Consider the following 57,671-nt stretch of genomic DNA (forward strand, 5'->3'; position numbering starts at 1 on the left):
TCGACCGATGCTAAAATGGCCGACATCCGTAAAAAATATGTGGCCCATGTTGAAAAAATGTTACAGTTAGGAGGTGTTGAAAATGCCGCAGAAAATGCTACAAAAATCATGGCTTTAGAAACTGCTATCGCAACGCAACACATGAAAAAGGAAGATACCCGCGACATGATGAAGTTGTATAACAAATACGCTACAGCCGATTTAAAAACATTACTCCCTGATTTTGATTGGACTGCTATGTTAACTAAAGCCAGTGTTGACAAGGAAAAAAGCATTGTGGTAACACAGGTGGAGTACATGAAAAACCTGAACAACATCATCAAAAATACCCCTATTGATACCTGGAAAACCTATTTAAAATGGGGACTGATTAACAAATCGGCTTCGTTGTTGACCACTGAATTAGACAATCAAAACTTTGCGTTTTACAGCAAAACCTTAAACGGAACGGAGCAACCTGAAGAAGATTGGAAGCGTGCCGTAAACACGGTTAATGGTGGTTTGGGTGAAGTGGTAGGGAAGGTATATGTGGAAAAACATTTTTCTCCGGAAGCCAAAGAGCGTATGGTCTTAATGGTTAAGAATTTATTGAAAGCCTATTCCGAAAGCATCAAGAAATTAGACTGGATGAGTGCTGCTACCAAAAAAGAAGCGCTTAAGAAAGTAGATAAATTCATGATTAAAATTGGTTACCCTGACAAATGGAGAGACTACTCTGCCTTAAAAATAGACAAAAACGACTTGTACGGCAACGCCCAAAGATCAACGGCGTTTGAATACCAAAGAAATCTCGACAAATTAGGAAAACCTGTAGACCGAACCGAATGGGGCATGAATCCTCAAACGGTAAATGCGTATTACAATCCATCGTTTAACGAGATTGTATTTCCAGCCGCTATATTGCAACCGCCTTTCTTTGATTTAAATGCGGATGACGCTGTAAATTATGGTGCTATTGGAGCCGTTATTGGTCACGAAATCGGTCACGGATTTGACGATCAGGGCAGTACTTTTGACGGTGATGGTGTTTTAAAAAACTGGTGGACTGATGCTGATTTAGCAGCATTCAAGGCCAAAACAAACAACCTTGTTGCTCAATACAACAGTTTCAAAGCGTTCCCTGATTTGACCGTTAATGGTGCTTTTACGCTTGGCGAAAATATTGGTGATTTAGGTGGATTGAGTATCGCAATCAAAGCATATAAAGAAAGTCTTGGTGGTAAAGAAGCGCCTGTTATGGACGGTTTTACTGGTATGCAACGTGTATTTTTAGGTTGGGGACAAGTTTGGGGAGAAAAAACACGTGAAGCAGCACTTCGCAGTCAAATTGCTGGTGATCCACACTCGCCTGCCAAATTCCGAATCAACGGCGTAGTGCGTAATATTCCGGAGTTCTATGAAGCTTTCAATATTAAACCAACAGATTCCTTATATCTTGCTCCTGAAAAACGAGTGAAGATCTGGTAATCTTTTACAATACTTTAAACAAAAAGCCCAACTTTAAAAGTTGGGCTTTTTTATTTATGAGTAGTTATGATTCATCTTTGGTAGCTTTGACCAAACCTATTCCGGAGATGAAAAATACCGCTCCCAAAATTCCATAAATAATTAAGCCTCTTATGTCTCTTTCTGCACCAGAAGTAGATGCAAAGATAACCGCGGCATAAATTAATCCTGCAATTCCCAAAACGGTCAAAATCGCTCCAAATGTTCGTTTCATATTCATAATAGTAGTTTTAAGGTATTAAAATTGTATCACGAAGGTGATGATAACAGCTTCGACTATGTTACACAGTTATTACAAAACGTTATAGCATTTGAGTGAATTCAGTATTTTTTCCTAAGTTTGAAGACCCTCTAATAACCCAAAATATGAGACATACGTTCCTTATTCTGAAATTACTTGTTGTAACTTCTGTTTCTACAAATTCCTTTAGTCAGATTGCTATCAGCAATACCTCTGAAATCGAGAAAATTAAAACGGGTACCACTTTCTTTGCGATGAAAGACCCTGATTCTCCCAAAGCTGCTGCTTATGTAGAGGCTATCAAGAAAAGCTGGACTTTATCAAAAGTATCCTTCATAAAATATAGCGATGTGGAGAAAAACATTGCCCCAAACAATTCCTTTGTTACTATTGGTGCCAAGATGACTAGTTCCAACAGTAGTTCGGTTACGGAAACTAATTTTTATCTTGAGTTTTGGACCACCAACGGCAAATTTGTTTACGACCCTAAGAAACGAAAACATTTTAATCAGGATGATAAAATAATTATAGCTACTGTTGCCCTTTTTCCTGATTTTACTACGCAAAATAATCCAAGCAGTCTCTACAAAATGGACTATGATGCTTCGGGGCATCTCAAGAATTGGAGCAGTGCTATTGTGGGCAATTATATCCAGCAAGTAGTCATGTTACTAGAAAAAGGAACAGCCTTAACTTCGAAAACAACATTTTTTAATAAAGAAGAAGTACACCAACTTAGTTCTCAAACCCTCTATATTCCGGATTATGTACTGACTAAATTCGCTAAAAACTCCGCTGATGACAGCAAAAAAATCTCTGAAAAAGAACTTATGGAAAACAGTACTTTATCGTGTAAATTTTTGAGCACTACCGAACTCAACGAGAAAATTATATCCGCGACAGCGCCTTTATATTATCTGCTTTTAATCAAAACCAATACAGATAAATGGATTACAGTAACCAATTCACAAACTGGCGAAATAGTGTATTCAGCTTACTCTAATTCTTCCGGGAATTTCAAACCCAGCGATTTGAAAGAGTTGCAAAAGGCCATTCAAAAGAACTAATTACAATTCTTCTACGAGCATTGCGGCTAATTGCGCATCTTTCTCGTAGATATCTTTGTAAAAATTGATGTCGCCCTCATCATCTACAAAAGCAGTGAAATAACCAATGTATACTGGGATTTTCTCTTTTAGAGTGCACCAGGTTTCTTTCTTTTTGTGCATCGCTTTTTCTATTCTTTCCGGCGTCCAATAAGGATCACTTTCTAAAATCAGATTGGCTAACTCGGTTGGCTTTTCCACACGGATACAACCATGGCTAAAGGCCCGTTTTTCTGAAGTAAACAAACTTTTAGACGGGGTATCGTGTAAATAAATATTATTAGAATTAGGAAAGAGAAACTTAACCAATCCAAGAGAATTTCGAGGTCCGGGTTTTTGTCTCACGTTGCCATTATTCCATTCCATATTGTGATTGGCCAAATAGTTTTTATCTTTTTTAATAGCAGGAAGAATTTCGGTTTTGATGATGTGCGGCGTGACATTCCAATACGGACTAAAAACGATATGACTCATCATGCCACTAAAAATTACCGTTTTATTCATAGTGGTTCCAACAACCACTTTTGAGGTCAAGACCACTTTTCCTTCTTTGAAATAATTCAGTCTGTAAGATGGGATATTGACCACAATAAATTCTTTGGCTTTTCCTAAATCGGTGGCAACCCAACGACAGCGTTCCATATTGACCATAATCGTTCTGATACGCTCGCTAATCGGAACATTCATTTCATTAATATGCTTTGGCAGAATCGTTTTATCCAATGTAAATCCGTTGCGCTTTTTGTATTTTAACACAGCCTGTTGTAGCGCAAAACCATAAAGTTGTCGGCCGGAATCTTCTGCGATGTCACCCGTTTGAAACAAGCGCGTTCTTATTTTGGCTACCACAGTGGAGCTGTCACCAGGTTTAATCGATTTAAAGTCGGAAGGCACGGCAATTGAATCCCAACCTCCTTTTTGCTCTATGTCGCGGTACTTTTGCAAAACGGTTTTGAGTTTGTAATACTGGGCGATATGCTGTTCCTTACTGTCAATTAGTTTTGGGTCAATTAACAAAGAATCCAGATATCCTACATAGGATTGTTTCTTTCGAGGTAAATACCATTCCAATTCTTTCATTTTGGTACTGTCAATGCCCTGAAGCGTTTTATTGACGTAGAAGAAATAATAGTTGGACAGGAATAATTCGGTGTCAATATCCGGTTTCGCTTCATTTTTTTGAAGTAAACGATCCAACGTTTCCTTGTAGGGCAATTTTGTTTGGATTCCCTCCTGATATAAATTGTTGATTTTGTTGTAGATAACGTCCGCGGTTTCTTTTCTGCCTTTTTTGTCGTACCAGACAAAATCGAAACTGTTTTTTTCATACATCGAAACTACTTGCTTTTTGTACAAAATCAGTTTCGGATATTTAGCATAAAAAGAACTAACGAGCGTGCTATCAAAAGAAAGTACAAAACTTTCCACCTTCTTTTTAGGCGTAAGAGCCACGTCCTTTTTCTTATCGCAAAACCAGCTGGTTAAGGAAATTCCCATCACCAAAATGATTACTAAAAAACCATACCCTTTTGCTCTCTTCATTACTTTGTTGTCCATTTATTGTATAAAAATACAAAAACTAACGAGTATATTTACGTAGTTTTAGAATGACTTCTGTAATGTTTAAATTCCGTTTTATGAAAAAAATATTTCTTTCCGTCTTATGTTCTTTTTTTTTAACCACTGTTGTAGCTCAGAACGAACAAAAATCTGAAATCAATACAACTCTTGATGCCTGGCACAAAGCTGCTGCCAACGCTGATTATAAAAAGTACTTTGACCTGATGACAGAGGATGCTATTTTCATCGGAACGGATGCCACTGAAAACTGGACGAAACCAGCCTTTCAAGCGTTTGCCAAACCCTATTTTGATAAAGGAAAAGCATGGAGCTTTACTTGCATGGAACGGAACATCTATTTTAATTCAGATAAAACCCTAGCTTGGTTTGACGAATTACTCGATACCCAAATGAAGATTTGTCGTGGCTCTGGAGTGCTTATTTTGGATAACGGCTCTTGGAAAATAAAACATTATGTTCTTTCGATGACCGTTCCGAATGCTATTTCAGATGATGTTATTAAAATAAAAACTCCGATTGAAGATCAGCTGATACTAACGCTGAAAAACAAAAAAAAATAAATTTTACTTTCCGAAAAACCATCCCCTTTCTTTTTGCGTAAATGAGTCAGAGAACCCAAAATCTACAACTCATGAACATTAACAAAAAGATTAACACCTTATTTGGAACAACAGCTTTCATTGCGATGGTTGCGCTATTGTTTCTGATATTTTACTTAGCCTTTACTGCGTAGGTGTGACCCTGTTTGCTCCATCAAAACAACTAATCTTTGAATTATCACTGACTAGTATGAACCCTAAACTACTTGATGTTTGGTTAGTTTTGTTTAGAGAGAAAAGCGCTGTTTCGTGTCAAAGACAGCGCTTTTTGATTTAAAAATAACTCCATTTATATAAAAAATCTCTTTTAAAAAAACCAAAGCCATTTTTCTACCGTATATCCCTTCAAACAAAAACCTATTATCATGAAAGTGACAAAAAAAATAAGAGTAATTGTATTGAGCATCCTTGGATTTTTCCTTTTGATGTTTGTGATATTAGTATATCACATTGCTACTGCTAAACCGGTTGAAAATGCCACAATTCAAGTAAGCCGAATAGATTTTGATAAACCATTTGATTCGATAGCGGCTCTAGACATCAAGGAAAAACTGCACCGTATTCCTGGCGTAAAAAGTGAAATCATCGTTAAGCGAAATGTTGTTGTTTATTTTCATGACAATCAAATTGCCGATTCCAAAAAAATATACGACCAGTTGATGACTACCGGAAATTATAAGGCACAGCGCTTTCTATTACCTGCGAATCTAGCCAATAAGCAGGTTTGCCCCGTGATGAAAAAAGACGGTGCTCGCTATAAGTTTACCAAGTTTGTACAAGGAATTTTTCATTAATCTTAAATATAATTAACTATGACAAAGTATTCAAAATTGGCACTATGTGCCTTAGTATTTGGAGCATTTACATTTACGTCGTGTAGCAGCGACAATGATGATCCGGCTCAAGAAGCATCCATCTATGAAAGATTGGGTGGCACCACAATGGTTGCAGATCCTGATAATGCAGGACAAATGATTGAACAAGGACGTTTAAGTTACCGCAAAGTGGTGAACACAACTGTTGGACTTATTGTTGCCGATGTACAATCTAACACCACTGGGAATTTAAGCCCACATTTTGCACCACTTTTAACAGAAGTTGGGGCAGGTAACACTACGAATCTAGCGGTGTTGGTAGATAATTTAACCGATTTTTTCTCGTTTAACACAGGAGGAACGAATGCGGTTAATACCTATAGAGGATTAGATATGGTTGCGGCTCATAATCCGGCTGTGAATAACAGAATGGGAAGAACTTCAACGAATGCTGACTATAACAAATTTATTGGATATGTAGGTGCTGCTGCTGTTCAGAATGGTGTTGCTGCTAACACAGAGCTTTACACCGATATCGTAGCCGTGTTGGAATCGTTAAGAGACCCAATCGTACAATAATAATTACGTTTTTGTTTTTGTTTAGAGAAACGCTATCCTGATTTTTTGGGATAGCGTTTTGATTTTAACTTTATTTTAAATTCTCTAACATTTCGTCGGTCATAGAATCTAAATCAAATTTATGTTTCCAATTCCAATCTTTTCGGGCGCTACTATCATCAATAGAAGCTGGCCAACTATCGGCAATTTTCTGGCGAAAATCGGGTTTATACGATATTGTAAAGTTGGGAATGCGTTTTTTGATTTCCTGAGCAATTTCTGCTGGAGTAAAGCTCACTCCGGATAAATTATACGAAGAACGTATTTTAATGGCATCATTTGGAGCCTGCATGATTTCGACTGTAGCGCGAATAGCATCATCCATATACATCATGGGCAACGCCGTATTTTCTGAAAGGAAACATTCATACTTCCCGTCTTTTAATGCTTTGTGATAGATGTCTACGGCATAATCTGTGGTTCCTCCGCCAGGTTCCGTTGACCAGCTGATCAATCCCGGATAACGAATGCTTCGTACATCCACTCCATAAATATTATGGTAATATTCACACCATCTTTCACCGGTTTGCTTACTGATTCCGTAAACGGTTGTGGGTTCCATTATCGTGTATTGTGGTGTATTATCTCTTGGAGTTGTGGGTCCAAAAACAGCAATACTTGAAGGCCAGAATATCTTTTTAATCTTTTTGGCTTTCGCTAAATTTAAAACATGAAAAAGCGAATTCATGTTCAAATCCCAAGCAAATGCCGGATTTTTTTCAGCAGTGGCCGATAGTAAGGCAGCCATCAGATACACATCCGTGATTTGATACTGCTCAATTAAATGCTCAATCTGATTGTAATCTAAAGCATTAACTACTTCAAAAATTCCGTTGTTGACAATATCGTTATTCAGTTTTCTGATATCCGAAGCTATGACATTTTCGTTGCCATAAATGCTTCTTAGTCTTTGGGTAAGTTCTGTACCAATTTGACCACAGGCACCGATGATTAAAATTTTTGTATTCATTAAAGTTGTGTTTGTGGGACAAAGATACGGTTTTTAAAAAAGTGGACTTCTGTAAATAAATCACAAAATGATATAAAAACTTCATTATAGATATGCTTAAATTTATAATTCTTTAACGCTAAGCCAATTATAATGAAATGGTATCAAAAAGTACTTATCGGATTGGGCTTATTCATTGTATTGGCGATAATCATCAACATTAGTCTTAATCTTTGGATACAATTTCAACTGCCGAAAATTATTAATAAAAAAAATGATTCCGCTTACGTTATCACTTATAAAAATCTCAAAGTTTCATTTTGGAGTAGTAATATTATAGCGGACGAAATAGTTTTTGTCCCTAAACATGCTGTAAAAGATACTATTCATAAACAGGGTTTATACGGAAAGATTCGTGGCATTACCATTCATAATTTTAAAACGTGGGCATTCCTTTTCAGTGACAAAATAAAAGCCCAAAGCATTACTATTGAGGCGCCTAAAGTTGTTTTGTATGAAAAGAAAAAAAGAGATAATATTCGGGAATCGGTTGTAAAGCCATTTGAAAAAATCATTACGGTTTCGGACGTCACGGTGCAACAAGGTGATTTAAAAATCATAAGTTTCACCACTCAAAAACCCGTTCTGAGTGTGCAAAATATCAGCGTCCAACTTGATGGTATTGTGGTCAGTGAAGCACTACTAAAGGAAAAAATTCCGTTTGAGTTCCATGATTATTCGGTTACTTGTGACAGTCTTTACTACCTTCCCAATGAATTTTACCATATTTCGACCAAGAAAATAATTGTAAATAAATCCAATTTAGCAGTAACTGATTTCAAAATGATTCCCACACATTCCAGACAAGAATATGTGGCAAAAATGAAGACCGAAAAAGATATTTATACATTGAATTGTCCTTCTATAAAACTCGATAATATGGATTGGGGTTTTCAGCAGGATGACTTTTTTGTTCATTGCAATTCCGTCCGTTTAAATGAGGTATCAGCCAATATTTATCGCTCGAAAGAACCCGCAGATGATTTGACAAAAAAGCATTTGTATAATAAGTTGCTTCGTGATTTGCCTTTTGATTTAAAAGTAGATACGCTCAAAATTAGTCGCTCACTTTTAGAATATGAAGAAGCAAAATCTTTTGATTTGGGTTCCGGAAAACTTCGTTTTAGCCATTTCAATTTGACGGCAACTAACATTTGTAGCGGCTTTAAAAAGACAACGCTTCCTGATCTTGAGATAAAAATTGATTGTCGCTTTATGAATACTTCGCCTTTACATGTAAATTGGAAATTGAATGTATTGGATGCCAGTGACGGATTTGACATCACTGGAACGCTTACCCATTTTGACGCTGAGAAAATAATTCCGTTTACAAAACCCTATTTGAATATAACGACAAAAGGCATTATTGATGAATTACGTTTTGATTTTACGGGAAATGACAAAAGAAATTCGGGTGAATTTAAGGTAGAATACGACGATTTGAAATTTACCGTCTATCAAAAAGACAATCGTAAAAAGAAAAACAAGCTATTGACTTTTGTCTCGAAAATCTTTGTCAAAAAAGACACCAAGGATAAACTGAGAAATGTTTCTATTGAAGTGGAACGCATTCCGGAAAAATCGTTTTACAATTTGCTATGGAGAAGCATAGCCGAAGGTTTGAAGCAGATTTTGGTCTGATTATAAAAACAAAAACCCATCTCAATGAGATGGGTTTTCTATTTTGTGCTATATAAGTCTTAACCTAAAGCAACTCTTCTGAAACCAGTTACAGTCAAACCTGCATCTACAGTTCTGATGTAAGCGGTAACGCTCATAGAACTATCTTTGATATAATCTTGGTTTACTAAAGTATTGTCTTTAAAGAAACGACCTAATTTACCTTTAGCGATGTTTTCAATCATTGCTTCCGGTTTACCTTCTTGACGTAACATATCTTTAGCAATTTCGATTTCTTTAGCGATGGTATCTGCATCAACACCAGCTTCGTCTAAAGCGATTGGGTTCATAGCAGCAGCTTGCATAGCTACGTTTCTTGCTGCTTCTTCAGCACCGTCTACATTAGCAGACAAAGCAACCAAAGTAGCGATTTTATTTCCAGCGTGGATATAAGAACCAACAAAAGCACCTGTCAATCTTTCGAAAGACGCAACTTCAATTTTTTCTCCGATAACACCTGTTTGCTCAATTAATTTTTCAGCTACAGTAATTCCGTTAAAGTCAGAAGCTAAAAATGCTTCTTTAGAATCAAAGTTTAATGCTTGATTAGCTAAATCTGTAGCTAATTTTACGAAACCTTCATTTTTTCCAACGAAATCAGTTTCGCAGTTTAATGTGATAACAACACCTGATGTTTTATCAGCATTAACAACTGCAATTGCAGCTCCTTCAGTAGATTCTCTGTCAGAACGATTAGCAGCAACTTTTTGACCTTTTTTTCTAAGGTTTTCAATTGCTAAATCGAAATCTCCTTCAGATTCAACTAAAGCTTTTTTACAGTCCATCATTCCTGCACCAGTAATAGTTCTTAACTTGTTTACGTCTGCAGCAGTAATTGTGATTGTTGACATACTATTTTATTTTTTAAATTTAAAAATCTCTTTAAAATGAATTACGAATTACGAATTTCAAATTACGAGTTGCAACAATTCGTAATCCTTAATTCATAATTCGTAATTGTTGTTTTACTCTTCAGTCTTAGTTTCAGTAGCTTCTACTTCAGGTGCAACTTCAGCTTCTACGGCCGGAGCCTCAGCAACTGGAGCAGCTTCTACAGCAGCAACCTCTTCTACAGTTTCTTCTGTATCAACTTCAGGAGCACTATCAGAAGCATCAGATGTTCTGTTAGCTAATCCGTCTTTTACAGCGTCAGTAACTAAAGATAAAATTTTATCAATTGATTTTGAAGCATCATCATTGGCTGGGATAACGTAATCTACTTCACGTGGATCAGAGTTAGTATCAACCATTGCGAAAACTGGAATGTTTAATTTTTGTGCTTCTTTTATGGCGATGTGTTCCGCTTTGATATCTACAACAAATAATGCAGCAGGTAATCTTGACATATCAGCAATAGAACCTAAGTTCTTTTCTAATTTAGCACGAAGACGATCTACTTGTAATCTTTCTTTTTTAGATAAGGTCATGAAAGTTCCGTCTTTCTTCATTTTATCAATAGTAGCCATTTTTTTAACAGCTTTACGGATAGTAACGAAGTTAGTTAACATACCACCTGGCCATCTTTCAGTGATGTAAGGCATGTTACACGCTAATGCTTTTTCAGCAACGATATCTTTTGCTTGTTTTTTGGTAGCAACGAAAAGTATTTTTCTACCAGATGCTGCAATTTTTTTCATGGCTTCGTTAGCCTCTTCAATTTTTGCAGCTGTTTTATATAGATTAATAATGTGAATACCATTACGTTCCATATAAATGTAAGGAGCCATGTTTGGATCCCACTTACGAGTCATGTGTCCGAAGTGAACACCTGCCTCTAATAAATCTTTAACTTCAATTTTGTTTGCCATTGTGTAATAGTTTACGTTCCGTTGATTAGCAATGCGTCACCTTTTTCGCTTTAAGACTTTTTGGCTTTAAGACTTTGGACTGCATTTCGATGCTAAACTAATTCCCTTTTTAGAAGGAATATCGACAACTTTGTTTTAAATTCTAATTTAATTGTAAAAAATAATCTGAAAATATATTCTGGTATATCCCGAATATTAACGTTTCGAGAATTGGAATCTCTTTCTCGCTTTTTTCTGACCGAATTTTTTACGTTCTACCATTCTTGGATCTCTTGTTAGTAATCCTTCTGGTTTAAGGATAGCTCTGTTATCAGCTTCCACTTCACACATAGCTCTTGCAATTGCCATTCTCACGGCTTCTGCCTGACCTGTTGAACCACCTCCGTATACATTTACTTTTACGTCAAAGTTTTCTGCATTGTTTGTCATAGACATAGGTTGCATTACTTTGTACTGTAAAGTAGCTGTTGGGAAGTACGTTGCAAATTCTCTTTTGTTTACGGTAATTTTTCCTGTTCCTTCAGAAACGTAAACACGTGCTACTGCACATTTTCTTCTACCGATTTTGTGAATAACTCCCATTACTTAAGATCGTTTAGGTTAACTGTTTTAGGTTTTTGCGCGCCTTGTTTGTGCTCAGTTCCTACAACAACATTTAAATTTCTGAAAAGTTCTGCTCCTAATTTGTTTTTAGGTAACATTCCTTTCACCGCTTTTTCAATTAGCAAAGCAGGGTTTTTTGATTGCAAAACTTTTGCAGTCAAAGTTCTTTGTCCTCCTGGATAACCTGTGTGTCTGATGTACGTTTTGTCATCCAACTTGTTACCTGTTAGGTTGATTTTTTCTGCGTTGATAACGATTACGTTATCTCCACAGTCGACGTGAGGGGAGTAACTTGGCTTGTATTTACCTCTTAAGATCATAGCGACCTTTGAAGCAAAGCGACCTAAGTTATGACCTTCAGCATCCACAATGACCCATTCTTTAGCAGAAGTGGCCTTGGTTGTAGATTGTGTCTTGTAGCTTAATGCGTCCATAATTTTTTTTTAATTAAACATTCCATTCCCAATAAAGGGAGTGCAAAAGTACAATTATTTATTAATAAAGCAAGTAGCATCTTTTAAATATTTTCTCAAACCAAAATTTTTGACTTAAAATCCTTTTAATGAATGGACTTAACCTCCTAAAAAGCAGCTTCACTTTGCTCTAAAACCTATAAAGTTTTTAACACTTTTCGGATAACTTTACTTTTTCGATACCTTAATAGAGTATAAATTTTACTATTTTTACAACTTAAGCGACTTTACTATGAAATCGAAAGCCACATTAAAACAGATTGCAAAAGAGTTGGGTGTTTCTGTCTCTACTGTTTCCAAAGCACTGAATGGAAGCCCGGAAATAAGTGAACCAACCAAGCAACGTGTTCAGGAATATGCCAAACTAAAAAATTATAAGCCTAATGTTATCGGACTTAGCTTAAAAAACAGAAAGACCAAAACTATTGGTGTTATTATCCCTAATATTCTCAACTCTTTCTTCGCCAAAGTCTTTAGCGGAATTGAAAAAGTAGCGGATGAAAAGGGCTATAAAGTGATTACGTGTATTTCAAACGAATCTTCGGAAAAAGAAATCAATGCTCTTGAAATGCTGAGCAACGGAACGATAGACGGCTTTATCCTTTCGATAGCAGAAGAATCTCAAAAACTACAAAAGTTTGATCATTTTACCAGTATTATAAACGAAGGAACTCCGATTGTAATGTTTGACAGGATTGCCAACGAAGTGAATTGTGACAAGGTTATTGTGGACGATTTTGAATCAGCAATCAATGCTACTGAGCATTTAATAAAAACTGGCTGTAAAAAAATTGCCCTGCTTTCTGCTATTGATAATTTAAGTGTGGGTAAACTTCGAGCGCAAGGTTTTTATAAAGCTCTTGAAAACAACGGCATCAAAGTAGATGAAAAACTGGTAATTTTAACGAATGATAATGAAGAATTCAATTCGAAAATCGGTGGCTTTTTTATCAAAAACAAACCTGATGGCGTTTTTGCACTAGACGAGCATGCCTCTGTTACCGGAATGAAACTCGGAATACAAAACGGATACAAAATTCCGCAAGACTTGTCTATTATTGGTTTTGCTGATGGCGTTTGGTCGCGACGAATGACACCAAGTTTATCTACAGTAAGCCAACACGGACCTGAAATAGGCGAAGTTGCTGCGCAATTATTGATAGACAAATTAGAAAGTTCGGAAGAAACTTTTACGTTTACTACAACAACCATTAAAACAGAATTGCGTCAGCGTGATTCTACGAAGAAACTATTCTAAAGATATAATTGGTTTCGACCAATTCCTTTTTTTCTAAAACAAGTTCAAAAGCTATGGCATTTTTAGTTGCGATGGCTTTTATTTTTTCCAAATCACAGTCTTGCGACAAAATCATAAAGCATTGTGTTTCTTTCAAAAAGTGAGGCAACTGGACAAACAGCTTTTCAAAGAACTTAAAGTCTTCTCCACAAAACCACGCTTGTTCCTTAATATTCTTCGGTTCTCTTGGATAATACGGCGGATTGATAACCATACAATCAAATGTTTGACCGTTTAGGTTTTGAAACAAATCAGAGAACACCGTTTGAACTTCTAATTGGTTTTGGGTCGCATTTTTTTCTAAAAAATCTAAAGCTTTTTGATTAATATCTGAAGCGGTAACTTTTGCTTCTTTCTTTGAAGCTAAAAGCGAAATGATGCCACTACCACAGCCCAATTCAAGAAATTTTTTATCCTTCAAGTCAATGGTATTCACAAAATCCAAAAGAATTTTGGTGCTGAAAGTCATTTGGGGCGGAAAAACATCGGGATGGACTTGGATGCAAATATCTTGATAGCAATAGTTTCTTGGCTTGAAATAGTAGTATTGTAAACCAAGTTTTAAAAACGGATGTGTTATTTTTTTAAGGAACAGTCTCATGGTATAGGGATTTATTCCGAGTAAAATCCTTCGATTTCAGGCTGACGGTATTTCCAAAGTTTATGTAGTGCTTTGATTTCGTAGGGATAATGATAAATTCCAGTTTTATATCTTAGACTAGAAACCAACTGTAAAATTGTTTTCTTCAACCCGCGAATCCTAAAATCCGAAACAGTAGGATAATAACCGTTCAAGACGGTTTCAAAATTTTTGATGGTATCAATCATATACGGTTTCAGCCATGGTGTCAGTGGATTTTTCCTCAAATCAAAATTTTCCCAACTGGGCGAAATCCAATCCTCTAATTGCGTTGGAAATGAAAATCCGGCATCCAGAATTTGTTGGTACAACTCAGAACCTTCGGTTGGTACAGGACTAAAAAGGTAGATGATAATCTCCGCATTGGGATTGATTTGTTTGATTTCTTTGATAAAATTGATGTCCCACAAAATCTGATCATAGACTTCTTTTTCGGTTGGAGCGGGCATTCCCAATACAAAAGATAATTCCGGAATAATGTCCACCTTTTTCATTCGGAGTACAAAATCCTTTATCATTTGTCCGGTTTGTGTTCCGCCTTTGTTCATTTGTTTTAAGACAGCATCATTCCCGGTTTCGGCGCCCAGAAAAATCATTTTGCAACCGGCTTTCCGCATTAACTTTAACTCGTCATCGCTATACATATTGATGGTATCTATGCGGCCTTCTCCCCAATAACTAATGTCGTCATTCATGATGAGTTCCGAAAACTCTAACACTCTTTTTTTAGACGTGAAGAAATTATTATCGTGAAACTCGATGGCGTCGATGCTGTAATTGTCTTTGAAATATTTCACATCTTCATAAATTCGGGAAGCCGACATCCCTTTCCATTTAGCATTGTAAATCGGAACCACGGCGCAAAACGAACACGAAAACGGGCAGCCCATACTCGAGTGATAGGACAAGGTTTTATTGCCCATAAAGGTTTTGGCCAAATACTGTTGCACAGGATAAAACGAATTCAAATACTCATACGGAAACTTAGGCAAGGTATCTTGATCAAGCAAAGCTTCGATAGCTGTTTTGATGATTTCACCTTTATCGTTTTTATAAATGAGGTTTTTAATGAAAAAGATTTCTTCTTTTTTATTTGCTTCCAAAGCCGTAATTAATGACGGGAAAGCCACATCGCCCGGACCATTGATAACATAATCAACCACACCTGAATCTAAGGAAACTTTGTATTGATTGGCCGCAAAATAGCCACCCCAAATGGTTATGGTTTTGGGAAATTGCTCCTTTATTTTTTTGGTGAACGGGATTGCCTGATGCAATTGTGGTCCGGGCATGACCGTGGAACCAAAGTATTTAAATTCGCCGGTTTTCAGATAACCCTCAATCGTCTGCCATGGATTTTTCTCCAGATTACCATCTACAAAAACATACTCATACTTTCCGTGAACAGACGCACCGACCTGCAGAATCGAATTGGGGATTCGGTGTTTGCCGTTGGCACTGCGTGGGTTGAAGAGGATGATTTTAGGTAGTGGCATAGCTTTTTACAAAAATATTTCCGTGTAATCTTTTAATGGGGAGTTTTTGAATGATACTCTTCATTTCCTCGCCGGTGCACCACTCTTTTAGCTGAAGTTTCAAATGTTCATTCAAAATATAATTAAAGCGGGCATTTCGTTGGTCTAAAAGGGTAATGATTTTTATGGTTTCAGTTATAAATCCGCCGGTGAATTCAAATTCCAGCATTGGAATTTTACATTTCAAATGAGATAAAATCTCAAATTCATATCCTTCTACATCGATTTTACAATAATTGGGTAAACCATAGGTATCAATTAAAGTCTCTAGTTTTTTTACGATTACCGTTTCTTTTGCTGTCCATTGGATTTCATCACCACTAAAGTAGTCGATAAATGCTGTCGAAAGGGTAGCCACTTCACTATGATTCGCTAAAAATAATTCTTTTTCTTCATTTTCAGCGCCAACAGCTATAGGATAATAGGTAAAGGAAGGATATTCGTTCTTTAATTTTTTTAAGCTTTCATCGCAGGAACTTTGGGGTTCAAAAGCAATTACTTTGGCACCAAGAGATAAAAACAACTTGCTTTTTTTGCCCACATTGGCACCAATATCAAAGCACAAGTCGCCTTCAATAATAAATTGGGCATAAAACTTTTTGCTTCTATATTTTTTTATGAAACTTCTTAATAGCATCTTAATTGTTTTTATCTCTTAAATTCATAATTGGTCTCTCAATGAATTTATAAAAGCCAGTTCCTAAAATATAGGTTAGAATAATAAAAATAAGTATCAAAAATAAAGATTCGATTGCGGTTTGCGGTTTGATATATCTAAAAATTATGTATACAAAAGGTAAATGAACTAAATAAATGGAATAAGAAGCCAAACTTTGATTGGTAAATATCTTTTCAAAAAACACGGGCAATCTAAAGTAAATAAAAAATGGCAGTATAGCGCTGATTACAAAGGTAATAATGGTGTAATAAATGACATCATTATAAAACAACGATATATTACTTTTTAAAATGAGCGTACAAATTGAATATAGTAAAATGCCCAACATTACTAGTAAAACTCTATATTTCTTAATCAAACCGGGAATATTTAGATGGATAAAGTATAGTACTACTCCATAAATAGTGGCGTCCATCCGAGTGAGGATTGTTTTTCTTACTTCGGAGTCCCAGTTTTCAACACCGTTTAAATGTTTAACAACTCTATAAGTTATCGCCATAACAATCCATAAAAACAGCAAGAGGTAAAATGGATTAGTCTTTAATTTTAGCTTTAAAATCCCCAATAAACTCAATGGAAACAAAATGTAAAACCATTCTTCTATGGTAAGCGAATAGGTATGTGGTAAAAAGTTAAAATTGGCTATGCTTATATTTTGAAGAAAAACTAAGAACTTCCACGAGAAATCTTTAGCATAATAAATATCAAAATGTGACAAAAGCAGGCAAATAGCAATTATTAGAAAGTACATCGGAACCGTTTTGTACCATCTTCTTTTGTAGAACCTAAAAATATCATTCAGAGAAATTGCGTTGCTCTCCCGGTATTTTTTTTCAATAATACCTCCTATTAGAAACCCGCTCAAAGTAAAAAACAAATCCAGTGCAGCATGGCTCACAAACCAAAGCATCCTGAATTGTGGGAAAAACGCATCCGTGAGTAAAAATGAGTGTTGCAATACGACCAAAAATAAGCATAAAGAACGCAAAACGTCTAATCCCGGATTCCTGTGTAGTGCCGAATTGCTCATTATTTACGCTTTATTAGGTAGCTTATTAAATTTTTGGTGTTCAGAAAACATCCTTGCAGCAACAAGAAGAATGAAATCTCCTTTTTCAAAAACAGATTCAAAACAGGTTTATAGTAGTTAAAAAAGAAACCCATCACAACTTTTCGGTTTTGATGTGTATTATCTTTGTGAATTCTTATAAATGCAAGTACTTCATGAATAAAATAGAGTTTGTGTTTCGCTGAAATTCCAAACAAAAACTCCTGATGCGAGTCAAACACTTTTTCATTAAATGGTTCTTTCTTTAGCAGTGCTTCTTTTTTAAAAACAAAAACTGAAAAGGGAAGTATTTTAAACTTCAAAACTTTTTCAATTGCATTTTCATAAAAATCTTGTTCGAATTTATAGAACGGATTTCCAACGGTGTTTATATCTTCAAAATAACTAATGTTGTGAGTTATCAATTTTACCTCGCTATTATTTACAAAAACGGAAACAATGGTTTGTAATTTATTATTTTTCCATAAATCATCAGAATCTAAAATAGCAATAATTTCGCCAGTTGTTTGTTGTAATCCAATGTTTAGCAGTTTACTGATATTCCCAATATGATTATGTTTAAAATACTTGATTCGAGTGTCATTAATGCTTTTCACAACTTCTTCGGTAGTATCCGTAGAACCATCATCAACAATAATATGCTCAAAATCTTGATGAGTTTGATTTAGCACGCTTTGAATGGTTTCTCCAATCAAATCAGCTCTGTTATAAGTTATGGTGACAATGCTAACTTTCATAACGGTACTTTTTAAAAATATAAAATCGCATTAAAAGATAGTTAGATAAAACTCCAATTGTATTTGCTAAAAATGCACCAAACAATAGAAACTGCTTGACAAGCAAGAATGAAAAAGTACAGTTGATTATGCCAGAAATAAGTAAGATGAACAAAACAATTTTTTGCTTTTCTAGTTTCGTAAAACGATACATTTCAAAGTTTAACAATGTAAAAAGGAAAAGATTAGTAAAAAACAAAAGAGTAAATTTATAATCAATTGGAATGGTATAAAATAAATTGGCAACGACATAAAATCCAAATGCCGATAACAAGGAAAACAGTAGGCCGAAAGATTTTAAAAAAGTTTCCAGCTTTTGAAACACCTTATGATTAAACCGAAAAATACTGGTTTCAAAGGTGTTGATTAATGTGGCATAAACCACCATGCACATGCTTGACAGACTCGAGATAATGAAATAATGGCTCATAACCTCTTTGTTGATAAGAATTCCAATTACATACAAATCCGATTTAGAAGCGATAAAACCCGCAACCGAAACCCCAAAGAAATAGAACGACTTTTTTAAAATTTCATAACCTTCGATTGCAGAAAAGCGAAACGAAATTTCATTCCAAAACAGCAATATGTAATAAAAAAATTTGACCAACTCAAACCCAATAAAGCAAACTAAAAAAGTAAAAGTGTCAAGTTTATTGCCGTTAACAAAAACTAAAAAAAGAAAAACAGCACTCCATACTATTTCCACACCAAAAACAGCCATGCTCTTTTTTCTAAAGAGAATTAAACTATCAAATACCGGAACTAGTGATTTTAGAAAAAGAAGCACTAATAATAAGATTTTTAACTTAATATCTATGGGTATAAAGGCAATACTAAAGCAAACAAAAAACAATAAAATAAATTTGCTGGAAATTAAATCAGAGATTAGTTTTTTACTGTTTTTAGGGCTTTTACTGATTTCTTTGGTATTGAAAAATTTCCCACCCCAATTAGTAAAATTGAAAAATAACCAAAAAACACTAATAAAATAAACATAAGAAGTTAGCACTCCCTTAGAATTGAAATGAATTAAAATATAATTCAAAAGCAATCCAAACACCCCAGTCAAAAGCCCTCTTCCCACATTGGAAAAAGCTAAAAAGCTTCTTAAGAATACTTTGCTACTTTTTATATGGAACATACAATGCTGTTTTCACAAAATTAACTCATTATCTAATTTGGAAGCTAAAGATAAAGAAACTAAGGTGTAAATTCATATTTGTTCCTACAATTATGGCTATATAATATTATGATAACTTAAACAAAATATATTCAGAGAGTTATTTAATCGATTTGTAGGAATAAAATATGTTAGACTAGAAAAAACATTTAAATTTATAGGAAATTTTATAAACAATCTAAATCCTTATCCTTATGAAAAAAGCATTTTTAATTTTAGCAGTTAATTTTATTGTTTTTACAGGTTTTGCACAGTGGACTACTGGAACGTATATTACCTATACAACCGCACCTGTTGTAAGTATAGGTTCATCCTCAATTCAAGGGCAATATGGAAGTCCTCCAAGTAATAGTGCACTTGAAATAGTATCTCCACAAGGCTCTGGCTCTACTATCAATTTAAAAGCGGGAGCAGAAAGTGCTTTTTTATCTTTCCATTCACTTTATCCGTCTGGATTTTATTTACCTCCTGCAAGAACATTTGGTTTTTTTGTAAACAGTATAAGCATCCCTTCGCTACAATTCCAGCCTAATGGAAATGTTACGATAGGAAAAATCAGCGGTCCAACTGCATATAAATTAGCAGTTGCAGGTAAAATAATCGCCGAAGAACTAAAAGTACAATTACAAGCGCAATGGCCTGATTATGTTTTTACAGAATATTACAAACTGCCTAGTTTAGAGGAAGTAGAACAACAAATAAAAGAGAATGGTCGCTTATCTAAGATGCCGTCTGCAGAGGAAGTAAACTGTGAAGGCTTTGAAGTAGGCGAATTAACCAGACTTCAACAAGAAAAAATAGAAGAATTGACCCTATACATTATTGAGCTAAACAAACAACTACAAGCTCAAGAAAAGAGAATGCAAGCACTGGAAGCAAAGGTTAACAACTAGTTTTTTTTAATTTATAAAACTTATTATAATATGAAAAAACTATTAATAATTTTATTTTTAAGCATAGGTCTTCAAGGGCAATCACAAATCAATCCAACTGGTATTAATACTAATTTAAGTCCCAATGGGGTTTTTGAAACTGTTTTTGACCATTACGGAAATGCTTATAAAATTTCGGATATTATTGTTGGGAAAACGGTTACTGACACCAATGGTCAAATTTTGCGAACAACAAATCCTACCCCCACTACTTGCGGTTATTTTAATTTATATTTTGAGTCAGGTTGCGGAATGGATAACATTTCTATACAGGCTCAGGCCAATCGAAGAAACGTGGTATGTCAGGTTTTTAGTGACTTGTCTGCCTTTATAAATTTACCTCCAAACACCCCAAGTACGTTTAGGGTAAACATTTGGGTTAGAAATATAAATAATGTAATTGTTTCTCCAAATACTCCTAATGGTGTATTGGGATTAGCAAGTTCATTTTACACAATGCCAAGCAATAACACAGCAGGTTTTGGTGGAATTATAGATAGCGAAATATGGAAATCTATTCATACCGGTAAAAATTCTTATGCCAACGTTGCTTCCCCATTAATTACTGACGGTGTCAATGTTGGTCCTTCAGGTAATTTATATCATGGAATGATGGCTTTTAATTTCAATACAAATAATATCCCCGCATTTAGTTGGAATACCAACACGGGTATAGCTAATCCTTCTGGGCTTGTTGATTTGTATAGCGTAGTGCTCCACGAAGTCATTCATGCTTTAGGTTTCGCGAGTTTGATCAATCAAGATGGAGGTTCTCGATTGGGAAATGGGTTTAATTATTTTACACGATATGATAACTTTCTCAGAAACAATGCTAGTTCACAAAAATTAATTACCAATTCCGGAAGTTGTTCTATGTACAACTACAATTTTAACTCAGCGAATTTATTAACGGGAGTTCTCCATCCGAATTGTAATTTACCAAACAATATCAATACAGAAAACTCAGTTGGTACAACGGAATGTAATAATGCCTTGAGATATGTTGGTTTAAGTAATGTGCCTATATATACACCCGTATGCTATGAACCCGGAAGCAGTTTTAGCCATTTTGAAGATGTGTGTATAAGTCCACCCAATCAAAATACAACCAATAGCTATTTTGTAATGACCGACGCTACAGGATTAGGTCAAACAAAGCGGTTTTTAAGACCTGAAGAAAGGAATGTTCTTTGTGATATTGGATATAATGTAAACCCTACTTTTGGTACTGCTTTTAATGGATTCATCAATTATGGTGGCACGAGACCTTGTCAGGGAATTTCTGTGGCCGGTTTGAACGATGGGATAGATGCAAATAATACATATACCTTTATTGGTAATGCAGGTAATACTATCTTGATATCAGGAATTTTAAACAATGATACCGGCGCTACGGGATTTGAATGCTTGGAGGACGTTTATTCATCTTCAACACTATCTCCATCTTCCGGAACCGCTAGTACAACCATTAATTTTACCAATGGTAGTGTCGGTCTGCATCTGTTGCGATATGTTCCGGTTAACGGCGCGCAAAAGGGAAACATTACCTATATTTATGTTTATGTGACTGATCCTGAATCAAATTGTGCTAGTACAAATGCTTGTAACTTAGTTAAAAATGGTGATTTTGAGCAGAATTCTGCAATTCCGTCGGGTTTGGGCCAAATTAGCTTAGCCTGCGGTTGGAGAGCAACTGCATCTACTTCAAGTACAGAATATATTTATGCTACTTCAAATAGCCCTATTAGTAGACAACCTTGTCATCTTGTAGGATATCAAACATCAAATAACCTATCAGGTAATGGTTTCGCTGGGATAGGTTTTATAAAAAACTTTTCTCTTTTAGGTGGTGTCGGTGGTTTGTATTCTGAAACTATCAGCACTAAACTAGCCTCTGCTTTACAGCCAAATTCAAGTTATCAATTGAGTTTTGATGTGTCATTAGCTGAAGGTAGAAGTTCCGCTGCGGTAAAATTTCAAGCCTATTTAGGAACATCGCAAATAGCTATAACGGGATATTCGGCTATCCCAATAAGTAACCCAAACATGCTCAAAGAAAATAATACATTTTCAACAAGCACTGCTAACTGGGAAAAAGTAACTATTAATTTTAGGACTGGTGCAACAGCTGGTGAACAATACTTATGTATAGGGTTACTAAGTAATGACGCTGCATTTCAATCACAAAGCCCTGCTGGTGCTAATGCTTCTTGCCTGTATGATGCTATTACATTTAATACTGGCGTATGGTCAGCAAGCCAAACAACATATTACTATCTTGATAATGTAAGCCTAGTTCCGTTGAATCAGGCATCATTATTATTACCTGATTCAGTCTGTCAAACGCAGATATTCCCTGACTTGCGAGCATTTTTATCGCCTGCACCAATTGGGGGCGTTTTTACAGGGACAGCGGGAGTTACTTTTTCAGGGGGGCTTTATTCCTTTAATGCAGCATTAGCAGGACCGGGGACACATACGATTAAATATAGATATACAAATAATTTGGGATGTTTGATTTCTATATATTCAAATATTACTGTGTCACCTTGTTCGACTGGTTCTTGTCCTGGTAATTTGATTTTCAACACGCAAGAACCTTCAACAACTGCCACGTATCAAGCATCGAACACCATTGTAACCAATACTAATTATTTAGTAAACGCAGGTTCGACTATTACTTTAGTGGCGGGAAACTCGATTACATTCAGTCCAAATTCAGAAGTTAAGTCTAATAGTACGAGTAATTTTACAGCTCGACTGGCTGCTTGTACTCAGACTTCTGCTAAGATGGCACCATCTGAGACCGAAGTTACTGTTAATAAAGAGCTGCTTTTATTCCCAAATCCAGCAAATGATTTTACAACAATTCATTTAAATAATGGAGAATTTAAAAAAGTGATTATCACAACTATTGAGGGTAGGATTGTTTTGAATGAGGCAGTAAAAGAAACTTCCGAGTATCAATACAATACTTCTCCATTGACTAGCGGTATTTATATTGTTTCCATTGAAACGAATGATGGAGAAATTATTTCTAAAAAGTTAATCAAGAGATAAGCTGATTTTCTTTTTATCAAAAGCCGTTTGGATTTGGTTCAAACGGCTTTTTGTTTGTTAATAATTTTAAAATTATGCAGGTTTACGTTCTTTATTGTGGTGCAACTAATAACATTCATTAGTGCAAAGGTAATTTATCACTAGCGCAATCAGGAATCTTCATTGGTGCATAAAAACAAAAATAACAAACGACAATTTTTAAAATAGTACAGCCTTATACAATTATGTATAAAAAAACCGAGCGAATAAATTTGCTCGGTGGTTAGTCTACTAATGGGTATTTAATATTAAATCACTTGTAAAGTTTCCTGCAAACTTCCTGATCGGAGTGTGACTACGGTAGTTCCATACCCTTTTCTTACTTCAAGAGTGTAGTTGCCTACTGCTAAAGTTGTTGGTATACTAAAAACTAATTTACCTTCTGTTCTACTAGCAATAATATCAACTTTTGTTGCAGTTCCGTCTGCAGCAATTAAATAAATACCCTCAGCTATATTTACAGGGTTGAATTTTAATTCTTCACCAACCACCTGACCTATACCGCCGGGTGTTAAAATGCTATTGGTGTTGTTGCTGTTAATATCTGTAAACTGAATCAAAGCTGGTCCAGGAGTGGGTTGTGTTACTTTCTCAACGGCTGCAAATTGCAATTTCTCGTTTAGCAAGAGTCCTACTGAGACACTAGCTTTTTTGACATGTCTTGAAGGATCAAAACTATCGGTAGCATTACTAAAAACACCCCCAATTCCTGGTCTGAAATTGGCGATTGGCAAATTTACATTGTTCCCTTCTGTAATTTCATCGGATACCACCTCAAAAAAAACTTTCAGTACAGCACGTATATCGGCTTCAGTTATAGTACTGCCACGACGAAGCATTTCCTTAGTTATGCTTTCCACATCATGAACTTGATTACTTATTACTCTCGCAGACTGATCATTTGGGTCAGGAGTAATTGGGTTTGGCTGTAAATAATACTTAATTGACATAATAAAAAAGTTTAATGGTTACTATTATCTATCAACGTCAAAAAAATAAGTTTATTATTACATTAACAAAAATTTAACCCTTCATTTTTATTTTACAAATATTTCCCTTAGTGTATAAAACCCAATTCCACGATTGTAATCCGAAAGATAAAGAATGGTATTATTATCAATCAGTATTGGTTTTAGTTTATGGCTCTTGTCAAACGTAAGTTGTTGGTTGTTGTAAAAAATTTGGTTGTCTTTCAAGTTCAATGATTCAGCCGTTTGAATACTTTGTTTCCAAAATAATAATTTGTCTGCTCCGTCCCAAAAATTTGCTGTTAAATACTTGTGCTTGTCTTCAGGACTTGTTTCTATTTTGAAATCATATATCAATATTGGTCCGTTCTTCAGAAGTATAGTTGATTTTACAGGTTCATGCTTTTGAAAAACAAGAACCAAAATCGTCGGTATCAAAGCTAAAACAGCTATATTTTTCCAGTGTGTTTTTTGTCGAAGATGAATCACAAATAAGCCAAAAAACAACAACAGTAAAAACAATCTCAAATACGAAAATGGAAAACTGTTATTGATAAAAACCGATAACTTGAGATTACATATTAAAAATAATAGTAGACAGAAAACACCTTTCTTGATATTTGAAATGTTACTTTTCAGTAAAGCCACAAACGGAAACAGCATCAAAATTAAAGTATACGTGCTACCGTATGGTGATAGTAATATCATGGCCAAAATCCAATAGCATAAAATCAAAAAAGCATTGGATGTTCTTTTAGAAATAAAATAACCAACGCCTACAATTCCGAATTTAAACATCATCATCAAAGCGGAAAATAAAATAGGATAATTGAAAAAAGCACTCGGATTTTCAATAGAATCTTCTACCAAAAGCCGCTTCAAAAACATAAAAACTGACTGGTAATTATCAACATAAGCCGAAGCAATTTCGCCGTTGGAAGCCTTTGGTAAAACCGATTGAATGTAAAAAAACCAAATGTCAAAGCCCGTAAAAAGTGCTGTTATTCCGAAAAACAAAAAGCAAAAAAGAATAGAATAACATAGTGGTTTGAGTTGTTTTTTAAATAGGAAAATCAGTAAAAGTAAAACGGGAAACACTTTCAATAGAATAGCCAAACTTAAAAAAAAAGCTGATTTCAAAAACCGTTCTTTTTGATAGGCCAACCAAAATTCGGTCAAGAAAAAAAACAATATAAAGTATACCTGTCCAAACAGCAATTCGTTTCTTATTGGAACAAAGAAAAGTAATGGGATGGACAAAAGGTAAACCGATTTTATGTTGTAAAATCGTGACAATCGGTAAATGCTTGTCAGAAATAACAACACACTAATTCCATTGAAAATGAGTTTGGCAGTGGCTAAAGAAAGTAGTGAAAACGGCGTAAAAAATAAAGCCAAAAATGGCGTATTCGGGGCATAACTAACAAAGATTCCTCGATAACCTAAATCGGCAATTTGCTTATTGAAAACATACGGAAAGTAAGTGTCAACATTGAATATTCCATCTACTAAAAAATGTCCGCCAAAATAGTAATTCGCAAAATCGTGTATAGGAAAGTCTATCGCTTTGAAAAGGCAAAATGCACAAAACAGCGCAACAGCAATCAAACCATAATGTTGACGAATTATTTTTATCATGCTTTTTTAAATATTGAGAATCGAAACCATGTTGTCTTTTGCAAAAAATAAGAACACGAAACCCTCAAAACACCCAAGCCATAAGTAACGCTTCTGCTGAAATTTATCGAACTTGCTTCTTCAAAATACTTTGCCGGGCATGATATTTCGCCAATTCGCGCTCTTTTGTAACACAGTTGAGCCAAAATTTCATTATCAAATACAAAGTCATCTGAGTTATTTTCAAAATCAATTTGCTTCAAATAGTGAGCATTAAAACACCGAAAACCTGTATGGTACTCGGACAGTTTTTGGTTCATCAAAATATTTTGAATAAAGGTCAGTAAACGGTTGGAAATGTATTTGTACAAAGGCATTCCGCCTTTCAAAGCACCTTTGCTCAAAATACGCGACCCCAAAACCACGTCGTATAAATCATGGGCAACCAGCGAACACATGGCCGGTATTAATTTAGGCGTGTATTGATAGTCCGGATGTAACATGATAATGATACTGGCGTTCAACTCCAATGCTTTTTGGTAACACGATTTTTGGTTGGCACCATAACCTTTGTTTTTATCGTGAGCAATAATATAATGAATTCCTAATTTTTTAGCAATTTCGATGGTGTTATCGTTGCTGTAATCATCCGTTAAAATAATTTCGTCTACCAAATCCAACGGAATTTCACTCACTGTTTTTTCGAGAGTTTTTGCCGCATTGTAAGCAGGAAGCACGACGATTATTTTTTTATTGTTCAACATTAATCCAAATGATTTACTTCGATAGTTGATTGTTCTCTAACACTGTTCGAAACCGCTAACCCATCAAATGGCGCAAAGCTTTCAATGTCGCTTCGGTAGTATAAATTGCCTAAAAACGGAAATTCAGCGTACAGATGTGTTGGCAAACCTGAAAGCAGATTTTGTACTTGGGTCAAAGTCAAGTTCCACTCTAAACTCAATCGCTCTGCCGAAGGTTCCATAAACGAAATGTACAATAGTTCGGTCAACGTATGTTGCTGCGTTTGCGAAAAATCAACGCCATCATTTAATTGTAATTTCAAATTTCTATTAGATTCACGGTAATTGATAAGCGTATTTTGCAATTCCGTAGCCGTTAAATAGCCCGAATAATCATTTTGAGGAGTAAACATTTGATTGATGACCGATTCGTGACACCACATACACTTGGCAGGTTTTCCTGCGTTTGAATGCGATGGATCGGCGTTGTTTTTTCGGTCGCCATTGACATCAAAAATCCCGAAGCGCAACTGACCATTGGACAATAATTCAATAGTTTCATATTCGAAAATCTCGCCGGAAACCGGATCAACTTCTTCCGAAAGAAAGACTTGATTAAAACCATTTTGCTCCGAAAATTCGATAATCCGATGCTCTAAAGAAACACTTGAATTATTCACATACCCTTTCTGTGGAAGTAAGCTGTAATTGCTTAGTAATTCTGACAATGTATTGGGCGTTCCGATGATTTCATAATAATGTTCGGAAGCACCTAAAAGTAGTGTTACAAAGCGACCTAAATCAACCGCTTTACTGTTTTGATACTCGGGTGTCGTTTTGATTTTCTCCACCAATTTTAAAAGATTTTGTTGCGCGAATTCTGCAAAGCCCAACTTTTTTATATCAATGGTTATTGTGGAAGTTGTATTTGAAAAACCACTGTTAGAACGAGGTAATGTGGCTCCAACATAAGATAATGCCCATTTCAATCCTATCAATGATTTGTCGATGGTATCTTCTGGATAGGCTTTATTCCATTTTAAATTAATCTTAGTTTCGGTACGGATTAAATCTGAATACGAATCTCGCTCACAAGAAATGAGTAAAGAGCAACATAACAAGAATAGTAGTTTTTTCATGTTTTATTTACTAATTTTCATTAATCCTGAAGCCAATATCGATTTGGTTTTGTGTTGCAATCGCTGGAAAAGGGATTTATTTCTCCGACTGAATTCCACCTCATTTACGACTTTGGAAACGGCATACTTGTAGTATTTTTTCGAGTAGGTTCGTTTAAAATCAATTTCCCTGTCGGTGGATGTTTCCCAATTGGGACGCACCGTAATTACATCTTCAATCTCATTAAAAAGTGATGTCCCTTTTATCGGGTAAGCCACTGTAATCGTATAATGTGTAGGCTTGGCTTCTTTCAGATATTGTATGGTTTCATGGATGTTTTTCTCGGTTTCTCCTGGATATCCCAACATGATAAAGGTTCCGGTTTCTATTCCGATGGCATTCGTATCCTGAATTATTTTCTTAACATGGTTCACATCCACACGTCTGTCCATGGCATCGATAATATCCTGAGAACCGCTTTCGGCACCTATCCAAATTCGGAAACAACCGGCTTCTTTCAAAAGTCGCAAAATTTCATCGTTTAACCGTTCGGCTCTTGTGATGCATTCAAATCGAATTTGAGCGTTTTGTTTGACCACTTCTTCGTGGAAAGCTGTCAACCATTTATGACTGATTGTAAACACATCATCTACAAACCAAATGGCATCTGGATTGTATTTATCTTTGAGCATTTTCATTTCGGCTGCGACCAAGCTTGCCGGTCTTCTTCGGTAGCTTTGCCCGTAAACCGCAGTGCTACACCATTTGCACGTATACGGACAACCGCGTTGGGTGGAAATCGTCATCGAGCTTTCGCCATGGTTGCGTTTCCAGGTTTCGAGGTATTTTTCATTCGGAATAGCATCGCGGTTGGGCAAAGGCAATTCGTCTAATTCTCTGAATTTGGTTCGCGCTGGAGTTTGAATTACCATCCCATTTTCAAGGAAAGCAATTCCGTTTACTTTCGAGTAATCTTCCTGATTTATAATTGCTTGATGCAATTCAAAAGTCGTTTCTTCTCCTTCACCAATTGCAATAAAATCGGCACCCGAATTCAAGTAATTTTCAATATTGTACGTAACATCAGGTCCACCTAATACAGTTTTTGGAAAACCAAATTCGGATGTTCTTAGTTTTTTCATCAACTGTATGACTTCTATTTTAGTCATCAAATTGGTGTAAATGCAAATGATTTTGGGTTGTTTTTCCTTGATGAACTGCAGTTGATCTTCCTTAGAATAAAAAGTCGAATCAAACACTTCATTGGCCACATTCTTACTCCACAAATAGGCAGAAACATACAGCAAACCTAATGGCGGATAAGGTTTCATTATCTTTTGCTCCTTTGGATCATCCGATAAATAATATGCATGTGTTAAAAGGATACTCATCGTTTTTGTAAAGTTAGGATGTAATGGTCGGCACGTTTTGAAAGGAATGACCTGTTTGAAATTTTGTTTTCTAAACCCAATAAAAACCGTAATATTCCTCCTTTGTTTTTAAAAAAAGACTCTAAATACGATGGTGGCACAAAAAATCCAATGGGTTTATGATCAAGCATTTCAAAATCATTTCCTGCTAAATTTACAATATCTTTTGGGTTGTAATAATAGGTTGGGACTTTTTCCCCGTCAACATCCGCTACAACCACTTCTTTATTTCTCCTGAAGGCGCTGGAAAATTGGGCTTTCGCCAAAAAATAACCTTGTTCCCAAAGCGTATGTTTGGGCATGATGACCAAAACCATTTTACCCTTTTCAGAAAGTAGTGTGTTACTATCTGTAAAAAACTGTGCTAATTCGGGTTTGGAAAGACAATTCAATCCGCCGAAATTGGAAAAAATCAGATCAAACTTTTGTCCGGAAAACTCCATTGCGATTGCTTTTATATCGACCTTATTAAATGTGAGATTTTCATGAACCACCTTGCTTTTGGCCACTTCAATCATTTTAGTCGAAATGTCTGTAGCGGTTACCCTAAAATTTTGTTGGGCTAACCAACGTGCATCTTCGCCTGTGCCGCAATTGATCTCCAGAATATTTTGGACAGAAATCATTTTTTTTTCTAGCTGTTTGTAAACCAATTCTCGTTGTATTTTCCCAATTTTTGAATTGGTAAATGAAGCGTCATAATAAGGTGCTGCTTTGTCAAAACTAGCGTTCATAATGCTCTAGTTTTTTGAGTGAAATAGCATCCAGAAAAGCACTCGGGACATAGTAACCCAATTTCACAATCGATTTTAATTGGGCTACTGAAGTTGATGCCGGTTTTTGAAACAACGCTTTCAAGTTTTGAAAACCCTGCTCTTTTCGGAATTCTTTGTGAACATACCTTTGAAGTTTTCTGTAGTAATTCGACTTGTACGTTCCGTGAAACAGCATTTCAAAATCATCCGAATCCGTCCAATTCGACTTTAATTTCAAGTCGTCTTTTACCTTGTCATAAAAAGGTGTTCCGGGCAATGGATACGAAACTGAAATACCAATATTATCAGGCATTAACTCTTTGATCATGGCTATGGTTTTGGCAATATCTTCCTGATTTTCTTCTAAATATCCGAACTGCAAAAAGAACGCCACTCGTATTTTTTTAGCTTTCAGGAGTTTCGTTGCCTGATAAATTTGGGCTACTGTTGTGCCTTTATCCATGGCATCGAGAATTTTTTGCGAAGCACTTTCGGCGCCGACCCAAACTTCCTCCAAACCTGATTCGGCAAGACAATCGATAGTGTCTTCCTTTAACAATAAATCTACGCGACTCTGAATGTAATAGCTAATTTTGAGGTTTCGCTCCTTTAATTTCGCATTAAAGTCCTGAACCCAATTCGGTTTTAACCCAAAAATATCATCACACATCCAAAATCGGGTTACCCCAAATTTTTGTTGCAAATAAGCTATTTCGTTGACGATATATTCTGGTGAATGGGCGTTGTAGCGATTGCCGTAGATGGGCTTAGCGCACCAATTACATTTGTAGGGACAACCGCGCGTTGTAGCAATGTTTAGTGTAAATTCTTGTCCGCTTTGTTTCCAAATGTGACGGTATTTTTCGATGTCAACCAAATCCCAAGCCGGCATGGGAAACTCGTCTAAATGCTGCTGTACTGCGCGTTTTTTGTTAATTTGAATTTCATCATTCCTTCTAAAAACGATTCCAGCTACCGTATCGATGTTTTGGTTACTTTCTACTGTTTTGATAAGCTCCAAAAGGGTGCATTCTCCTTCGCCCTGCATGACAAAATCGGCTCCTTTTTCGATATATTCCTGATAATGATCGGTCGAATCAGAACTGCAAACAATCACGGTACAATGGAATTTTTTCCCGAGTGCGATCATTTCAAAACAGGCTTCGCGCATGTTAGTGAGACACATTTTGGTCAGATAATTAAATCCATCGTCGTAAATGACCAAGTATTTTGGGTTTTTAAAATGAAGTTTATGAGTGATGTCGTTGGGTGAATCCAATAAATTGGTGTCGAATAAATCGACTTCAAAACCATTTTTCCTGAGTAACGACGCGGCATACAAAGTTCCCAAAGGCGGAAAAGGGGTTTTGTTTTTCCATTGCTTTGGGTCTAATTGATAATAATAGGAATGCGAAAAAAGGATGCTAGACATGCTCTTTGGGTAAAACTACATTATACTTTGACTGCACTTCATCAAGTTTGCTATTCAAAGATAAGATAACTTTTTTTTGAAAATTGGATGGATGATGTTTAGAGATGTTCTTTGTTGTTTTTAATGCAATTTTAAAATCTTCTTGTTGCATATCACGGAACTTTGATTGCCATTTTCGCAGCGTTATCTGTTTGAAAATATAGTCTGTTGCCGTTCCGATTTTGGTATCGCAAATTAGTTCGATTCCTTTTGTGAAGATAGGTTTTGATGTATTTTGTATTTTACTGACTTCGGGTACAAACTTCGAAAAATAGTCATTAATCCACAAATTGCTTTGGTAAAACTGTTCAAAGGCGGCTTTTCCTTGCATTGGGATTAGGGTTTTTAATTCGGTTGCCGTAAAGCGATTTTGTTCTTCGATTTCCAATTGGCTCGAGGACACAAAATAATTGACACAGAAATAGCGTCTGGAATTGAACAAGAATATTTTTTTGTACAACATCAATAAGGTTCGGCAAATCCAAAGTTTATTGGGTTTCGTTATTACAAAGAAGTCGATGTCGCTCAGGTTATCGTAATATCCTTTTGACAGCGAACCTGAAATTCCAACGGCTTCAACATAAGGAAATTTAGCAATGAACTTGGCTTTTTTACCGGCTTTTTTCATTACTTTTTTGGCATACATATTTCCTCTCATGCGTTTAATCACCGAATCCAAATCGCTTCCATAGACATAAAACTCATCCACTTTTCGAAGAATTTTTTCATCGATTAAGTGTTGTAACTCTTTTTCCGTTTTAGCTATAGTTTCATAATTAGTGTAACTATGAATTTCGTCCTTCTTTAGAGGATATCTGAAAATAGAAAAATACAATATGGTTTTAAGTGTTTCCAAAAGTCATAGCATTTTTGACACTCTAAAAGTAAGTAATTAATTGACTCCAAATAACAGATTATGGCTATGTTTACCCTTTGTTTACCTTAAATTTAGGTTGTGCTAATTATACTTTGGTCAACGCACAGCCCGTTCCTCCTTGCTTTAGTGTGAATTTGTTTTCACAAAATACCATTTTAATGCCACTAGCTCTAACCGAAAAATCAGTAGTATTTTCTGCTCTTTAGCGTTTATTTTTTACTAGTAAAATCAATGCGCTTCGAGCCAATCTTTACCAACACCTAATTCGACTTCTAACGGAACGGCCATGGTAAAAGCATGCTCCATTTCGTGCTTGATCATCGGTTTGATTTTTTCTACTTCTGAATTATGAACGTCAAAAACCAATTCGTCATGAACCTGAAGCAACATTTTGGATTTCCAGTTTTCTGAAGTTAATTTTTGATAGATATTAATCATGGCAATTTTGATGATATCTGCGGCTGAACCCTGAATTGGAGCATTCACAGCATTTCGTTCGGCAGCACCACGAACTACAGCGTTGGCCGAATTAATGTCTTTTAAATAACGACGTCTTCCCAAAACCGTTTGCACATAACCATTTTCACGGGCAAAATCAACCTGCTCCGACATATAGGATTTTAGTTTTGGATAGGTTTTGTAATACGCATCAATCAAAGCGGCACTTTCACTTCGAGACAATGACGTCTGATTGCTCAACCCAAAGGCTGAAACACCATAAATGATTCCGAAATTGACCGTTTTCGCATTGCTACGTTGTTCTTTAGTTACTTCTTCTAAAGGCACGTTAAAAACTTTAGCTGCTGTGCTTCGGTGAATGTCTTCGTTATTTTGGAAGGCTTTTAGCATATTTTCCTCTCCCGATAAAGCGGCTATAATTCGAAGTTCTATCTGTGAATAATCGGCAGAAAGCAAGGTGTAATTTTCATCTCGGGCAATAAACGCTTTTCGGATTAATCGTCCGCGTTCGGTTCGTATCGGAATGTTTTGCAAATTAGGATTATTAGAACTCAAACGACCTGTAGCTGCCACGGTTTGCATATAATCGGTATGGACTCTTTGCGTTCTTTTATCGACTTGATTAGGCAAAGCATCGATGTACGTACTTTGTAATTTTACCATCTGACGCCATTCTAAAATATCCTTTACAATTTGATGCTCGTTAGCCAGATACGAAAGGACTTCTTCGCCGGTTGCATATTGACCGGTTTTCGTTTTCTTTTGTTTGGCACCGCCGATTTTTAATTTGTCAAATAAAATATCGCCCAATTGTTTTGGGGAAGCGAGATTGAACTTTTCGCCAGCTGTTTCGTAGATTTTCTGTTCAAACTCGTTGATGTCTTTTTGCATTTCAACCGACATTTTCTTGAGGAAGTCTTCATCCAGATTGATGCCTTCCAATTCCATAGCTGCCAAAACGGGAATCAGCGGAATTTCGATTTCGTCAAACAACTTTTTAGCACCTACTTTTTCTAAAATAGGTTGGAAATGTTCTTTTAATTGTAGTGTAATATCAGCATCTTCGGCAGCGTATTCCTTAATATCTTCTAGAGGAACATCACGCATGGACAATTGGTTTTTGCCTTTTTTCCCGATTAATGTTTCTATGGATTTTGGCGCATATTTCAAATACGTTTCACTCAAAACATCGATATTGTGACGCATATCGGGATTAATCAGATAATGCGCTATCATCGTATCGAATAATTTGCCTTTGATGTGGATGCCGTATTTGGATAATACCTTCAAATCGTATTTGACATTTTGTCCAATCTTTTCGATGGTTTCGCTTTCAAAAAACGGTTTGAATTTTTCGATTAAAAGTTGGGCTTCTTCTCGGTTTTCCGGAAACGGTACATAAAAGGCTTTTGCTTTCTCCCAAGAAAAGGACATACCAACCAATTCGGCGTTCAGCGCATCAATTCCGGTGGTTTCGGTGTCAAAGCAAACCGAAGTTTGGTTCATCAGGTTTTGCAGAAACAATTTGGTTCCTAATTCGCCCTGAACGATTTGGTATAAATGTTCTGTAGTTTCTAATGTTGCATAATAGGAATTTGGTTTGGGCTCATCGCTCTCATCATCTGTAAAACCAAACAAATCGAATTGATTTTCATTTTTTGGAGCGGCTTTTTTGGATGGCTTTGGCGTTTCAGAAGTAACTTCAGCATCGTTGCCGTTCGTTTCAATTTCGTCGTATTCTTTTCCGGTTCCAAAGAACTTGTCGAACTGCGCTTTCATCTGACGGAACTCTAATTCCATGAACAACGCATCGGTTTTTTCCACATCTGGTTTGGACAATTCATAATCCGTTGCGTCAAAAGTCACCGGACAATCCAATAAAATTCGGGCTAATTTTTTGGATAAGATACCAAGTTCTGCATTGGCTTCGATTTTATCTTTCATGGCACCTTTGAGCTTGTCAGTGTTGGCTAAGAGGTTTTCCATCGAACCAAATTCTTTCAATAATTTCTTAGCCGTGACTTCCCCAACGCCGGGCAATCCCGGAATATTATCGGCAGCATCGCCCATCATTCCCAGAAAATCGATTACTTGTTCCGGTCGTTCGATTTCAAATTTGGCTAATACTTCGGGAATACCCCAAATTTCAATATCATTTCCTGAACGTGCGGGTTTGTACATGAATATATTTTCAGAAACCAATTGGGCAAAATCTTTATCCGGCGTTACCATGAATACTTGATAGCCTTCTTTCTCTGCTTGTTTGGCTAACGTTCCAATCAAATCATCAGCCTCGAAACCTGCTTTTTCAATAATCGGAATGTGCATGGCTTGCAACAATTGCTGAATATAGGGCACGGCAATTTTGATCGCTTCGGGCGTTTCGTCGCGGTGTGCTTTGTATTCCTGATACATTTCGTAGCGGTAATCGCTTCCGCCTTTGTCAAAAGCCACCGCCAAATGGTCGGGTTTTTCCCTTTTGATAACGTCCATCAGCGAGTTCATAAAACCGATAATGGCCGAAGTATCTAATCCTTTTGAGTTGATACGAGGATTTTTTATAAAAGCATAATACCCGCGAAAGATTAAGGCATAGGCATCAAGAAGAAAAAGGCGTTTTTGTGACATAAGAAAGGTTATAAAATGTAAAAATAAGAAAGAAAATAGTATTTCGTGAAAGGAAATTGTGGTTTCGTGAAGTTATTTAAGCACTCCCAAAAATTATTGTTTTTTTTGCCAAAAAATCAGAATTTATGTTTGTAAAAACGAGAGTGAAAGATTTGCTGATTGCACTTCTTTTTTTGTTGGTATTTGTGATCTTGGCGCTGAACATTTGTTTGGCTTGCAGTCTCTAATTTTACAATGGAATTCTGATAGTGGTGTTGGTTCCGGTCACTTCATTTTCAGCATCGGTGATGTCCTGATATTCGAGGAGATTTTTTAAATGAAGCTTCGTGTTTAAAAGTTCCAATCGTTGGATAATGGAACCAGTTGAAAATGAAAGGTGACCCGAATTATTTTTGGCTTTAATTTCGGCCGATTTGGCTCTTCCGATACCATTGTCTATAACAGTACAAATAATATGCGTTTCGATAGCGTCAATATCAAAATGTACCTGAATGGTTTTGGCGCCTTTTTTGTGCATGAGTCCGTGTTTCAGACTGTTCTCTACAATCGGCTGAATCAGCATGGGCGGAATCTTATGGTAATCTTCATCGATGTGTTCCGAAACCGAAATCGTATAGCTAAAATCTTTACTGAATCGCAACTGCTCCAATTCGAGGTATTTGGTTAAGATGTCAACCTCATCATTGATTGTAATCTGCTTTTTGCCCGAAACTTCCAGAATTTGTCGGGTCAAGTAGGTAAAATTATTGAGTTGCTCGTTGGCCACCAATTTATCGCCATACATAAACTGCATCTGAATACTGTTCAGCGCATTGAAAATAAAATGCGGATTCATTTGGCTTTTGAGTGCTTTGAGTTCGCTTTCGGTGACTTTTTTCTCCGCTTCGAGTAATTTTTCGGCTTCTCGGAGTTGGTTTTGCAGGATTTCGTTTTTCTTTTTTTCTTTAAATCTCGAAAACAAAACATACGCTGTAGTGGTGATGGCTATAAAAAGTAACACTACCAAATAAAGCATGGCGGTTTTTCTTTTCGATTCTAATTCGGCTATCTGATTCTTCTGATGCAGTGCTTTTATAGAGGCCTCCTTTTTTTCGGATTCGTATTTATAGGTTGCTTTTAGGGCGATGTCTTTACTTTCATCGAAATAAATTTTCTCACTGATTTCGTAGGCCATGGCCTTGTAATCGAAGGCTTTTTTATAATCGTTTTGCTTCGCAAAAATCTGGCTGAGTATTTCAGCGGCATTTCTTTGATCGGATGGAAAATTGGTTTTTAGTGCCAAATGATATCCAGCTAATCCTAACTCTTGTGCTTGTATCAGCTTACTTTGGGTGTAATAAATGGTCGCCAGTTTAATGGCTACTTTCGAATAATTGACATCACTGTTAATTTTTCGGAACAATTCAGCTGCTATGGTGTAATTGGATTGTGCCTTTTCTAGTTGTTGTTGTTTCCAATAAATATCGCCATAGTTTTTGTGTGATGTTGCGATAAAATCGATATTGTGCATCTGCGAAGCCAATTGAAAAGCTTCGGAGTTGCACTTGACTGCTTCACTGATGTTATCCGCATTTATATTGGCTGCAGCCAAACTATTTAGTGTCAAAACCAACCGCTCTTTGTCGTTGTTTTTCCGATTAATTTCGAGGCACTTTAGGTAATAGAGAATGCTTGTTTTATAGTCATTCTGATTATCAAAGATTCGACCCAAAGCAAAATTAGTGCGTTCTAAACCTTCCAAATTCTTTAGTTTTTCGAACAATTGCAATGCTTGAAGATTGTAGCGAATGGCCAAAGAACTATTCCCTAAATTATTATAAATGTACCCCAAATCCGTCAAGACATAAGCCAAACCTTCTTTGTTTTTGGAGAGCAATGCCAAGCGATGCGCTTTTTTCATGTAGACCAAAGTGCTATCAATCTTCCCCAAATAATCAAAGGCTGTCCCGACATTCTGCAAGGCTAAAGCGCTTCCGTAGTGGTAGTTTATTCCGGAAGCCGTATGGAAGGCTTTTTTATACAACCGAATCGCTTTTTCATAGGATTCGTTATACAGATGAAACGCCCCTTGGTTGTTATAGGAAATGGATAAATATTTAGTGTAAACGTTTTTCAAACGCTCGTTTTTTTCTTGTTGAAGTTGGGCAACGGCAATTTCTTGAAGTTCTTGATTGTAGCGTATCCAAACCTTTTGATCCGTTTCGGCTTCAATGATTTCGTTTAACAAAAAGCATCGAAGCGTGTCTTTTTGGGGATGATTTTTTAACTTTTTAGCAATAGCATTGGTGGATTGCGCAAAAAGAACAGGGCACAACATCAAACACAAAGCACTACTAAAGATTCTCAAACTCATTTACAAGATGTTGTTGCGTTGCATAAACTCTTCAAATTCTTCCTTTTTTTCTCGGGAAATGGGCAACAAGGTTTTATCGTCGTATGTTACCGACAAACCGTCTTTTTTGCTGTACTTTTTGATTTGGGAGATATTGATTAGATACGAACGATGAATTCTGAAAAAACGCTTATCCGACGCGAGTAAATCTTCAAAATGCTTGATTTTTTTTACGGTCAAATCACTGCCGTTTTTGTGATGGATGGTCGTGTACGAACCATCGGCTTCAAAATAAAGAATATCGTTCAAGTCCATAAAAACAATACCATCGCCAATCAGAATTCCGATTTTTTTGATTTCCTTTTCGGCTAAATTTTCTTTTAGTGCTGAGATATTTTCGGTGAACGTAGTTTTGGTCAGCAGTTTGTTTTCGACTTTTGCGATTGCTTCTTTGAGTTTGGTTACTCCAATAGGTTTGAGCAGATAATCGATTGCAGAAACTTCAAACGCTTTGATGGCGTATTCGGAATAGGCGGTGCAAAATATAGTTTCGAAACTTGGTTTATTGAAGTAATCAAAGAGGGCAAATCCGTTTTCGTTGGGCATTTCGATATCCAGGAAAACCAAATCCACTTCGTTTTTATTGATGAGTTTTACCGCGGCTTTTACGTCTTCGGCTTCAGCAATAATTTCAACATTAGGACAATACTCAGAGATAAAGTTGTTTAGTATTAAACGTGCATTTTCTTCGTCGTCTACTAGTATGGCTTTGATGGTTTTCATTTTGGACTTTATTTGGGACACAATATACTATTTTTTAAAACGAAAATCCGCTCCAACAAAGAATTGCTGTGAGCGGTATTTTCCAAAAAACTACTTACTTTAAATTTTACTCAAGAGTTGCACTTTGCCGTGCATTTCTTTGGAAGCTACTAGAATGAGGGAACCTTTTTTGCCTTTTTCATAATAGTGCAATTTGTCGCCTTCTTCCATCTTAATAGTCGTGGTTGCATTTTTGGTAAGGCTGTAACTTCCGCCACTTCCGGCATTGATTACTCTGACCTCATCGTTGGTATCGTTTTTAATTTTGATGTCGAATTTTTCGGCAACTACAACTGTTTTGTTGGATGTTTTGGTAACCGATGTTGTATTCATTGCCATTAAACCTAAGGCCAAGAATACTAGGAGTATTGTTTTCTTCATGATTATTTTACAATTAATTTTTGAGTTGAAATAGCATTATTTTCATCTTCTATACGAACCAAGTAAATTCCTTTTGATAAGTGAGAAACATTTATGCCTTTTGAAGTAGAAGTCAGTACTTTTTGCGCTTGAAGCGAATAGATTTCTACTGATTTTACCTCTTTTTCCATCTCGATAGTGAAAGCATCGGTTGTTGGATTTGGGTAAATTTTAAAATTGTTATCAATGTCATTTTCAGTTACACTCAACGGACCAGTCCCAACCACTATTACCTGAAGTGATGGATTACATTGAACACCTGTTGAACAGAAAAATTGCAAAGTAAAAACATTATTACCTTCAACAAGTGGTGGAGAAGTCTCTTGAAATGCTACACCAATAGATTGCGGTCCAAAAAAAGCGGTGCTAGAGCCGCAGTTGCCTCCAGCAGTAATATCTACCCATCTGTAATAATGAGTTGTATTAAATGGAGGAAATACGGTATAAAGCGGCGTTAAAGTTACCGTACTACCAACAGGAGCTGAACTTGCAGAAGGGGATAATGAATTTGGCCAATTTGGTGAGCACTGAGCATTAGTTAAACTAGTCGCAAAAGTGATAAAAAGCAAGGTGCAAATAATTTTTCTCATGATTTTTTACCTAGTTAATTATTAGTTTTTGAGTCGCTACTGCATTATTCTCACCTTCTATACGTACCAAATACATTCCTTTTGATACATCAGAAACATTGATATTTTTTGAAGTAGAAGTCAATACTTTTTGACCTTGAATAGAATAAATTTCAACTGATTTCACTTCATTTTTCATCTCGATAGTGAAAGCATCATTTGTTGGATTGGGATAAAGAGTTGCTTGAAGGTTTTGCGAATTAAACTCTTGTGATGCTAGTGTGTTGTTAGAAAAAAGACTTTGAACATCAGCATCAGAAATAGCATAATTGTATATTTTTAAATCATCAACGGCTCCATTAAAATAAGTAGATGCGCCGTTTTCCGTTAATCCTAGTCGAAAAATATCGCTATTATTTACGGTACTCCAAGTTTTAGTAGATTCGGCCAACAAAGTACCATTACGGTATATTTTAGAACTGATCCCGTCATACACCATTACTATATGGTACCAAACATTGGCGACAGTGTTGACCGTGTTGCTATGTGAACTGTTATTCCCGAAATGATAAGTGGTTGCTCCGTTGACATAAGCACCGTTATAGTTGGTACTGTTGCCATATGTGTATAAAAAATTGAAACCGGAACCGTTTAGAGCATTCAGTTTAAACCATAATGACACTGTCCTTGCGTTTGCTGCATAAGGTAACCCTGAAATGGAAGCTGTGGAACCGCTGTTGTTAATATTAAGAGCTCCGTTAGCGTTACCATTTCGATCGGTAACAAAAGAGGTTCCGGTATTGGAGGCAAAAGGGGCATTACCGTTAGCATTGTTGTAGGTGTTATCAAAATTGTATTGAGCAATTTGAATGGGAATAATGGGACTATTGGTAGTAAAAGTGCCGATAGCGCTTACAGATGTCCCTAATGAATTTGTTGCTTGAATCTGGTAGTAATAAACAGTGCTTGGCGTTAATCCGCCGATTGAGACCGTTCCGGGTGTAGTTGCTATACCAGTAGCTGAAAAACCGGTAACCTGACTTGACAAAGTAGTGTCGGATAACCCGTATTTAACTATAGATGTTGTGGAGCTGGTATTGGCGTTTAATGAATAGGAAACAGCTGCAGCTGTTGAATTTGGCACAGAACTAATTCCGGAAATTGCCGGAATTGCTGCGTTGCTCAATGTGGTAAACGAAAGTACTGCAGAAACATTATTGGCACCATAAATGTTAGAGGCCAAAACTCTCCAGTAATAGGTTGTATTGGGCTGTAAACCTGTAATAGTCCCATTCCGTTGTCCTGCCTGACCCGGCAGTGCTGTTCCGTATACAAATTGTGGACCTACACTTAAAGCAGCGGTGGTATTGGTAGTGTTGTATTGAATACTGATGCTAGTTTGCGCTCCATTGGGGTCCACATAAAATGAGATGCTACAGCCAGAGGTGGTATAGTTTGAAGAACTTTGATTGTTTACAATTGGAATTCCATTAGCCATTGTAATTGCAGAAGTCATAATAAAAATAATAAGTAATAATTTTTTCATAAAGAGTAGATTTAAGATTTCGAGGCAAAAGTCTAGTTTTGATTACAAAATAAAATCCGGCTTTCATGAAAGTCAGAGTTTCTTTCACGAAAGGGCTATTTCTTTTTATAAAGGTTTTTACAAAAAAAGATGCCGCTATTCTGAGGAAAATAGCGGCTTACCGATTTAACAAAACCAAAAATCACAAATTATAAACTACAATTGAAATCAGAAGACTATATACCAATGCCAATGTTATTTCTAATCGATACTTCTCTAATGCTCTCATTTTACAATTAATTTTTGAGTGGCAATAGCGTCATTTTTATCTTCCATTTGAACTAAGTAGATCCCTTTAGACAAACCAGAAACATTGATACTTTTAGAAGTTGAAGTCATTACTTTTTGTCCTTGAAGTGAATAAATTTCTACAGATTTTAATTCATTTTCCATTTCAATTGTAAAATAATCTGATGCTGGATTTGGATGCAAAAGAGCTTTACGTTTTTGCTGATGTTCTGAATTTCTTAAAACAGATGTTGTAAAACTACCTAATATTCTGTTTCCAACAAGAGTCGGTGAATATCCTCCAACACTATAATAATACGTTGTGTTTGGAGTTAAATTTGTGAAATTAAAACTAAATGTTGTAGGTGTATTTGTTGAAGTATTAGCAATCCCATAAAAGGAATTAAAAAAAGTTGGGCTTAATCCATAATCTACAACAATTGAACTTTGTATACCAAATGTGTTTACTTGAAAGTCAATTTGTGCTGAAGTGTTTGTTATATTAGAGATAATTGCATTGGTACTACTTGGCGGAGTTCCTCCAGTTGTAAAACTTCCAGTCATTGTTAAAGCAGCTTGACTGTTTGAGTCATAAACATCAATGGCATAGTAATATAAAGTGTTAGGAATTAAACTTGTAATGTCTTGAAATAAGGCAACAGGCGTATTTCCATTAATCGGACCAATAGGAAGAAAGCTTCCTGACATTGTAGGCGTTGTATTATATTGCACAAAAGCATTTGATGTGCTATTTTGTGGATTAACTGAAAAATTTAACCTTACCGAAGTTGCTGTAATATTGGTAACCGACACAGCCGAAATAATTGGGTTTGAAAATGCTTGTACACATAGCAATAAGGAAACTGTAATCAAAAATGAATGTAAATTTTCTTTCATAAAAGTTGTTTTAAATTAAGGCGCAAATCACTTTAATTCCTATGATTTAAAATGTTCCTTTTCACGAAACACTTGTTATCTTTCTTGAATGCTAGAATATATTGCATTAAGCCAACCCTTAAAAGTGGAAAAGGCTTTATAATGCTGGTGCTTTTATAATTTTTTATGATAGATAGCGCTGAAAAACAATTATTCAACTAACGTTAAATAATAATTAATAATAAAAATTGGAAACGTTTTCTTTGTTAATTTGCGAAAAAAATAAGCTATGGCTTTTCGTTTTATAATACTCTTCATAATCATAGGAATAGTGGAGCTCTACGCCTTTCAAGCCATAAAAACCATAACCAAATCAAAATGGATTTTAATGGCGTATGTCATTGTTTCTGCGGCTGCAATTTTATTTATTGTATACGAATTGATGAAGTTTGACCGCAGTGTGGGACAAACCAAAATGTCATTGATTACTTTGGGTTTATTGCTTTTAGTTTTGTTGCCCAAATTAGTCCTGACCTTTGTGATGCTAATGGAAGATGTCTTAAGGCTGATGATGGGAACCATAACGCATTTTATGGGACACAATTCCGATAGTTTTTTGCCTGCCAGAAGAAGATTTGTCAGTCAGGTCGCAGTCGGATTAGCAGCGGTTCCTTTTCTGTCATTGCTATACGGAATGACTGTTGGTAAATACAATTTCAAGGTTCTGCGCCATACATTATTCTTTCCTGATTTGCCTGATGCTTTTGAAGGATTTAAAGTTACACACATCTCAGACATTCACAGCGGAAGTTTTGATGACCCCGAAAAAATACAATACGCCATCGATTTAATAAACGAACAAGAATCTGATATTTTATTGTTTACGGGAGATATTGTCAATGCCAAAGCCGACGAAATGCATCCTTGGATCGATACTTTCAAAGGATTGAAAAACTTTGAACACGGAAAATATTCTGTTTTGGGCAATCACGATTATGGAGCCTATTTGGACTGGAAATCGGAACAAGCAAAAGCTGACAATTTTGAAGCAATAAAAGACATCCATCGTCAAATTGATTTTAAATTATTGCAGAATGAAAACATCAAAATTACAAAAGGCAATGACGCAATAGCTTTGGTTGGCGTTGAAAATTGGGGGAAACATTTTGGTTCCAATGGCGATATTGATAAAGCTACAGAAAACGTAGCTCCCGAAGATTTTAAAATACTGATGAGCCACGATCCAAGTCATTGGGAATATATTGTCAAGCGTCATCCGAAAAATGTTCAATTAACGCTTTCTGGACATACACACGGAATGCAGTTTGGCATTGAGATTCCGGGCTTTTTTAAATGGAGTTTGGCGCAATATATGTACAAACAATGGGCTGGATTGTATAATGAATTCGGAAGATATATATATGTAAATCGAGGATTCGGTTTTCATGCGTATCCAGGTCGCGTAGGTATTATGCCCGAAATAACGGTTTTTGAACTAAAAAAAGGCAATATTGTAGCATAATTAGTTAAAAGTGCTACATTTGTGAAGTAATAGTACTTTCAAATTGTAATAAGTAAGTAAAAACTTTTTAGTTTTATGTCAAAATTTGGAGAATTAATCAATGCACAAGTTCCGGTATTAATCGACTTTTATACAGAGTGGAACGAATCTTCGGTTTCCATGCATCCTGTAATTAGAGATGTAGCTGCTGCACTTGGCGACAGAGCAAAAGTGATTAAAATTGATGTGGATAAGAATCAAGAATTGGCGGATGCACTCCGCATTAAAGGCTTGCCAACTCTTATGATTTACAAAGAAGGACAAATGGTTTGGCGACAATCTGGTGAACTAGACGCCAACACGATTATCAATCTTGTTCAAGAACAATTATAATAATTTTTATAATGATATAAAAGGCGAACCATATACGGCTCGCCTTTTGTTTTATTTTTCATCTGAAATATTTCTAAACGGATAAAACATAAATCCTATTTATGCCCTAAATTTGACGCTTTATTTCCATTATGAGACGAATACTCTTTTTGCTTTTTTTAATAGCCACTATTAAAGCCTCTGCCCAAAACGATTGTATAGATGCTATAGTAGTTTGTGGTAACACTAGCTTTAACAATGTTCAAGTGAATGGCTTTGGGAACCTTCAGGAAGTCAACAGTTGTGGAAGCCAGGAATATAATAGCATCTGGATAAAATTAAATATCGCCACTTCGGGAATGCTCGAGTTTACGATTACGCCACAAAGTACCGACATCAATGAGGATTTTGATTTTTATCTTTATTCTTATGTGACTTGTGATGACCGCACGATAGTACGTTGTTCTACAACAAATCCTGCTGGGGCTGGATTACCTAATAATGAAACGGGATTGTCAAGCGGAGAAACTGATGCAAGTGAAGGTCCGGGACAAGATGGCAACAGCTTTGTACAATCGTTACCCGTTGTAGCAGGTGAAACCTATATGCTCGCTATTGACCGCGCCTCTGGTACTAGTAATTTTTCTATTGCATGGACAGGAACGGCAACATTTAATCAGCCCCCACAATTTCAATTGCCTGTCGGAGTGACTACTTTGGATATCAGTCAATGTGATTTGGATGGTGTTCCTGATTCCTCTACTCTTTTTGATTTAACTCAAAACACACCACTAATCATTGGGAGTCAAACCAATGTTGTTGTAACTTATCATATCAGCGAAAGTGATGCGCTACTGGGAGTAAACGAAATTGCTACTCCTACTAGTTTCACAAATACTTCAGATCCACAGACACTATTTGCCCGAATAGAAAATACGTTAACGGAATGTTTTAGCACCTCTAGTTTTGACATCAATATTTCGACACAGATTAATTTGGCTGCAACGGCAGCTTCTATTTGTGATGATACTTTGGATGGAAATGAGTTTAACGGTAGGGCACAATTTAATATGCAAAGTGTGAGTGCTGTAATCTTCCCTGATTTTGCCACTCCGGGTTATACTATCAATTATTATAGAAGTCAGTTAGATGCTGACACGAATAACAATCCTATTCCACAATTTTTCAATAATACGACAGCCTTTCAACAACAGGTTTTTGTCAAAATTGAATTCGGAACTTGTACAACTACACAGCCTATTGATTTGATAGTAAATGCTTTTACAAATGTGGTTGGTACTAATCTGGTTCAATGTGATTTCGGACTCAGTCCAGATGGAATTACCTTATTTAATCTTTCGCAGGCTGATGACTTTTTTACAACCACAAATCCGGGATCGATCGTTACTTATTTTTTGGATGCTGCCAGCGTTACAAACAACACGCCATTACCTGTAAACTACACCAACATTTCCAATCCGCAGAACATTATTGCTAAATTGACGGACGCTATCTCAGGCTGTAGCGTTTTGTTTTCGTTGACATTAAACGTCAATACCACTCCTGGACAAACATTGACTGCCTTGGAATTGTGTGATATCCAACGTAATGGCTTTGTCTCCTTTGACCTTTCACAAGCCAATATCGTTTTGACACCCCAACAAACAGCTTCGTTTTATGTGACGTTACAAGAGGCACTACTGCAACAAAACCAGCTTATAGCGCTTTCCAATTATGCCAATACAACAGCTTATAATGACACTATTTTTGTTAGAGTTGACGATGTGCTTAGTGGTTGTGCCGGAGTTAGCGAACTTCCTTTACAGGTTAATAGACTTCCTGAAATTGAACCGGTCGACAATGATTACCTCTGCCTAAACCAACCTGGTTATCAGGTTCCGATTGATGCTGGTTTACTAGACGCACAGCCTTATACTTTTATTTGGTCATTTAATGGTGGTTTACTGCCCGATACCTCTTATTCTATCAATGCTAATCAAGTTGGAACCTATACGGTTGACATCGTTAATGTGGAAGGATGCGTATCAAATCGTTCGATAAATATACTTCCTTCGGATATTCCGACGATAGCCTCTGTGACTTCCGAAGGTTCGTCTGTTTTTGGAAATTCGGCCACGATAAATCTTTTACCAACGAACACGGGAACTTACGGCTTCAGTATTGACAATCCTGATGGACCATTTCAAATCAGCAATCAATTTAACAATGTTGCCTGCGGAATACACACCGCTTATGCCACTGACAATTCGGGTTGTGGTGTTGCTTCGCAAACTTTTGAAATCATAGGCATTCCTATTTATTTTACTCCGAATGGAGATGGTTATGAAGACACGTGGAATGTGCGATGCGCGACGGCTCATCCAAACATTACCATTACGCTTTTTGACCGTTTTGGAAAACTGCTGAAACAAATTGCTGCCGGAGGTTCAGGTTGGGACGGAACAATTAACGGAAAAGGATTGCCAGCGGATGACTATTGGTTTATTGTACAATTTGATGACGGTAGGATTGAGAAAGGTCATTTTGCGTTAAAGCGATAAAGACTCATAGAAAGCGTCTTTACTAGCCCCGATTGCAGTGGAAATCCTTTTTGTATTGCTATTCCATAGCAATTCAAAAATATTGCAACGGAAAGCGGGAGGATTTTTACGTAGAACAGCGGAGTGCTGCTCCTGATAAAAATAAAAAACCCTCGCATTACTGCAAGGGTTTTTATAATTAGATTCCCGCCTTCGCGGGAATGACAGTTAGTATCTGTAATACTCCGGCTTGAATGGTCCTTGAACTTCTACTCCAATGTAAGCGGCTTGCTCATCATTTAAAGTTTCTAGTTCAACACCTAATTTAGCCAAGTGTAAAGCGGCCACTTTTTCATCTAGATGCTTTGGCAACATATACACTTCGTTTTTGTAAGCAGCGCTGTTGGTCCACAACTCTAATTGAGCCAAAGTTTGGTTGGTGAATGAGTTACTCATTACAAAACTTGGGTGACCTGTAGCACATCCAAGGTTTACCAAACGACCTTCTGCTAAGATAAGAATATCTTTTCCAGCGATAGTGTATTTATCAACTTGTGGTTTGATTTCGATTTTAGACGCACCGTGGTTTTTGTTTAACCAAGCCATGTCAATTTCGTTATCAAAGTGACCAATATTACAAACGATCGTTTTGTCTTTCATTTGCTCGAAGTGGCTTCCCATAACGATATCTTTGTTTCCGGTTGTAGTGATGATGATATCAGCATTTCCTACAACCGTGTTTAGTTTTTTCACTTCAAAACCGTCCATAGCTGCCTGTAAAGCACAGATTGGATCGATTTCGGTAACCGTTACGATAGAACCTGCTCCACGGAAAGAAGCCGCAGTTCCTTTACCCACGTCACCGTATCCGCAAACTACTACTCTTTTTCCGGCCAACATAACGTCTGTTGCTCTTCTGATAGCATCTACAGCAGATTCTTTACAACCGTATTTGTTATCAAATTTAGATTTCGTAACCGAATCATTTACGTTGATAGCCGGCATGAATAACGTTCCGTTTTTCATTCTTTCATAAAGTCTGTGAACTCCTGTTGTAGTTTCTTCAGACAATCCTTTGATTCCCGGAATCAATTCAGGGTAACGGTCGAATACCATGTTGGTTAAATCGCCACCATCATCTAAAATCATGTTCAATGGTTTTCTGTCTTCACCAAAGAATAACGTTTGCTCAATACACCAATCAAAAGACTCTTCATCCAAACCTTTCCAAGCATAAACTTGAATTCCGGCAGCAGCAATAGCAGCAGCGGCCTGATCCTGAGTAGAGAAAATGTTACATGATGACCAAGTAACCTCAGCTCCCAGAGCAATTAATGTTTCAATAAGAACCGCCGTTTGAATTGTCATGTGAAGACATCCTGCGATACGGGCACCTTTCAAAGGTTGGCTTGCACCATATTCTGCACGAAGTGCCATTAATCCCGGCATTTCAGCTTCTGCCAATTCAATTTCTTTTCTTCCCCAAGCTGCCAAGTTAATATCTTTAACTTTGTAAGCTACATAAGGTAATGTTTGTGTACTCATCTATTATGTATATTTGTTTTTTTAATTTCGGTGCAAAGCTACATAATAGGATAGAATTAAAAAAAAGTTTTTTGCTTTTTTGTGATTTGTTTATGTACTTAATTTTCTGAAAAACAAATAGATAATTTAAAAACGGAAATGCCGCTACTAAAAATCATAGCATTAAACGATTACACGCAATTGTTCGTTTGGAAAATAACGGAAACATTTGACGAGCTATTTCGGAGTGTGGCGTTAAAAGACGTTTCTTTGGCGCGTTTAGAAGGCATGAAGGCCGAAAGTCATCAAAAAGGTTTTCTGGGTGTTCGAAGATTGTTGATGGAAGCCGGTTATACCGATTTTGATTTGTACTACGATGAGTTTGGGAAACCACATTTAAGGGACGGCAAGCACATTTCTATTTCACATTCCAATGATTTTTCAGTGATTGTATTGAGTGCTGTAAATATTGGTGCCGATTTGGAAATCCTTAAGGAGAAAACCCTCAAACTCGCGCCTCGATTTATGGATATTTCGCATCTGAAAAATCTAAATAAGGAAGACGAACTGTTTAAAGCTACGGTGGTTTGGGGTATCAAAGAGTCTGTTTTCAAAATAAAGAATGAAGTAGGCATCAGTTTTAAAGACCATATCTTCGAGAATGATTTTAACCTTGTAGACAGGAAATGTACTGTTGAATTGCGCTTTAGCAATAAGACCGAATGCTTTGATATTGTTTTTGACCGTATTGAAAACTATGTTTTTGTGTGTGCTTTTAATTCTAAATAACATGAAGAAATTATCAATGCTTATAATTGTTATTATACTAATTTCCTGCAAAAAGGAAGCAACTAATATTGATCAAAACCCAGATAAAGAAGCTGTTGGCATCCATATTAATGAAGTCGCCATCGACACTACAACATCTCTAGGACTGAATTCTTTTGACGAATTTCCGGAAGAAATTGATGGTCCAGGATGTTTCTTTTCCATTGATGAAAAGGACTACAGTGAAAATCATTATGTTTATGCTGATAACGCAGACAGCATTTGCTACATAAAAATGAATGGTAAATTTATCAGGTTTGAACTGCTAGAACGTAATCGAGATACAACCTTTAATTCGTATGTAAGGAAATTCAAAAGCGATGATTATGAATTATCTGTTGATGTAAAAAAAGTTGATGAAATTGATGAAATTAACTTTTATAAAGGCTCGATGTTTATAAAACATAAAAATGAAGCTCCAGAGGAAAAAGAGTTATACGGAGTTTGCGGCTGTTAATGCTTACTAAATAATAAATTTGATGGTAATCGACCAAATTTTATCTTCCCGAAAAAAATCAGAGAAACTTTTAGCCATTTTAATCGATCCCGATAAAGTGACGGTTGAAGATATTCCTGTTTTGGCATCAAAAATAAAACAATCTCCGGCAACTCATATTTTTGTGGGTGGAAGTTCTTTTGACGGTCATCATTTGGATGAAATCATCATTGCTTTAAAAGAGAAGATAACTTTACCTATTTTGCTTTTTCCCGGAAACCCCTCGCAAATATCATCGGAAGCAGACGGAATATTATTCCTGCAATTGCTCTCAGGCAGAAACCCCGATTATCTGATTGAACACCAAATTGAGGCTGTTCCTGTTTTGGAGCAAACGCAGTTGGAAATCATTTCTACAGGGTATCTTTTAATAGAAAGTGGCAGTGAAACTGCGGTAGAAAGGGTGAGTAAAACCAAACCTTTAGCTATTGATAACATACCATATATTGCACAAACCGCCAAAGCCGGCGAATTCATCGGTAACCAATTAATTTACTTGGAAGCCGGAAGTGGCGCACAAAATGCGGTTCCGCTGAACATCATAACATCAGTTTCTAAAAGAATATTTGTCCCGTTGCTGGTTGGTGGCGGCATTCGGTCTAAAAAACAAATTGATGATGCTTATAACGCTGGTGCCGATTTAGTCGTAATTGGAACTGCTTTTGAAAATGATTTAAACTTTTTTGACTGATGTTTGAATTCCTTTTCGACCAATATAAAAACGCAACTATCATCCAGATTGTTTTAGAGTTCATGGCTTTTGCTTTTGGAATAGCAAGTGTTTATTATGCCAGAAAGGAAAATATTTTGGTTTATCCTGTTGGATTGATTGCCACTACAATTACAGTGTATTTAATGTACCAGGCCCAATACTTCGCCGATATGACAATGAATTTCTACTATTCGGTTATGAGTATCTATGGTTGGTATAAATGGAAGAAAAACAAGAGTGAACCGGATTTAGAGATTACAAGAACAACAAAACGTGAAAAAATCATAGGTGTAGGATTGTTTGTGTTAACGATGTGCATCACCTATGCAGTTTACGCTTTTTTCGATTACACCCTTGAAATTCCTAATTATATTGATATTTTTACATCCGGTCTTTTTTTTACGGCAATGTGGTATATGGCATTGAAGAAAATAGAAAACTGGACCCTGTGGATTATTGGGGACTGTATTGTAGTTCCGCTATTTGCGTATCGCGGGTTGGGAATGCTTTCATTACAATATTTAATATTCACAGTTTTAGCAATAATGGCTTATTTAGAATGGAAGAAAACACTACAACAAAAAACAACTTAGTAAAGAAATATGGGTTTACCGAAGCCGATTTTAAACAAATCAGTGCTTTGGGTATTTCTTTGGATAAAATTGAAGGAGAACTTTTGTTGTTCAAATTAGGGATTCCAAAAATAACACTCGAAAAACCTGCAACTATCAACGATGGTATTGTAAAGCTATCTAATGAAGAGTTCCAATCTTATGCCGATTTTTTCGACACTAAAAAAGACCATTTAAAACTCAAGAAATTCGTTCCGGCTTCAGGAGCTGCGAGTAGAATGTTCAAATTTTTAAATGAATTTTTAAATGAATTTGACCATGAAAATGAAACCATAAACGCTTACATCAACAGAAAAAAAGATAAAAATCTCCCTATTTTCTTGGCTGGAATTGAAAAGTTTCCTTTCTATGAAACCATCAAGTCAAAAGTAAAAGAGCTTACTCCGGATTATTATTCGCTAGAAACTCATGAGAAAAGCTATTTGTTTATTAAAACCATGTTGTCAGAGGAATTTTTCGATTTCGCCAACAAGCCCAAAGGCGTTCTCGATTTTCACAAATACGCAACAGAAATTACTACACCGGCTGAAGAGCATTTAAACGAATGTGCTTTTTACGCCAGTTCCAATTCGGTTTCTCATTTGCATTTTACCGTTTCGGATCACCACGAACATTTATTTCAAACGATCATTGATACGGTTAAACAGAAAGTAGAAGATAAGTCCAAAACAAAAGTTCACGTAAGCTATTCCCATCAAGATAAAAGTACGGATACTATTGCGGTAGCACCCAATAATGAACCTTTCCGAACAGAAAATGGCCAATTGGTTTTTCGTCCCGGCGGTCATGGGGCATTAATAAACAATCTGAATAATTTAGATGCTGACGTGCTTTTTATCAAAAATATTGACAACGTCATTCAGAATCATATCAAGGAAATCACTTTGTATAAAAAGGGATTGGCTGGAGTGTTACTCAATTTGCAACAACAAATTTTCAACATTCTGAGAGCCATTGACAACAAAGAAATTTCAGAGGCAACTATTCCAGAAATCATCCAATTTATGGTGCATAAGCTCAATATTGATGTTCTGGAAGATTTTGACAAATACACTTTAGAAAACAAATTAGAGTTTATTGAAAGTAAATTAAATCGTCCGATTCGAGTTTGCGGTATGGTTAAAAATGAGGGCGAACCTGGTGGTGGTCCCTTTTGGGTTCGAAGTTATAAAGGTAATGTCTCGTTACAAATTGTAGAAAGTTCTCAGGTTGAAACCCATAATACAGAACAAGCAGAAATTTTAGCCAAAGCCACCCATTTTAATCCGGTGGATTTGGTTTGTGCGACTAAAAACTATCATGGAGAAAAGTTTGATTTAAACCAATTCATCGATTCTAGTACAGGCTTTATTGTGACTAAAAACCGTAACGGTCAAGAGTTAAAAGGCTACGAACTTCCGGGTTTGTGGAATGGTGCAATGGCTAAATGGATCACCGTTTTTGTAGAAGTGCCGTTGATTACGTTTAATCCGGTAAAAACCGTCAATGATTTACTAAAACCGGCGCATCAACCTCAATATGGAAACTGATACAATCATTGCTGAACTCCAATTCAAAGCAGTTCGTAGTTCTGGTGCTGGGGGACAAAATGTAAATAAAGTTTCATCCAAAGTGCTGCTGACTTTTGATTTGAAAGCTTCTCAGGCATTAGACGAAGAAGAAAAAGCATTAATTGAAACCAAACTGGCTACCAAACTCACTTCCGAAAATCTACTGATTTTAAACTGCGACGAAGACCGAAGCCAACTCAAAAACAAAGCCATAGTAACCAAACGTTTTTTGGAACTAATCGAAAAAGCGTTAATAATTCCAAAAAAACGAAAACCAACCAGGGTTCCAAAATCTGTAGTGGAAAAGAGATTAAAAGATAAATCTTCCGTTGCCGAAATAAAGCAAAATCGAAAGAAGCCAGAATTATAAAAAGAAACCGTTACAATCTAACTGTCAAATAATCTAAAAAGTCAAAAAATCTTTTTTACCTTTGCGCTGTCTCAAAAGGGGTGCTCTAAATAACGAGCTGAGATTATACCCAATGAACCTAGAACAGGTAATGCTGTTTAGGGAAAAGTGACCAACCAGAGTGCACGCTGACTTTGTCACAGGAAACAACATTTTAATTTTTAACCAAGAATAATTACCTCTTTTTATTCGTAAACAATTTTACGAATGGAAATTTTATTCAAACTAAAGTCGAAAGTCGAAAGTCGAAAGTCAAAGGTCAAAAACCTGATTTTCCCTATTGCCTATTGCCTATTGCCTATTGCCTCTTTTTCACAAGAAAAAGTACAAGACACCACCAAAGTAAACCAACTCGATGAAGTATTGGTTTCTGCGATTCGGGTTACTTCAAAAACTCCGGTTTCGTTCAGCAATCTGGACAAAAAGGAAATCAAAAACCGAAATCTCGCGCAGGACATTCCTATTCTGATGAACTACATGCCTTCTGTAGTAACCACTTCTGATGCCGGAAATGGCGTGGGTTATACCGGAATTCGTGTCCGTGGAAGCGATGCTACTCGTGTCAATGTTACGATTAACGGAATTCCCTATAACGATGCTGAAAGCAGTGGAACATTTTGGGTGAATATGCCTGATTTTGCTTCGTCTGTGGAAAGTTTGCAACTGCAGCGCGGCGTCGGAACTTCAACCAATGGTGCCGGAGCTTTTGGCGCCAGTTTAAATTTGCTAACCGATAGTTTTTCCAAAGAAAGTAAAGGCGAAATCTCCAATTCTTTTGGGAGTTTCAACACCCGAAAACACACGGTAAAATTTAGCTCCGGTTTGTTAAGCCCTAAAGGGGAAACCAACTCAGGACAAGGCTTTGAATTGGCGGGAAGACTTTCGAATATTGATTCGCAGGGCTATATTGAGAGAGCATCCTCTGACCTGAAATCGTATTTTTTACAAGGTACTTATGTGGGTAAAACCACTTTAATTAAAGCCTTGGTTTTTGGTGGAACCGAAAAAACGTATCAATCGTGGAACGGCATTGACGGCGAAACGTTGCGTGACAACAGAACGTTCAATTCGGCCGGAATATATACTGATGAACTGGGTAATACGCGCTATTATGACAACGAAGTTGACAACTATCAACAAGATCATTTTCAGTTGCATTGGAATGAAAGAATCTCAGAACATTGGAGCTCCACTTTGGCATTGCATTACACTAAAGGAAAAGGGTTTTATGAAAACTATAAGGAAGACGCTGATTTTGCAGACTATAATCTAACGCCTATCACTATCGATGCTACCACTATAAATACCTCTGATTTGGTGCGCCAAAAGTGGCTTGACAATGATTTTTACGGTACCGTTTATTCTATCAATTACAAAAAAGGGCCCTTGGATTTGATTTTCGGTGGTGGCTGGAATAAATATGAAGGGCAGCATTTTGGGAAAGTCATTTGGGCCAGATTTGCTTCTACTTCTGAATTGGGAGACCATTATTATGATGATAAAGCGACAAAAACGGACTATAATATTTTTGCAAAAGCTAATTATCAACTGACTAAAAAATGGAGTTTGTATGGCGATTTACAGTATCGAAATGTAAGGTACAAAGCCGATGGCGTGCAGGCCGAGATAGTTGATGATAGCTTTAACTTCTTCAATCCAAAAGCAGGATTGAATTGCAGCTTTAATGATAAAAACATCTTCTATTTTTCTTATGCCAAAGCCCATCGCGAACCCAACAGAACCGATTATGAAGGAGGCAATGCAAAACCAGAAAAGTTAGATGATTTAGAATTAGGATGGCGCTACGCTTCAGAAAAAATAAAATTGAATTCGAATATCTACTACATGGCCTATAAAGACCAACTGATTCTGACCGGAAATTTGGATGATGTGGGCAATCCGATTCGTTCCAACAGTGAAAAAAGTTACCGTATTGGACTAGAAGTAGATGCCACTTTCGCCGTATCAAAACAAGTGATTATTCGACCTAATTTTACGCTAAGTCAAAACAAAAATGTCGATTTGAATGTTGCCGGAAGTAATTTTGGCACCAAGGATATTGCTTATTCGCCATCCGTTATCGCTGGGAATATTTTGGTCTATAAACCTTTGAATAACTTACAGATTTCTTGGCTTTCTAAATTTGTTGGCGAACAATATATGAACAATATTGAATTACCGGCAGCGCATCTTCAGGATTATTTTGTAAATGATCTAAACATCACTTATGAAATCCAATCCAAATCGGTTTTCAAGTCTATTGTCCTAACCGGATTAGTCAATAATATTTTAGACAAACAGTATGTTTCTAATGGGTATATGTATGATGTTTATCCCTATTATTATCCGCAAGCCGGAATCAATTTCTTAGCAGGAATGACGCTTCTGTTTTAAAACAAAAGTCCGCTTCTTTTTATGGGAAGCGGACTTATATTAATTGGTAATAACTAAATTATCGCCATTGATTTGAACCCGATAAGGTTTCATAGGATATTGTTGCCCTGCGCTTTGGCCCGAAAATAAACTATAAGGACTCTCGCTCGTATTGCAATTACATCTTGCGTCTATTCCGCTGATAGACATTGGTGTGGAACATGTAGTAAACGCTTCATTGGGACAAGCCAAATCAAAAGCATTGTAGCCGCTTCCGGTATTGAAAATTACAATTCCTCTAGCACCTTGTGAATAGTTGATGATATGATTGCTTGGAAAACGTAAATTACTGTATTGCGGCAAATTCATATTAATCGGCAGATTAACTGGATAATTCGGAATATTAGGATTGTTGTAATTGATAGTGCCACCATCACAACCCAATAGAAAAGGGAAAAATGCCAAAAGGACTAAAATCTTTTTCATAGTAAAATTATTTAAAATACATAGCGAAACAAATTTAAATTAATTAACTTTGACAAGCGTTACCAAACGTAAACAAATTTGAAATAACAGTAAAAATAATATCTTTGCAAAAAGAAATCCCGTTGCGATGGGATTTTTTCTATTTATATAAAAGAGGAAAACATGAGTACAGTATCTTATTACACAGCAGAAGGATTAAAAAAATTAAGAGAGGAATTAGATCAACTTAAAAGTATTGAACGACCAAAAGCTTCACAAGCGATTGCAGAAGCCCGAGATAAAGGCGACTTGTCTGAAAATGCAGAATACGATGCAGCCAAAGAAGCACAGGGAATGTTAGAAATGAGAATTGCTAAATTGGAAGAAGTACATTCCAATGCACGATTGATTGATGAATCGCATTTGGACTTATCAAAGGTTTTGGTGTTGTCAAAAGTAAAAATCAAGAATCAGCAAAATGGCATGGAAATGAACTACACTTTGGTGGCTGAAAGCGAAGCCGACTTAAAAACCGGAAAAATCTCGGTTACTTCCCCAATTGGTAAAGGTTTATTAGGAAAATCAGTAGGTGAGGTTGCTGAAATTACTGTTCCAAATGGAAAATTAAACTTTGAGGTTTTAGAAATCTCAAGAGACTAGTTTTCGATACTTTTTCGATTCGTCACTTCGAATGTCCGCCGAAACAGATGTATCAAGAAGCCAATCAAAAACAGTCGAATTGACACTTACATCACTAAAAAATGAGTTCTATATTCACAAAAATAATCAACGGTGAAATCCCCGGTTACAAAGTTGCCGAGGATGATGATTTTATTGCCATTTTGGATGTAAATCCGAATGCGAAAGGCCATACGCTTTGCATCCCAAAACAGGAAATCAATAAGATATTTGATATGGAGGAAGCCCTTTATACAGACCTGATGAAATTCTCCCGAAAAGTGGCCAAAGCTATAGAAAAAACGGTTGATTGCAAACGAATTGGTGTTGCTGTTGTGGGTCTCGAAGTGCCTCACGTTCACGTGCACTTAATTCCACTTCACGATATGGATGACATGCGTTTTCAAAGAAAAGTTAGTTTTACTAAAGAAGAATTTGAAAGTCTCGCAACTGCCATTAGTGCTAATTTGTAGTTGAGATTTACATAAAAAAAGAAAGCCCTGCAGATTTTTAAATCTTGTCAGGGTTTTTTATTGATAAAAAGTCATGGAAAAAGGCCCAATCCTTACTACTAGTTTTTTACAGTTTACAATTGAGCTACAAAGAATATCGTCTATGCAATATAGCAATAAGCGATAATCTATCCCTTTTTAAAATAAAATTTTTCCTTTCTTTTTAGACTGGCACCCTCTTTTTAAGGCATCTTATAGCCCCATATCCCTTATTGCGCCTAGTGTAAGAATAATTCCATCGGTTTTCCTTCTAAACTACCTATCTCCTTAATCTTAAAATGTATAGTAAAAGTATACCTTACATATTTATATATTTTATATTTTTATCAAGCATAAATAATTGATTATCAAATAATCAAACAATTTCATATAAAAATTGAGATTTGAATTTTGTAAGCGAACACCGAATTTATTAATCAGAATAGAAATCAACTTTATTAATAACCTCACTTTGATTTTAAATAAGTATATGTTTTAAATCTTAGTAAAATACTCCAACAAAATGAAAAAAACTATAATGTTTAATCTATTATTTTACTCCATGTTTGTAATAGCGCAAGATAGTACCGTTGTAAATGTTAAAGGCAAATGGTTTTTTGGAGGCGAGCTAGGAAAGAATACAATTCGTTCCTATGAATTTGGGGAATCTGCGAATTCGTTTCAGGCAGGTTTATTGGCGGAATATTATTTTTCCAAACAATGGAGTGTTGTGGGACGAATAAAATATTTTAAGATTGGAGCATCGTTTAGTGGTGATGACTTTATAATATTTCCCAATAAAGCCGTTTATAATTTTGGACGTTTTAATGGTGAATCGCTTAGCATTCCGGTTACCTTGAAATGGGAATTCAAAATCTATAAAAATTTTAGAGGCTATTTAAAGATTGGCTCAGGAATTAGTATTGAAACTAGAAGTGAGTATAGAGACTAT

52 protein-coding genes (2 of these 52 running past the window's edge) are annotated in these 57,671 nt (G+C 36.2%); 23 read left to right on the top strand and 29 right to left on the bottom strand.

The window, feature by feature from the left end; genetic code table 11:
* Positions 1-1,467: the 3' portion of a M13 family metallopeptidase gene (locus ACULEU_RS14110; RefSeq protein ID WP_445453206.1), read on the top strand. The gene continues 552 nt to the left of window position 1, outside the view; the window shows 1,467 of its 2,019 coding nt (coding positions 553-2,019); its start codon lies off the left edge, out of view; it ends in the stop codon at positions 1,465-1,467.
* Between the two features lie 64 nt (positions 1,468-1,531).
* Here ACULEU_RS14110 and ACULEU_RS14115 read toward each other — a convergent pair whose 3' ends face one another.
* A complete protein-coding gene (locus ACULEU_RS14115) occupies positions 1,532-1,720 on the bottom strand; it encodes a hypothetical protein (RefSeq protein WP_445453207.1) in 189 nt (62 codons plus the stop codon).
* A 152-nt stretch (positions 1,721-1,872) separates the two neighbouring features.
* Here ACULEU_RS14115 and ACULEU_RS14120 point away from each other — a divergent pair, with 152 nt between their 5' ends.
* Positions 1,873-2,814: a hypothetical protein gene (locus tag ACULEU_RS14120; RefSeq protein ID WP_445453208.1), complete on the top strand. Its 942-nt coding sequence runs from the start codon at positions 1,873-1,875 to the stop codon at positions 2,812-2,814.
* On the opposite strand, the gene ACULEU_RS14125 is transcribed toward ACULEU_RS14120, so the two are convergent.
* Positions 2,815-4,410: a L,D-transpeptidase family protein gene (locus ACULEU_RS14125; RefSeq protein ID WP_445453209.1), complete on the bottom strand. Its 1,596-nt coding sequence runs from the start codon at positions 4,408-4,410 to the stop codon at positions 2,815-2,817.
* An 80-nt stretch (positions 4,411-4,490) separates the two neighbouring features.
* On the opposite strand from ACULEU_RS14125, the gene ACULEU_RS14130 reads away from it, so the two are divergent.
* The 3 genes from ACULEU_RS14130 to ACULEU_RS14140 all read left to right on the top strand — a co-directional run bounded on the left by ACULEU_RS14130 (position 4,491) and on the right by ACULEU_RS14140 (position 6,427).
* A complete protein-coding gene (locus tag ACULEU_RS14130) occupies positions 4,491-4,994 on the top strand; it encodes a nuclear transport factor 2 family protein (RefSeq protein WP_445453210.1) in 504 nt (167 codons plus the stop codon).
* Positions 4,995-5,398: 404 nt separating this feature from the next.
* Complete coding sequence (locus ACULEU_RS14135) at positions 5,399-5,827, top strand: hypothetical protein (protein WP_445453211.1); 429 nt, start codon at positions 5,399-5,401, stop codon at positions 5,825-5,827.
* Between the two features lie 18 nt (positions 5,828-5,845).
* Complete coding sequence (locus ACULEU_RS14140) at positions 5,846-6,427, top strand: hypothetical protein (protein WP_445453212.1); 582 nt, start codon at positions 5,846-5,848, stop codon at positions 6,425-6,427.
* Positions 6,428-6,497: 70 nt separating this feature from the next.
* Here the strand turns inward: ACULEU_RS14140 and ACULEU_RS14145 are convergent, their stop codons facing one another.
* On the bottom strand, positions 6,498-7,436 hold the full coding sequence (locus ACULEU_RS14145) for an L-threonine 3-dehydrogenase (RefSeq protein WP_445453213.1): 939 nt from the start codon (positions 7,434-7,436) through the stop codon (positions 6,498-6,500).
* 132 nt (positions 7,437-7,568) lie between these two features.
* Here ACULEU_RS14145 and ACULEU_RS14150 point away from each other — a divergent pair, with 132 nt between their 5' ends.
* Positions 7,569-9,116, top strand: a complete 1,548-nt coding sequence (locus ACULEU_RS14150) for a hypothetical protein (RefSeq protein ID WP_445453214.1) — start codon at positions 7,569-7,571, stop codon at positions 9,114-9,116.
* A 59-nt stretch (positions 9,117-9,175) separates the two neighbouring features.
* Here ACULEU_RS14150 and tsf read toward each other — a convergent pair whose 3' ends face one another.
* From tsf to rplM, 4 genes are all read right to left on the bottom strand, one after another.
* Positions 9,176-10,006: a translation elongation factor Ts gene (gene tsf / locus ACULEU_RS14155; protein WP_445453215.1), complete on the bottom strand. Its 831-nt coding sequence runs from the start codon at positions 10,004-10,006 to the stop codon at positions 9,176-9,178.
* A gap of 114 nt (positions 10,007-10,120) precedes the next feature.
* Complete coding sequence (rpsB, locus tag ACULEU_RS14160; protein WP_445453216.1) at positions 10,121-10,963, bottom strand: 30S ribosomal protein S2; 843 nt, start codon at positions 10,961-10,963, stop codon at positions 10,121-10,123.
* Between the two features lie 195 nt (positions 10,964-11,158).
* Positions 11,159-11,545, bottom strand: a complete 387-nt coding sequence (gene rpsI / locus ACULEU_RS14165; RefSeq protein WP_445453217.1) for a 30S ribosomal protein S9 — start codon at positions 11,543-11,545, stop codon at positions 11,159-11,161.
* Complete coding sequence (rplM, locus tag ACULEU_RS14170; RefSeq protein ID WP_445453218.1) at positions 11,545-12,000, bottom strand: 50S ribosomal protein L13; 456 nt, start codon at positions 11,998-12,000, stop codon at positions 11,545-11,547. The genes rpsI and rplM overlap by 1 nt, the downstream gene beginning before the upstream one ends.
* A 271-nt stretch (positions 12,001-12,271) precedes the next feature.
* Here rplM and ACULEU_RS14175 point away from each other — a divergent pair, with 271 nt between their 5' ends.
* Complete coding sequence (locus tag ACULEU_RS14175) at positions 12,272-13,297, top strand: LacI family DNA-binding transcriptional regulator (protein WP_445453219.1); 1,026 nt, start codon at positions 12,272-12,274, stop codon at positions 13,295-13,297.
* On the opposite strand, the gene ACULEU_RS14180 is transcribed toward ACULEU_RS14175, so the two are convergent.
* The 5 genes from ACULEU_RS14180 to ACULEU_RS14200 are packed head-to-tail and all read right to left on the bottom strand — an operon-like array spanning position 13,278 to position 17,996.
* The gene (locus tag ACULEU_RS14180) at positions 13,278-13,937 is read right to left on the bottom strand and encodes a methyltransferase (RefSeq protein ID WP_445453220.1); all 660 of its coding nucleotides are present in this window, start codon (positions 13,935-13,937) and stop codon (positions 13,278-13,280) included. The two genes, ACULEU_RS14175 and ACULEU_RS14180, sit on opposite strands and share 20 nt — an antisense overlap.
* An 11-nt stretch (positions 13,938-13,948) precedes the next feature.
* On the bottom strand, positions 13,949-15,472 hold the full coding sequence (locus ACULEU_RS14185; RefSeq protein WP_445453221.1) for a B12-binding domain-containing radical SAM protein: 1,524 nt from the start codon (positions 15,470-15,472) through the stop codon (positions 13,949-13,951).
* Positions 15,459-16,148, bottom strand: coding sequence for an FkbM family methyltransferase (locus tag ACULEU_RS14190; protein ID WP_445453222.1), 690 nt, complete (start codon positions 16,146-16,148; stop codon positions 15,459-15,461). The genes ACULEU_RS14185 and ACULEU_RS14190 overlap by 14 nt, the downstream gene beginning before the upstream one ends.
* A 1-nt stretch (position 16,149) precedes the next feature.
* Positions 16,150-17,220, bottom strand: a complete 1,071-nt coding sequence (locus tag ACULEU_RS14195; RefSeq protein ID WP_445453223.1) for an acyltransferase family protein — start codon at positions 17,218-17,220, stop codon at positions 16,150-16,152.
* Positions 17,220-17,996, bottom strand: coding sequence for a glycosyltransferase family 2 protein (locus tag ACULEU_RS14200; RefSeq protein ID WP_445453224.1), 777 nt, complete (start codon positions 17,994-17,996; stop codon positions 17,220-17,222). The genes ACULEU_RS14195 and ACULEU_RS14200 overlap by 1 nt, the downstream gene beginning before the upstream one ends.
* A 683-nt stretch (positions 17,997-18,679) precedes the next feature.
* Between ACULEU_RS14200 and ACULEU_RS14205 the strand changes: the two genes are divergently transcribed.
* The 3 genes from ACULEU_RS14205 to ACULEU_RS14215 all read left to right on the top strand — a co-directional run bounded on the left by ACULEU_RS14205 (position 18,680) and on the right by ACULEU_RS14215 (position 23,210).
* Positions 18,680-19,030, top strand: a complete 351-nt coding sequence (locus ACULEU_RS14205; RefSeq protein ID WP_445453225.1) for a hypothetical protein — start codon at positions 18,680-18,682, stop codon at positions 19,028-19,030.
* Between the two features lie 382 nt (positions 19,031-19,412).
* Complete coding sequence (locus ACULEU_RS14210; protein WP_445453226.1) at positions 19,413-20,111, top strand: hypothetical protein; 699 nt, start codon at positions 19,413-19,415, stop codon at positions 20,109-20,111.
* Between the two features lie 30 nt (positions 20,112-20,141).
* The gene (locus ACULEU_RS14215; protein WP_445453227.1) at positions 20,142-23,210 is read left to right on the top strand and encodes a T9SS type A sorting domain-containing protein; all 3,069 of its coding nucleotides are present in this window, start codon (positions 20,142-20,144) and stop codon (positions 23,208-23,210) included.
* Positions 23,211-23,497: 287 nt separating this feature from the next.
* On the opposite strand, the gene ACULEU_RS14220 is transcribed toward ACULEU_RS14215, so the two are convergent.
* The 15 genes from ACULEU_RS14220 to ACULEU_RS14290 form a co-directional block, all read right to left on the bottom strand.
* A complete protein-coding gene (locus tag ACULEU_RS14220) occupies positions 23,498-24,199 on the bottom strand; it encodes an HU family DNA-binding protein (protein ID WP_445453228.1) in 702 nt (233 codons plus the stop codon).
* 87 nt (positions 24,200-24,286) lie between these two features.
* On the bottom strand, positions 24,287-25,855 hold the full coding sequence (locus tag ACULEU_RS14225) for a glycosyltransferase family 87 protein (RefSeq protein ID WP_445453229.1): 1,569 nt from the start codon (positions 25,853-25,855) through the stop codon (positions 24,287-24,289).
* Positions 25,852-26,598: a glycosyltransferase family 2 protein gene (locus ACULEU_RS14230; protein WP_445453230.1), complete on the bottom strand. Its 747-nt coding sequence runs from the start codon at positions 26,596-26,598 to the stop codon at positions 25,852-25,854. Before ACULEU_RS14230 ends, ACULEU_RS14225 begins: the two co-directional genes overlap by 4 nt.
* On the bottom strand, positions 26,598-27,716 hold the full coding sequence (locus tag ACULEU_RS14235; RefSeq protein ID WP_445453231.1) for a hypothetical protein: 1,119 nt from the start codon (positions 27,714-27,716) through the stop codon (positions 26,598-26,600). The genes ACULEU_RS14230 and ACULEU_RS14235 overlap by 1 nt, the downstream gene beginning before the upstream one ends.
* A 3-nt stretch (positions 27,717-27,719) precedes the next feature.
* On the bottom strand, positions 27,720-29,087 hold the full coding sequence (locus ACULEU_RS14240) for a B12-binding domain-containing radical SAM protein (RefSeq protein WP_445453232.1): 1,368 nt from the start codon (positions 29,085-29,087) through the stop codon (positions 27,720-27,722).
* On the bottom strand, positions 29,084-29,860 hold the full coding sequence (locus tag ACULEU_RS14245; RefSeq protein WP_445453233.1) for a class I SAM-dependent methyltransferase: 777 nt from the start codon (positions 29,858-29,860) through the stop codon (positions 29,084-29,086). The genes ACULEU_RS14240 and ACULEU_RS14245 overlap by 4 nt, the downstream gene beginning before the upstream one ends.
* The gene (locus ACULEU_RS14250; RefSeq protein ID WP_445453234.1) at positions 29,850-31,313 is read right to left on the bottom strand and encodes a B12-binding domain-containing radical SAM protein; all 1,464 of its coding nucleotides are present in this window, start codon (positions 31,311-31,313) and stop codon (positions 29,850-29,852) included. The genes ACULEU_RS14245 and ACULEU_RS14250 overlap by 11 nt, the downstream gene beginning before the upstream one ends.
* Entirely contained in the window at positions 31,306-32,208 is a 903-nt protein-coding gene (locus tag ACULEU_RS14255) for a nucleotidyltransferase domain-containing protein (protein ID WP_445453235.1), read from the bottom strand. The genes ACULEU_RS14250 and ACULEU_RS14255 overlap by 8 nt, the downstream gene beginning before the upstream one ends.
* Positions 32,209-32,457: 249 nt before the next feature.
* The gene (polA, locus tag ACULEU_RS14260) at positions 32,458-35,316 is read right to left on the bottom strand and encodes a DNA polymerase I (RefSeq protein ID WP_445453236.1); all 2,859 of its coding nucleotides are present in this window, start codon (positions 35,314-35,316) and stop codon (positions 32,458-32,460) included.
* 229 nt (positions 35,317-35,545) lie between these two features.
* Positions 35,546-37,669, bottom strand: coding sequence for a tetratricopeptide repeat-containing sensor histidine kinase (locus ACULEU_RS14265; RefSeq protein WP_445453237.1), 2,124 nt, complete (start codon positions 37,667-37,669; stop codon positions 35,546-35,548).
* Entirely contained in the window at positions 37,670-38,431 is a 762-nt protein-coding gene (locus tag ACULEU_RS14270) for a LytR/AlgR family response regulator transcription factor (RefSeq protein ID WP_445453238.1), read from the bottom strand.
* Positions 38,432-38,530: 99 nt separating this feature from the next.
* The gene (locus tag ACULEU_RS14275; RefSeq protein WP_445453239.1) at positions 38,531-38,851 is read right to left on the bottom strand and encodes a hypothetical protein; all 321 of its coding nucleotides are present in this window, start codon (positions 38,849-38,851) and stop codon (positions 38,531-38,533) included.
* 2 nt (positions 38,852-38,853) lie between these two features.
* Complete coding sequence (locus ACULEU_RS14280) at positions 38,854-39,480, bottom strand: T9SS type A sorting domain-containing protein (protein ID WP_445453240.1); 627 nt, start codon at positions 39,478-39,480, stop codon at positions 38,854-38,856.
* 10 nt (positions 39,481-39,490) lie between these two features.
* Positions 39,491-41,005 (bottom strand): LamG-like jellyroll fold domain-containing protein, encoded by a 1,515-nt coding sequence (locus tag ACULEU_RS14285; RefSeq protein WP_445453241.1) that lies wholly within the window; start codon positions 41,003-41,005, stop codon positions 39,491-39,493.
* A 264-nt stretch (positions 41,006-41,269) separates the two neighbouring features.
* Positions 41,270-42,169 carry a T9SS type A sorting domain-containing protein gene (locus tag ACULEU_RS14290; protein ID WP_445453242.1) on the bottom strand — a complete coding sequence of 300 codons (900 nt, stop codon included), beginning with the start codon at positions 42,167-42,169 and terminating at the stop codon, positions 41,270-41,272.
* A 268-nt stretch (positions 42,170-42,437) separates the two neighbouring features.
* On the opposite strand from ACULEU_RS14290, the gene ACULEU_RS14295 reads away from it, so the two are divergent.
* From ACULEU_RS14295 to ACULEU_RS14305, 3 genes are all read left to right on the top strand, one after another.
* Positions 42,438-43,670 carry a metallophosphoesterase gene (locus tag ACULEU_RS14295; RefSeq protein WP_445453243.1) on the top strand — a complete coding sequence of 411 codons (1,233 nt, stop codon included), beginning with the start codon at positions 42,438-42,440 and terminating at the stop codon, positions 43,668-43,670.
* Between the two features lie 75 nt (positions 43,671-43,745).
* The gene (locus ACULEU_RS14300) at positions 43,746-44,042 is read left to right on the top strand and encodes a thioredoxin family protein (RefSeq protein ID WP_236463011.1); all 297 of its coding nucleotides are present in this window, start codon (positions 43,746-43,748) and stop codon (positions 44,040-44,042) included.
* A 131-nt stretch (positions 44,043-44,173) separates the two neighbouring features.
* A complete protein-coding gene (locus tag ACULEU_RS14305; RefSeq protein WP_445453244.1) occupies positions 44,174-46,582 on the top strand; it encodes a T9SS type B sorting domain-containing protein in 2,409 nt (802 codons plus the stop codon).
* Positions 46,583-46,789: 207 nt separating this feature from the next.
* Here ACULEU_RS14305 and ahcY read toward each other — a convergent pair whose 3' ends face one another.
* Positions 46,790-48,106, bottom strand: a complete 1,317-nt coding sequence (gene ahcY / locus ACULEU_RS14310) for an adenosylhomocysteinase (RefSeq protein WP_445453245.1) — start codon at positions 48,104-48,106, stop codon at positions 46,790-46,792.
* Positions 48,107-48,244: 138 nt separating this feature from the next.
* On the opposite strand from ahcY, the gene ACULEU_RS14315 reads away from it, so the two are divergent.
* The 7 genes from ACULEU_RS14315 (at position 48,245) to ACULEU_RS14345 (ending at position 55,106) form a co-directional block, all read left to right on the top strand.
* Complete coding sequence (locus ACULEU_RS14315) at positions 48,245-48,874, top strand: 4'-phosphopantetheinyl transferase family protein (protein ID WP_445453246.1); 630 nt, start codon at positions 48,245-48,247, stop codon at positions 48,872-48,874.
* A gap of 1 nt (position 48,875) precedes the next feature.
* Complete coding sequence (locus ACULEU_RS14320; RefSeq protein WP_445453247.1) at positions 48,876-49,370, top strand: hypothetical protein; 495 nt, start codon at positions 48,876-48,878, stop codon at positions 49,368-49,370.
* Between the two features lie 22 nt (positions 49,371-49,392).
* Entirely contained in the window at positions 49,393-50,100 is a 708-nt protein-coding gene (locus ACULEU_RS14325) for a geranylgeranylglyceryl/heptaprenylglyceryl phosphate synthase (protein WP_445453248.1), read from the top strand.
* Positions 50,100-50,714, top strand: a complete 615-nt coding sequence (pnuC, locus tag ACULEU_RS14330; protein WP_445453249.1) for a nicotinamide riboside transporter PnuC — start codon at positions 50,100-50,102, stop codon at positions 50,712-50,714. Before ACULEU_RS14325 ends, pnuC begins: the two co-directional genes overlap by 1 nt.
* The gene (locus tag ACULEU_RS14335; RefSeq protein ID WP_445453250.1) at positions 50,681-52,282 is read left to right on the top strand and encodes a DUF4301 family protein; all 1,602 of its coding nucleotides are present in this window, start codon (positions 50,681-50,683) and stop codon (positions 52,280-52,282) included. Before pnuC ends, ACULEU_RS14335 begins: the two co-directional genes overlap by 34 nt.
* On the top strand, positions 52,272-52,673 hold the full coding sequence (gene arfB, locus ACULEU_RS14340; RefSeq protein WP_445453251.1) for an alternative ribosome rescue aminoacyl-tRNA hydrolase ArfB: 402 nt from the start codon (positions 52,272-52,274) through the stop codon (positions 52,671-52,673). Before ACULEU_RS14335 ends, arfB begins: the two co-directional genes overlap by 11 nt.
* Before the next feature lie 246 nt (positions 52,674-52,919).
* On the top strand, positions 52,920-55,106 hold the full coding sequence (locus ACULEU_RS14345) for a TonB-dependent receptor (RefSeq protein WP_445453252.1): 2,187 nt from the start codon (positions 52,920-52,922) through the stop codon (positions 55,104-55,106).
* Between the two features lie 39 nt (positions 55,107-55,145).
* On the opposite strand, the gene ACULEU_RS14350 is transcribed toward ACULEU_RS14345, so the two are convergent.
* Positions 55,146-55,571, bottom strand: coding sequence for a hypothetical protein (locus ACULEU_RS14350; RefSeq protein WP_445453253.1), 426 nt, complete (start codon positions 55,569-55,571; stop codon positions 55,146-55,148).
* Positions 55,572-55,733: 162 nt separating this feature from the next.
* On the opposite strand from ACULEU_RS14350, the gene greA reads away from it, so the two are divergent.
* The 3 genes from greA to ACULEU_RS14365 form a co-directional block, all read left to right on the top strand.
* On the top strand, positions 55,734-56,210 hold the full coding sequence (gene greA / locus ACULEU_RS14355) for a transcription elongation factor GreA (protein ID WP_445453254.1): 477 nt from the start codon (positions 55,734-55,736) through the stop codon (positions 56,208-56,210).
* A gap of 101 nt (positions 56,211-56,311) precedes the next feature.
* The gene (locus ACULEU_RS14360) at positions 56,312-56,701 is read left to right on the top strand and encodes an HIT family protein (protein WP_445453255.1); all 390 of its coding nucleotides are present in this window, start codon (positions 56,312-56,314) and stop codon (positions 56,699-56,701) included.
* Positions 56,702-57,242: 541 nt separating this feature from the next.
* Positions 57,243-57,671, top strand: the 5' portion of a protein-coding gene (locus ACULEU_RS14365) for an outer membrane beta-barrel protein (RefSeq protein ID WP_445453256.1). The gene runs 219 nt beyond the window's last position; the window shows 429 of its 648 coding nt (coding positions 1-429); the start codon lies at positions 57,243-57,245; its stop codon lies beyond the right edge, outside the window.

The sequence above is a fragment of the Flavobacterium sp. 25HG05S-40 genome (assembly GCF_052654735.1).

Bases quoted from the DNA above. Each gene is read 5' to 3' on its own strand.
- ACULEU_RS14115 (WP_445453207.1), bottom strand. From the start codon at position 1,720: ATGAAACGAACATTTGGAGCGATTTTGACCGTTTTGGGAATTGCAGGA.
- ACULEU_RS14120 (WP_445453208.1), top strand. From the start codon at position 1,873: ATGAGACATACGTTCCTTATTCTGAAATTACTTGTTGTAACTTCTGTT.
- ACULEU_RS14125 (WP_445453209.1), bottom strand. From the start codon at position 4,410: ATGGACAACAAAGTAATGAAGAGAGCAAAAGGGTATGGTTTTTTAGTA.
- ACULEU_RS14130 (WP_445453210.1), top strand. From the start codon at position 4,491: ATGAAAAAAATATTTCTTTCCGTCTTATGTTCTTTTTTTTTAACCACT.
- ACULEU_RS14135 (WP_445453211.1), top strand. From the start codon at position 5,399: ATGAAAGTGACAAAAAAAATAAGAGTAATTGTATTGAGCATCCTTGGA.
- ACULEU_RS14140 (WP_445453212.1), top strand. From the start codon at position 5,846: ATGACAAAGTATTCAAAATTGGCACTATGTGCCTTAGTATTTGGAGCA.
- ACULEU_RS14145 (WP_445453213.1), bottom strand. From the start codon at position 7,436: ATGAATACAAAAATTTTAATCATCGGTGCCTGTGGTCAAATTGGTACA.
- ACULEU_RS14150 (WP_445453214.1), top strand. From the start codon at position 7,569: ATGAAATGGTATCAAAAAGTACTTATCGGATTGGGCTTATTCATTGTA.
- tsf (WP_445453215.1), bottom strand. From the start codon at position 10,006: ATGTCAACAATCACAATTACTGCTGCAGACGTAAACAAGTTAAGAACT.
- rpsB (WP_445453216.1), bottom strand. From the start codon at position 10,963: ATGGCAAACAAAATTGAAGTTAAAGATTTATTAGAGGCAGGTGTTCAC.
- rpsI (WP_445453217.1), bottom strand. From the start codon at position 11,545: ATGGGAGTTATTCACAAAATCGGTAGAAGAAAATGTGCAGTAGCACGT.
- rplM (WP_445453218.1), bottom strand. From the start codon at position 12,000: ATGGACGCATTAAGCTACAAGACACAATCTACAACCAAGGCCACTTCT.
- ACULEU_RS14175 (WP_445453219.1), top strand. From the start codon at position 12,272: ATGAAATCGAAAGCCACATTAAAACAGATTGCAAAAGAGTTGGGTGTT.
- ACULEU_RS14180 (WP_445453220.1), bottom strand. From the start codon at position 13,937: ATGAGACTGTTCCTTAAAAAAATAACACATCCGTTTTTAAAACTTGGT.
- ACULEU_RS14185 (WP_445453221.1), bottom strand. From the start codon at position 15,472: ATGCCACTACCTAAAATCATCCTCTTCAACCCACGCAGTGCCAACGGC.
- ACULEU_RS14190 (WP_445453222.1), bottom strand. From the start codon at position 16,148: ATGCTATTAAGAAGTTTCATAAAAAAATATAGAAGCAAAAAGTTTTAT.
- ACULEU_RS14195 (WP_445453223.1), bottom strand. From the start codon at position 17,220: ATGAGCAATTCGGCACTACACAGGAATCCGGGATTAGACGTTTTGCGT.
- ACULEU_RS14200 (WP_445453224.1), bottom strand. From the start codon at position 17,996: ATGAAAGTTAGCATTGTCACCATAACTTATAACAGAGCTGATTTGATT.
- ACULEU_RS14210 (WP_445453226.1), top strand. From the start codon at position 19,413: ATGAAAAAAGCATTTTTAATTTTAGCAGTTAATTTTATTGTTTTTACA.
- ACULEU_RS14215 (WP_445453227.1), top strand. From the start codon at position 20,142: ATGAAAAAACTATTAATAATTTTATTTTTAAGCATAGGTCTTCAAGGG.
- ACULEU_RS14220 (WP_445453228.1), bottom strand. From the start codon at position 24,199: ATGTCAATTAAGTATTATTTACAGCCAAACCCAATTACTCCTGACCCA.
- ACULEU_RS14225 (WP_445453229.1), bottom strand. From the start codon at position 25,855: ATGATAAAAATAATTCGTCAACATTATGGTTTGATTGCTGTTGCGCTG.
- ACULEU_RS14230 (WP_445453230.1), bottom strand. From the start codon at position 26,598: ATGTTGAACAATAAAAAAATAATCGTCGTGCTTCCTGCTTACAATGCG.
- ACULEU_RS14235 (WP_445453231.1), bottom strand. From the start codon at position 27,716: ATGAAAAAACTACTATTCTTGTTATGTTGCTCTTTACTCATTTCTTGT.
- ACULEU_RS14240 (WP_445453232.1), bottom strand. From the start codon at position 29,087: ATGAGTATCCTTTTAACACATGCATATTATTTATCGGATGATCCAAAG.
- ACULEU_RS14245 (WP_445453233.1), bottom strand. From the start codon at position 29,860: ATGAACGCTAGTTTTGACAAAGCAGCACCTTATTATGACGCTTCATTT.
- ACULEU_RS14250 (WP_445453234.1), bottom strand. From the start codon at position 31,313: ATGTCTAGCATCCTTTTTTCGCATTCCTATTATTATCAATTAGACCCA.
- polA (WP_445453236.1), bottom strand. From the start codon at position 35,316: ATGTCACAAAAACGCCTTTTTCTTCTTGATGCCTATGCCTTAATCTTT.
- ACULEU_RS14265 (WP_445453237.1), bottom strand. From the start codon at position 37,669: ATGAGTTTGAGAATCTTTAGTAGTGCTTTGTGTTTGATGTTGTGCCCT.
- ACULEU_RS14270 (WP_445453238.1), bottom strand. From the start codon at position 38,431: ATGAAAACCATCAAAGCCATACTAGTAGACGACGAAGAAAATGCACGT.
- ACULEU_RS14275 (WP_445453239.1), bottom strand. From the start codon at position 38,851: ATGAAGAAAACAATACTCCTAGTATTCTTGGCCTTAGGTTTAATGGCA.
- ACULEU_RS14280 (WP_445453240.1), bottom strand. From the start codon at position 39,480: ATGAGAAAAATTATTTGCACCTTGCTTTTTATCACTTTTGCGACTAGT.
- ACULEU_RS14285 (WP_445453241.1), bottom strand. From the start codon at position 41,005: ATGAAAAAATTATTACTTATTATTTTTATTATGACTTCTGCAATTACA.
- ACULEU_RS14290 (WP_445453242.1), bottom strand. From the start codon at position 42,169: ATGAAAGAAAATTTACATTCATTTTTGATTACAGTTTCCTTATTGCTA.
- ACULEU_RS14295 (WP_445453243.1), top strand. From the start codon at position 42,438: ATGGCTTTTCGTTTTATAATACTCTTCATAATCATAGGAATAGTGGAG.
- ACULEU_RS14300 (WP_236463011.1), top strand. From the start codon at position 43,746: ATGTCAAAATTTGGAGAATTAATCAATGCACAAGTTCCGGTATTAATC.
- ACULEU_RS14305 (WP_445453244.1), top strand. From the start codon at position 44,174: ATGAGACGAATACTCTTTTTGCTTTTTTTAATAGCCACTATTAAAGCC.
- ahcY (WP_445453245.1), bottom strand. From the start codon at position 48,106: ATGAGTACACAAACATTACCTTATGTAGCTTACAAAGTTAAAGATATT.
- ACULEU_RS14315 (WP_445453246.1), top strand. From the start codon at position 48,245: ATGCCGCTACTAAAAATCATAGCATTAAACGATTACACGCAATTGTTC.
- ACULEU_RS14320 (WP_445453247.1), top strand. From the start codon at position 48,876: ATGAAGAAATTATCAATGCTTATAATTGTTATTATACTAATTTCCTGC.
- ACULEU_RS14325 (WP_445453248.1), top strand. From the start codon at position 49,393: ATGGTAATCGACCAAATTTTATCTTCCCGAAAAAAATCAGAGAAACTT.
- pnuC (WP_445453249.1), top strand. From the start codon at position 50,100: ATGTTTGAATTCCTTTTCGACCAATATAAAAACGCAACTATCATCCAG.
- ACULEU_RS14335 (WP_445453250.1), top strand. From the start codon at position 50,681: ATGGAAGAAAACACTACAACAAAAAACAACTTAGTAAAGAAATATGGG.
- arfB (WP_445453251.1), top strand. From the start codon at position 52,272: ATGGAAACTGATACAATCATTGCTGAACTCCAATTCAAAGCAGTTCGT.
- ACULEU_RS14345 (WP_445453252.1), top strand. From the start codon at position 52,920: ATGGAAATTTTATTCAAACTAAAGTCGAAAGTCGAAAGTCGAAAGTCA.
- ACULEU_RS14350 (WP_445453253.1), bottom strand. From the start codon at position 55,571: ATGAAAAAGATTTTAGTCCTTTTGGCATTTTTCCCTTTTCTATTGGGT.
- greA (WP_445453254.1), top strand. From the start codon at position 55,734: ATGAGTACAGTATCTTATTACACAGCAGAAGGATTAAAAAAATTAAGA.
- ACULEU_RS14360 (WP_445453255.1), top strand. From the start codon at position 56,312: ATGAGTTCTATATTCACAAAAATAATCAACGGTGAAATCCCCGGTTAC.